The sequence below is a fragment of the Arenimonas malthae CC-JY-1 genome (assembly GCF_000747075.1).
In the GTDB taxonomy this organism is placed as follows: Bacteria; Pseudomonadota; Gammaproteobacteria; order Xanthomonadales; family Xanthomonadaceae; genus Arenimonas; species Arenimonas malthae.
The window spans coordinates 1-49,091 of the sequence record NZ_AVCH01000021.1 but is presented as its reverse complement, the minus strand read 5'-3'; the positions used below and the strand labels follow the sequence as shown (position 1 = coordinate 49,091).

The window sequence follows — 49,091 nt, the reverse complement described above, 5'->3', positions numbered from 1 at the left end:
GCCACACGGCGAAGGCCACGGCGGGTGCCAGCGTGGCCAGCGCCGAGAAGGAAATGGCGCCCATGTCGGCCAGCGCGTCGTTGCCGGCCATCACGCGGCTGTAGCCCCAGGCCAGCAGCACCACCGCCAGGATGCCCACGCGGCGCTGCGCGAGCACCGCGCCGCGCAGGTCGCCGCCCTCGCCCGCGCCGCCCCAGCGGCCGCGCACCAGCAGCGGCGCCACCCAGTGGTTGCCGATCATCACGCTCAGCGCCAGCGTGGCCAGGATCACCATGCCGGTGGCCGCGCTCAGGCCGCCCAGGAAGGCCAGCAGCGCCAGGCCCTCGTGGCCCTGGGCCAGCGGCAGCGCCAGCACGTACAGGTCGGACGGCACCCCCATGGGCGCCAGCAGTGCGTCGCCGGCGCGCGCCAGCGGCAGGATGGGCAGCGCGATCAGCAGCATGTACAGCGGGAACAACCAGCGCGCGGTGCGCAGTTCGCCCTCGTCGCGGCACTCGACCACGCCCACGTGGAACTGGTGCGGCAGCGTGAACATGGCCAGCGCACCCAGCAGCACCAGCGCCGGGAACCCGTTCGCGCCGTCGGGCGGCGGCGGCGCCGCGGGCACGTCGGGCAGGTCCAGGCCGAACCACACGAAGGCGCCCAGCGCCAGCATCGCGCCCAGTTTGAGCAGCGATTCCACCGCCATCGCCAGCACCAGCCCGCGGTTGTGTTCGGCCGCCGAAACGCGCCGCGTGCCGAACAGCATGGCGAACAGGCCCATGGCCAGCGCCACGTACAGCGCGCTGTCCTGCCATGGCGGCGGCGACAGCGCGGACGCGCGCGTGAGCAGGCCGTAGCTCATGGCCACCGCCTTGAGCTGCAGCGCGAGGTAGGGAACGATGCCCAGCACCGCCACGAAGGTGACCGCCGCCGCCAGCCAGGAACTGCGGCCCAGGCGCGTGGCGATCAGGTCGGCCAGCGAGGTGGAATTGTTCTCGCGCGCCAGCCGCAGCAGCTTGAGCAGGAAGCCGAAGCCCAGCACGTACAGCAGGATGGTGCCCAGGAAGGTGGGCGGGATGGGCCAGCCCGAACGCTGCGCCTGCGTCACCGTGCCGTAGAAGGTCCACGAGGTGCAGTACACCGCCAGCGACAGGCTGTAGACCACCGGCCACTGCCGCGACAGCAGGCCCGGGCGGCGCTCGGCCCAGAGCGCGGTGCCGAACAGCAGGCCCAGCCACAGCAGGCCCGCGCCGATGACGAGGGCGTCGGTCAGCACGACCGCGGCCGCGTCGTCACGGCATCGGCGCGCCCAGCGCGGTCATGGCCGCGGCCAGCCAGCGCGGCTGGGCGCCGCGCCGGGTGTCGTAGCCTTCGCCCGTGTAACCCCACCAGTCCCAGCATGCCTTCGGATTCAGCGGCAGGTAGCTTGATCGCACCTGAGGATACAGCACGGCCACGCGGTGCACGTCCGCCCAGCGGTTGAAGCCGGCGTCGCGCACGAAGGCCTCGCCCACCTTGTCGGCGTTCTGCTCGCAGCCGTGGAACGCCACCAGCAGCCCGCAGCGCCCGCCGGCGGCGCAGGCCGGCGGCAGGTAGAGGTAGCCCGCCTCGGCCAGCAGCGGGTCCGCGCCGGGCGCGGCGTACGGCGCCTGGTCGAAGCGGCGCAGTTCGCCGGCCGCCGTGGCCGGTGCGGGGGACGACGCCGGCCCGAACAGCCAGGCCATGGCCTCGCCCGCGGCGTCGAAGCCGCAACGGCCCAGGTAGGGCGTGCCGCCGGTGGCGCAGTCCACGCCCGCGTCGAGCGTGGGCATCAGGTGCGGGAAATCACGCCCGCCGTCGTAGTGCAGCGACAGGCCGCCGGCGTCGTCCGCCAGCGCCGCGTACAGGTCGTGCGCCGAACGCGTGACGGCTTCGGCCACCACGGTGTCGGCGCGGCCACGCAGCACGTACACCGCGTCGCCGGCGAGGCCGCTCACCGGCGCGATGTCGCCGGCGGCGGCGCGTTCGCGCACCACGCCGGCCAGTCGTGCCGGGTCGGGCGCGTACGGCTCCGCGACCATGCACGGCCCCAGCGCCGTTTCCAGCGAAGCGCCGGCGCAGCCGTAGGGCCCGCCGGCCAGCAGCGCGGCGCCGCGCAGGCGGTCCGAGTGCGCCAGGTGCACCTGCGTGGCCATGTAGGCGCCGGACGACAGCCCGGCCACGGCGACGCGGTCCGGATCGATGTCCAGTTCCGGCAGCCGTGGCGCCGGTTCGGCGGCGCAGGCCGCCAGGGCCAGCGCCAGCGCGGCGGGGATAAAAACACGGGCCGCTTGCGCGGCCCGTTGGGAAAATTCCCGGGGAAACATCACCATCACTCAGAAGTTGTAGCGCACGGACGCGTAGTAGTTGCGCGGGGCGCCGTAGTACGCGGTCTGGATGCCACCGATGGACGAGAACTCCTGGCCGTCGGTCTTGTACAGCTCGTCGGTCAGGTTGCGCACGCCGGCGCGCAGCTGCCAGCGGCCGTCGGAGGAATCCCACACGCCGTACAGGCCGACCAGGGTGTAGGCGTCCTGGCTCAGGCCCGGGGCGTTGTCCACCGACAGCCAGGTCTCGCCGCGGTAGGACACGTCGCCGCCGATGCTCAGCAGGCTGCCGCCCGGGAGTTCGAAGCCGTGCTGCAGCGCGACGCGGGCCGTGAGCTCGGGCGAGAACGGCACGTGGTCGTGCAGGCTGGCCAGTGCCGGGTTCACCACCACGCGCGGGTCGTTGAACTCCTCGTAGCGCGCATCCATCCAGCCGATCTGGGTGGACAGCAGCGTGCCCTCGCCCAGGCGCGCCATGCCCTCGAACTCGATGCCATCGATGGCCAGCTCGGCGGCGTTGAGCACCGGGAAGGCAAAGGTCGGCACCGGGGCGCCCGGGTTCTGCACCTCGGAAACGCGCGCCTGGAAGTCCTTGTAGGTGCTGTGGAAGGCGGCGACGCGGCCACTCAGGCGGCCGTCTTCCGACTGCATCTTCAGGCCCAGCTCGTAGGTCCAGACGTACTCGGGCTCGAAGGTGCTGACCTCGGCGGCGGTGTTGGCGCGGCCGTTGAAGCCACCCGCCTTGTAGCCGCGGTTGGCCGACACGTAGCCCATCATGGTGTCGCTGAAGGCCTTCTGCAGGCTCACGCTCGGGGTGAGCGCGGTCCAGGTGTCGCTGATGTTGAAGGCCAGCGCCGGGTTGGCGTTGCCCAGGATGTTCGAGAACGTGGACGTGGTGCGGAAGTACTTCTTCTTGTCCTGGGTGTAGCGCAGGCCGGCGGACAGGGTCCAGGACGGCGAGAACTCCCAGTTGGCGTGCGCGTAGCCGGCGACCGACTTGTTCGACAGGTCGTCGTCGATGGTGCGCAGGAAGCTGATGGGCAGCGCGCCGAAGCGCAGGAAGTCGTCGGCGTAGGCTTCCTGGTGCGACGGCACCTGTTCGTCGATGTAGTACAGGCCGAACATGGCGTCGAGGTCGCCGCCGTTGTCGTAGGCGAACTGCAGCTCCTGGCTGGTCTGGCGCTGGTCCACGCCCACGAACACGTCGCCGAGCTCGAACTCGGAGGCGTCGATGTCGATGAAGGACGCGGTGTCGAGCTTGCGGTAGGCGGTGATGGACTTGGCGCTCCAGCGGTCGGACAGCACCCAGTTCAGGGTGAGCGAGGCGCCCTTGTGCTTCATCTGCTGGCCCTGGTCCGGGCCGAACGAGGTGCGGGTTTCGTAGTTGTAGTCGCCGGCGGTGGGCAGGCGCAGGATGTTGATGCCGCCGGCCAGGTTCACCGCGTACAGCGGCGCCACCGGCTGGCCCAGGGTCAGGGCGTTGTCCTGCTCGGTGTAGTCCATCGACAGCATGCCGCTGAAGGTGTCGCTGGGACGGAAGGCGAACTTGGCGCGGATGGCCTGGGTGTCTTCGTCGTTGTACTCGCGGCCGGTGGTCGGGTCGGTGACGTAGCCGTCGCGGGTGATCTTGGCGGCGGCGATGCTGGCGGCCAGGGTGTCGCTGAGCTGGACGCTGCCGTAGACGCGGCCCTCGCGGCGGCCGTAGTCGCCGGCGGTGAGCTCGACCGCGCCGCCCTCGTCGTCGAACGGGTTGCGGGTGGTGATCTTCACCGCGCCGCCGGTGCTGTTCTTGCCGTACAGCGTGCCCTGCGGGCCGCGCAGCACTTCCACCTGGCTCACGTCGAACAGCGAGAACAGCGCGCCGTTGATGCGAGAGTAGTACACGTCGTCGACGTACATGCCCACGCCCGGGTCGAAGGTCTGCAGCGCGTCGGGCTGGCCGATGCCGCGGATGAAGACGTTCACCGAGTTCGAGGAACCACGGCCCTGCACGATGTTCATGTTCGGAACGGCGCCCTGCAGGCCGTCGACGTTGGTCGCCTGCAGGTCCTTGAGCGCGTCCTCCGAGAAGGCGCTGACCGCGACCGGCACGTCCTGGATGGACTCGGTGCGGCGGCGCGCGGTGACCTCGATGGTGTCGAGCGTGGCCGCGGTGGCCTGGCTGCCTTCGTCCTCGGTGGCGGTGTCCTGCGCCTGCGCCTGCAGGGCGACCAGGGACAGGGTAAGGCCGATGGCCAGGCTCAGATGGTTGCGCTTCATGGGTTCCCCTTGCACGACGTTCAGGCGGCCGGACGGCCGGTTGCACGGCAGACTACGGCGCGCCCCCGGGGCCGGCACCTGTACCTTGGTACAAGTGGCCGGGCGGCCCCGGGCTGCGGACACTCGGCCCCTGGCTTTCCCCGGGGATTCGAAGGCATGTCCTTCCTGATCGTGCTTGCGGCGCTGTGTTTCCTGATGCTGGTCGCCTACCGCGGCTACAGCGTGATCCTGTTCGCGCCGGTGGCGGCGCTGGGCGCGGTGCTGCTCACCGACCCCACCCTGGTGGCGCCGATGTTCACCGGGCTGTTCATGGACAAGATGGTGGGCTTCCTGAAGCTCTATTTCCCGGTGTTCCTGCTGGGCGCCATCTTCGGAAAGCTGATCGAGGTTTCGGGTTTCTCCAAGTCCATCGTGGCGGCCACGATCCGGCTGTTCGGGCCCGACCGGGCCATGCTTTCCATCGTGGCGGTGTGCGCGCTGCTCACCTACGGCGGCGTGTCGCTGTTCGTGGTGGTGTTCGCGGTGTACCCGTTCGCGGCCGAGCTGTTCCGCCAGGCCGACATCCCCAAGCGCCTGATTCCCGGCACCATCGCGCTGGGCGCCTTCACCTTCACCATGGACGCGCTGCCGGGCACGCCGCAAATCCAGAACATCATCCCCGCCGGCTTCTTCGGCACCGACACCTGGGCGGCGCCGGTGCTGGGCACGCTGGGCGGCGTGTTCATCCTGGCGCTGGGCATGAGCTACCTGGAGTGGCGCCGCCGCGTGGCCCGCCGCGCCGGCGAAGGCTACGGCACCGACCTGAAGAACGAACCCGCGCCCTTCGCCGGCGACAAGCTGGCCAACCCTTGGGTGGCGCTGCTGCCCCTGCTGCTGGTGGGCGTGACCAACAAGGTCTACACGCTGCTGATCCCGCGCTTTTACGGCGACAGCCATTCCTTCGTGCCCTCGGTCATCGGCGACCCGGCCCCGGTGGTGCAGGAAGTCTCGAAGGTGGCCGCCATCTGGGCCGTGGAAGCCGCGCTTTTGACCGGCATCATCGCGGTGGTGCTGCTGGGCTGGAAGGCCGTGAGCACGCACTTCGCCCAGAGCACCCAGCCGGCCATCGGCGGCGCGCTGCTGGCCTCGATGAACACCGCTTCCGAATACGGCTTCGGCGCGGTCATCGCCGCCCTGCCCGGCTTCCTGGTGGTGGCCAACGCGCTGGGCTCGATCCCGAACCCGCTGGTGAACGAGGCCATCACCGTCACCGCCCTGGCCGGCATCACCGGCTCGGCCTCGGGCGGCATGTCGATCGCGCTGGCGGCGATGGCCGACACCTTCATCGCCAACGCCAACGCCGCGGGCATCCCGATGGACGTGCTGCACCGCGTGGCCTCGATGGCCAGCGGCGGCATGGACACCCTGCCCCACAACGGCGCGGTGATCACCCTGCTGGCCGTGACCGGCCTCACCCACCGCGAAGCCTACAAGGACATCTTCGCCATCACGCTGGTGAAGACGATGGCAGTGTTCTTCATCATCGGCGTGTTCTACGCCACCGGCTGGGTCTAGGCCGGCGGCTGCGCCACCGGCAGCTTCCAGCCGCGGCGGATGGCGAACAGGCGCAGGCCGGTGCAGGCCACGATACCCGCGCCCGCCACCCAGGCCACCGGCAGCGACAGCGCCGTGCCCAGCACCACCACGCCGGCGCCGGCGAGCGCGGCGATGGCGTAGAGCTCGGCCTTGAGCACGGTGGGCACCTGCGCCACCAGCACGTCGCGGATCATGCCGCCGCCGATGCCGGTGAGCATGCCCAGCAGCATCGCCCCCACCGGGCCCAGCCCGAAGGCCTGCGCCTTGAGCGCGCCGGCCACGGCGAACACGCCCAGGCCGACCGCGTCGATGGACTGCACCGGGTTGCGCCAGCGTTCGATGGTGCCGGCGCGCCAGAACGTGAACAGGCCGGCGACGATGGAAATGGCCACGTAGCGCCAGTCCTGCAGCGCCGCCGGCGGCGTGGCGCCGATCAGGGCGTCGCGCATCACGCCGCCGCCGTTGGCGGCCACGAAGGACAGCACCAGCACTCCGAACAGGTCCAGCCGGTGCCGCACGCCCACCAGCGCGCCGCTGAGCGCGAACACGAAGGTGCCCACCAGGTCGAGCGTGACCAGGATCAGGTCCATGCGCAGGGGCCTTCAGTCGGGGACATGGATGCGTTCCTTCACGTGCTTGAGGTTGGCCACGAGGGTGAAGGTCATCACCACCAGCAGCGCCCAGGAGCTCCATTTTCCCACGTGCACGGCCGCCCAGGCGCCCACCTGGTTCGGGTAGCGCCAGAGTTGCAGGAAGGTGCTCAGGTTCTCGGCCAGCCAGATGAAGAAGCCGATGAGCACGAAGGCCAGCAGCAGCGGCATGCGGCGGTCGCGGTCGAGCGGGCGGAACACCACGGTGGAGCGCGCGTACAGGCCCAGCGCGCAGGCCGCCAGGTACCAGCGGTAGTCGCCGATGAAATGATGGGTGAAGAAGTTGGCGTAGATGAGCGTGGCCACCAGCGCCGCCATCCAGTGCGGCGGGTGGTGCAGCACGCGCAGGTCGAACAGCCGCCAGGCCTGGATGATGTAGCTGCCCACCGCCGCGTACATGAAGCCGGCGAACAGCGGCACGCCCAGCACCTTGGTGTAGGCCGCGTCGGGATAGCTCCAGGAACCGATGGCCGGCGAGGTCTTGAACAGCTCCAGCGCGAAACCCACGGCATGGAACAGGCCGATGGCCTTGAACTCGTCCCAGGTTTCCAGCTTCGCGGCCAGCATGCCGAACTGGATGGCCAGCGCGACCACCAGCAGCACGTCATAGCGCGGCAGCCCCAGCAGGCCCTCGCGCGGCACCGTGAACACGGCCGCGAAAAACAGCACCACGAACAGGCAGGCGCGCGCCTCCTTGATTCCGAAGTACAGGAACTCACGCAGGAAACGCGGCAGCCGCGCCGCCGCCGGCAGCGGCCGCTGGCCCAGCAGGTGGGCGTCCACCGCCACCAGCGAGGCCAGCAGCGGACGGATCACGGTTTCGGGATCCGGATCGTCTTGCTGATCATCAGCGAGCCCGACAGGGCGAACAGCAGCACCAGCGGGTGCAGCTGCCAGCCGAGGTCAAGGCGGCCCAGCCACAGGTCTGAACCGATGCGGCCCTGCCAGGCCGCCAGCGCCAGCAGGCCCACCAGCACCACGCTGGTCGGGATGGGCGTGCCTTCGAAGTACTTCACCTTGTCGCCGCCGGCGGCCAGCGCCTCGGCGGTGACGTTGAAGCGCGCCAGGCGGCTGACGCCGCAGCCGACGAAATACGACAGCACCAGCCAGTCCCAGCCGCCCTGCATGCCGCAGGCGTAGGCCAGCGCCGCTGGCGCCACGCCGAAGGAAATCACGTCGGACAGCGAATCGAGCTCGCGCCCCAGCAGCGAGGCGCCGTGGCGCTGGCGCGCCACCCAGCCGTCGAGCGCGTCGAACACGAAGGCCAGCGGCACCAGGGCCATGCCCCACATCAGGTCGCCCACCCGGCCGTCCTGCAGGAAACGCATGGCCGCGAACACCGCCCCGGTGCCGCAGAAGGCGTTGGCCAGCGTGAACCAGTCGGCCAGGTGGAAGTCGCGGATCATCGAAAAGTGGCGTGACATGGCGCGGCTCGTGCGGCGAACGACGCCACGACATTACCCGCCGCGCCGCGCCTGCGCAAAACCGGACGTTGCGGCGCTCCTGCCCGCCAGTGGCTCAGGGCTCGCATCCCTGCGTCGTACCGGGGCCGCCAAGGGGAACGACGGCGTCCACCGAACTCCACGCCCCGGGTATCGGGTGGTTCAAGGGCGCGAGGGTGAAGACGGCGTCCAGTTCGATCGACTGCAGCGTGCCGCCACCAAGCACGCGTCGCAGCGAGCCGACGGTGGCGCGCTGCGGCCGGCCGTAGTACGTGCACGTCGGGCAGGCGCCGCCCAGCTGCTCGACGTCCAGCACGTCGTCGGCGTCCCCGAAGCCACTGCGCTCGGCTACCAGGAACCGCGGCTCGCCAAGACCGTCGTAGACGAAAGCGGCGATGAACTCATAGTTGGACAGCATCTGCACGCTGTAGCCGGTACCGGCGTGGGCCGGGTCGAACCAGTGCGAGCTGAGGTCCTGCGGGCTGCCATCGAGCATGGGGCAACCGCGGCCCAGGCTGGCCATGGCTTCCGAACCGGCGAGGCCGTCGATGCTGTAGCTGAACTGGAAGGCATCGGGCCCGCCCGGCGTCACCGTGGCCGAGCCGACCTCGACGAGATGGTTCGAATCTCCGTCCCAGGCCGCGCGATAGATCGGCGAGGTCCACACGCCCTTTGCGCCTGGCGCGGGTGCCTGCAGGTAATACCAGGTGGGCGAGCCGTCCTCGCGGTAGGTGTACCAGAGCCCCGCCCAGACGCCGCCCGCCGGGTAGAGGAACAAGCCGTGGCCAGAACGCGCCTCGTTGAAGTAGCTGCCCGGCCGCACGACCGGCGCCGCGGCCTCGAGCGTCGCCGTCAGGGCGACGCTGGCGGGACTGCCGTCGCGGTTGTAGGCAACGACGTACCAGCGCGCCGGCTGGACGAGTCCGGCCTGCACGGCGACGTCCTCGTTGCCCGTGGCGCCCTCGCCCACCGCCACCGGCTGGTAAGGCTCGGGAACCGGCGCGACGCCCGTTGCGCTGCCGCCGGCGTACAGGGCAGGCACCAGGTGCAGGTCCACGTTCGCGTCGCTTTGGCTGCTCACGCGCAGTCGGGTGGTCCCGGCCGGGACGTCGATGTAGATGGACTTGTGGGCGCCGTCGGCATCCAGGCCGACCCGCGTGGTCACGCCATCCACCAAGCGGATGGGACGCTCGACCGACAACTCGCGCCGTAGCACGACGGCGAACTCGCCCGTCGGAGTGGCGTCGTCGGCGAAGACGCGCACGTAGGCTGCGCGCCACTGGCCGGCGAGGAAGCTGGGATCGTCCCAGGCCAGGGTGAGGTCGAAGTCCTGTCCCGCGGGCAACTGGCCCGGGGCCGTGGCGAAGAAGCGGCCATCGCCTTCGCCTTGGGGCGCCTCGAATACTTCCACCCGCGCCGACTGCGGTTCGGCATTCCGGCTATGCAGCATCACCCAGTACGACACCGCCTGTCCCGCCGCCTGCGTGAGCGTGAGTTCGCAGCGGCGGGTGGACTCGACCTGGATGCATCCTTGCTCGCCCTCGCTGGGCCGGCCATCGCCGTCCAGGTCGCGCCCAAGGTACAGCGTGGAGTTGAACGGCGTTTCCCCGCCGTCCATCGCGAGCACCTTGAAGGTGCGCGCCTGTGCACTCGCGGGAATGGTGCGGACCTGCCACGCGACGCCCGCCGTATCGTCCCAGGGTGATTGCGGTGCGGGATCGACGCCGATCTGGAATTCGAGGCTCGCGGGTTCGACCAACGGCGTGGCCAGGAACCGGGCGCCGGGCATCGCGCGAAGGTCGCCAAGGCGAATCCGTTCGCGCCCCGCATGCGTCAACACAGACAGGTAGACGTCCTCGGCGGGACGCACGACCAGCCTGGCCTTTGCCTGGAGGCATCGGGCCGCGGTTTCGCACAGGCGGTAGGTGAACTCATCCTCACCCGTCCAGTCGCGCTGCGGCGTATACCAGAGCATGCCGAAGTCGAGTTCGACGACGCCCCGCGCCGGCTGGGTCACGATCGAAAGCCCGCCGTCGGGCCCGATGTCGGCGCTGTCGTTCGACGTCACCGTCAGCTGTCGCCGGGTGGCATTTTCCGCGACGACGTCGCGGTCGTCGCGAAGGAAGAAGACCGGCTGGCCAGCCGTGTCGTCATCGGAGATCGCGCCGGTGACAGTGCCGACGTAGCCGCCCGTGGACACGAGCGCGCCGGAAAGGAAGGTCACCTCGACGCGGAAGTCTTCGTAACCTTCGACAAAACGGTCGCCGTTCACCTGGACAACGAAGCTCGCCTCGCTGGCCCCGGCCGCGATCTCGTGGACCTCGGCGGTGAGCGGGACGTAATCATGGTCGTCGGTGGCCGTGACGTCGAAGGTGGATACCGTGAACTGCACGGGCGCCGGTGCCGGGCGGTCAAGGCGGACGGTGAAGGTCGCGGGGGTGGTGCCCTCGTCGCCCTCCTGCACGAAGGCGCCATCGATGTCCGCCCGCGGCAGGTCCGCGTCGGGCGAAGCGACGCGGCGGACGCGCCAGTTGTCGTGGTCGGCGATGTAGAGGTCTCCCGACTCCGACACCGCCAGGGAAGTCAGGCTGCCGATGTTCGCCGACAGCGCCGGGCCGCCGTCGCCGGAGAAACCGGCGACCCCTGTGCCCACGACCGGCTCAACCGTGCCGAGATGCGGCAGGTAGCGCTCGATCCGGGCCGAACCGGACTTGCCGAAGTAGAGGTTGCCATGGATATCGGTGGCGAGCCCGGTCGGGGACAGGTTGGCGACCGTGGTGATGATGCCGTTCGCATCGATCTTGCGCAGGCGGCCGTTGCCGCGGTCCGAGATATAGAGGTTTCCGTCGAGCGCGGCGACCAGCCCGTCCGGCGCATTGAGCTTGGCACCGACCGCGGGGATGCCGTCGCCGTTGTAACCGACCGTGCCGTCGCCGGCGATGCGATGCATTACGCCGTCCGGCCCCACCTTGCGGATGCTGCTGTGGTCTGCGATGTAAAGCGTGCCGCCGGCGTCGAAGGTGAGCACCAGCGGCCACCGGAGCGGCCGCTCCGCGGCCGGACCGGGATCGGCGGTGAACAGGTGCTGGCCCGTGCCCGCGAAGGTCGTGATGACGCCCTGCGAATCGATCCGGCGCACGCGCGCGTTCTCGCGGTCCACCAGGAACAACTCCCCGCTCGCCGGATTCAGGGCGAGCGAAGTGGCACCCGACAGCAGCGCCGCGGTCGCCGGCCCGCCATCGCCGGCGTATCCGGCCGTTCCGCCGGACTGATCGCCCTGGCCAGCGACGGTGGTGATGATGCCCTGCTCGTCCACGCGCCGGAGGGTGGTGCCTCCGGCGAAGTAAAAAGCCTGGGTGCCCGGCACCGCGACCACGGCCGTGGGTGCATCGACATTGGCTTGCGTCGCGGGACCGCCGTCGCCCGAGTAGGCGGGGTTGCCGTTGCCGGCCACCGTTTCGATGGTTCCCGCCTCGGCCGTGGCGGCCAGCAGGAGGAGCGCGGCGACGGCGGCGCGGGAAAACAAAGGGATCTGATTCATGGCTGGGGCGTCGGACCGACAGGAAGCTCAGCCTCCCACCCTAGCGACTGCCGGCGACCGCAGCCTGAGAATCTTTCAGCCCTGTCCGCGGCCTCGCCGGCTCCTCACGGCGCACACCCCTGCGTGGTCCCCGCCCCGCCCAGCAGCTGCACCTCCTCGTCGGCGCTCCAACTTCCGCCAACGCCGGCGGTGTAGGCCGCGTCCAGCGAGATGCGGCGCAGCTGGCCTTGGGTGAAGGTGCGGCCGATCACGCCGACGTCGAAGCGTTCCGGCTCGGCCAGGCGTTCGCAGGTCGGGCAGAAGCCCGACAGCTGCTCGAGCACGAGATCCGCGGTCGCGCCGCCGAAGCCCTGCCGTTCGCCGGCCAGGAAACGCGGCTCGCCGCGGGCGTCGTAGACGAACGCCGCGATGAACTCGTAGTTCGGGAACAGCTGAACGCTGTAACCCGCGCCAGCCCGCGCCGGGTTGAACCAGTGCGAACTGGCGTCCACCGGCACGCCGCCCAGCGTCGGGCAGCCGCGGCCCAGCGGCGCCATCGGTTCGCCGCCGCTGACGCCATCCACGGTGTAGCTGAAGTTGAAGGTGTCGCCACCGGTCGGGGTCACCGAGGCACGCCCGATCTCGGTCAGCACGTTGCGGCCGCCATCCCAGGCGGCTCGGAACACCGGGCTGGTCCAGATGCCGTCCAGCCCCGGTGCCGGCGCCTGCAGGTAGTACCAGGTGGACGTGCCGTCCTCGAGGTAGGTGTACCAGAGGCCGGCCCACTGGTTGCCCGCGGGGTACAGGAACAGGCCGTGGCCGGAGCGGTCGGCATTGAAATAGCTGCCGGGCCGCACGGCGGGCGTATTGGATTCGATGTCGGCGCGGATCTCGAGCGTGGCCGGCGTGGCGCCGCCGTTGCGCGGCACCAGGTACCAACGGCCCGGCGTGAGCGCGCCGCCTTCCACCCGCAGGGTTTCGTTGCCGCCGGGGCCATAGGCGGCATACAGCGGCGCCGACGGCACCGGGCCCACCTTCGACACCACGGCGTCCATCGGCGCGTCCCAGCGCGTGAGCCACAGGTCCACGTTCTGCGCGCTTTGCGTGGTGACGGTCATGCGCGACGCGCCCAGCGGCACGTCCACGACGATGGCCGGGTGGCTGCGGCCGGGCGCAAGCGCGATCCGCTTGCTTACGCCGGGCTGCAGCACGATGGCGGCATCGGCGCCCTCCTCCCGCTGCAGGCGCACCGGGAAGCTGCCCAGGTCGCGGCCACCGCCGCCCGAAACGGACACGTAGCCCACGCGCGACTGGCCGGGCAGCAGCGTCGGGTCGTTCCAGCCCAGGCGCAGTTTCAACGGCTCCACGGCGGCGACGCGGCCCGGGCCGGTGGCAAACAGGCTGCCATCGCCGGGGCGCATCGGGACTTCATACGCGTCGAGCCGGAACGGCGCGGCCGGGATGCCGCGGTTGTGCGCGATCGCCCACCAGCGCACGACCTCGCCCGGCGGCTGCTCGATGCTGAGTTCGCAGCGTTCGATGGACGCCACCGTCGCCGAGGTGCAGCGCAGTTCGTCGGGGCTGGGGCGGCCGTCGTCGTTGGTGTCCAGGCCCACGTACAGGTCGATCACGGGCCCGGTCGGGTCGCCCGCTTCCACCAGCACCTTCCACTGGCGCGGCGCGGCGTCGGCGTGCGCCGGCAGGGCGCGGGCAAGCACGTGGCGGCCGTCGCCGCCGTCCCAGGGCAGGAAGCGGGTGGGATCGGGCGCCAGCGTGCCGGTTTCGGTCACCGGCGCCACCAGCGGCGTGGCGGCGTAGGTGGCCGAGGGCAGCGCGCGCAGGCCCTCCAGCGTAGTGAACAGCGAGCCCGAGGTCGTGGCCACCGTCTTGTCCACGCGCGGCGTCGGGCGCAGCCGCACCGTCACCACGCCGTCGTCGCAGGCACCGTCGCCGGTGCACAGGCGGTAGAGGAACAGGTCTTCGCCGGCGGTGTCGGCGTTGGCGGTGAATACGATGTGGTCGTCGCCGGCGCTGGCGGGCGAACCGCGGTTGTCCACGACCGCCGTGCCCAGGGTCGGCGCCTGCAGGATCACGAGGCTGCCGCCGGCCAGCCGGGCGCGGTCGACCTCGTCGTTGTCGATCACCGGCACCACGGTGGCGGGGCTGTTCTCGGCGAGCACCAGCCCGTCGTCGCGCACCAGCATGTCCACCGACTGCACGTCGTCATCCTGGATCAGCACGTTCCAGGGCGTCAGGCTGCCGATGCGGCGGGTGGCACCGCTGATGCCGAAGTCCCAGGCCAGGGTAATGGTCTCGTCCAGCTCCTGGATCGTGTCGCCCAGGAGGGTGATTGGCAGCGTGACCTGGCTCTGCCCCACCCCGATGCGCAGGGTCGTGCGCGGCACCGCGACGTAGTCGACGCCGGGCGTCGCCGTGCCGCCGCCGGACTCGATCTGGAATTCCACCGGCGTCGTCGCCGGCCGGTCGAGCCGGAACACGACGTTGGCCACGCGGCTGCCGGCGTCGCCTTCGGCCACGGAGGTCGCGTCCATCGACAGGCCCGCGATGTCCGCGACCGGCACCACCGGATTCGAAGGCGGCGACGGCGGGCCCAGCCCCACGAGGTTGCGCGCCCTCACCGTGAAGGTATAGCTGCGGCCGTTCTGCAGGCCACCGACGGTGGCCTGGTCGTATTCGGATTCGACCGGCGGCGTGTCCGCCGGCGTCGCTTCGTAGACGTATCCCAGGATCCGGCTGCCGCCGTCGTCCGGCTCATCGATATCGACGAACGCCGCCTGGAAGGCCGAGCTGGCGCGCGGCTTGCCCGGCGCGGCCGGCACGGTGGCGCCGTCGGCGGCCGTGGCCTCGACCTGGCGGATCCTCCGGTTGCCCTGGTCCACGATCCACAGCCGGTCGTCGTCGTCGATGGCGATGCCGGCCGGCGTATCGAGCTGGGCCAGGTGCGCCAGGCCGCCGTCGCCGGAATAACCGGCCGTGCCGTTGCCGGCGTACAGGTGCAGGCGGCCCTGGCTGTCGACGCGCAGCACGCGATGGCGCGGGCCCTGGGCGATGTACAGGCGCCCCGACGAATCGACGGACAGGCCGGTGACGTCCGACACCGGCGCTTCGGTGGCGGGCCCGCCCAGGCCACCGCCGCCGACGCTGCCGTTGCCGGCGACCGTGGTAACGATGCCATTGGGGTCGATGCGGCGGATGCGGTGATTGCCGTTGTCGGCGACGTACAGCGAGCCGTCCGGGCCCGTGGCCAGCGCGCCTATATCGTTGAAGCGCGCAGCGCGCGCCGGGCCGCCGTCACCCGAGAAGCCCGGCTCGCCGGTACCGGCGTAGGTGCTGATCGTGCCGGTGGGCAGCCTGTAGATCTCGGGGCCAGTGCGGATGCGGCGCACCTTGTGCCGGGTGGCGACGTAGAGGTCGCCGCCGACGCGCACGATCTCGCGCGGCGTGTCGAGCTGGGCGTCGATCGCCGTCCCGCCGTCGCCGGTGTCGGCGGCGGTGCCGTCGCCGGCGAAGGTGTGCACGATGCCGGTCTGGTCGAGCACGCGGATGCGGTGGGCGACCGGGTCGGTGAAATAGATGATGCCGAAGGAGTCGCCGCCCGGGCGGAAGACCACGCCGCCGGGCTCGTGGATGCGCGCCTCGCGGGGCGGTCCGCCGTCGCCGGAAAAGCCCTCGATGCCGTTGCCGATGATGGCGTTCACGTACTGCGAGTAGACCGAGCGGATGCGGAATCGATCCGCGACCCAGATCGACCGGAAGGTCCTGGTGGCCACCGTAGGTCGCTCGAAGTTGGCCTGGTCGGCCGGTTCGCTCTCCTCGATCGGCCCCGGCTGGCCGCTTCCGGCGATGGTCGTGATGGTCTGCGCACCCGCGCCGGGTACGGCGAACGCAATCGCCAGCAGGGCGAGGCGGCTGATCGATCGGACGGAGGTCAGGGCCATGGCGCTTCCGGAACAGGAGTGATGGAGGAAATCAGGGCTGGCAGCCCTGCGTGGTGCCCGGGCCGCCGAGCAACTGGACGTCGTCGACGGCGGTCCAGGTACCGGGCACGCCGTCGGCGTATTCGACGTCGAGTTCGATTCGCGACAGCGCGCCATTGGCGATGCGCCGCAGCAGCGTTCCGACCTCGGTGCGCGTCGGCGCCACGTAGGCGCAGGTCGGGCAGGCACCGCTGAGCTGTTCGAGCGCCAGCACCGCTTCGGCGCCGCCGAAGCCGCTGCGTTCGCCGGCCAGGAAACGCGGCTCGCCGCGGCCGTCGTAGACGAACGCCGCCAGGTATTCGTACTGCTCCCACAGCTGCACGCTGTAGCCGGTGCCGGCGCGCTGGCGGTTGAACCAGTGCGAGCTGAGGTCCTGCGGCAGGCCCGCCGGCGTCGGGCAGCCGCGGCCCAGCGCGGCCATTGGTTCGCTGCCCGACAGGCCGTCGAGCGTGTAGCTGAAGGTGAAGGCGTCGGGGCCGGTGGGCGTGACCGTGGCCAGGCCCACCTTCGCCAGCACGTTGGAGCTGCCGTGCCAGGCGGCGCGGTAGAGGTCGCCGGCCCAGGCACCGTTCGCGCCGGGCGCGGCGCCCTGCAGGTAGTACCAGGTGGGACGGCCGTCGTCGGCGTAGGCGTACCACAGGCCCGCCCACTGGTTGCCGGCCGGGTAAAGGAACAGGCCGTGGCCCGGCCGCGCGTCGTTGAAGTAGCTGCCGGGACGCACCACGGGTGCGGCGCCTTCGACGGTGGCGGTGATGGTCATGGCGCCGGGCATGGCGCCTTCGTTACGGGCCACGATGTACCAGCGTCCCGGCGCCGGCACGGCCTGCAGCACGTCACCGCGCTTCACGCGCGCCGTGGCCACGCCGGCTGCCGGTGCTTCCGGCACCGCCGTGTCGCCGGGGTCGGCATCGGCGCCACCGTGCACCAGCTGGATGCGGAAGGAGGCATCCGGTGCGCTGGTGGTCACGCGCAGGTTGATGCTGCCTTCGGGCACGTCGATGAAGATGCGGCGGTGGCTGCTGCCGGGTGCCAGGCGCAGCGTGACCGGCTGGCCGGAGGCGAGCAGGAGCGGCTCCTCGGCGCTGCCGGTGCGGTGAATGAGAATGGGGAAACCGTCGCGCTGACTGGGCACCTGCGGCCCGGCAATGACATAGCCCGCGCGCAAATCGCCCGGCAGTAATCCAGAATCGTTCCAGCCGAGCTTGAGGTCGAAGGTGGCCCCGGGCTCCAGGTTGCCGGGCCCCGTGGCGACCAGCGTGCCGTCGGCCGGCAGCAGCGGCACGTCGAAGATCGCCAGTTCGGCACTGGCCGTGCCGGCATTGCGGTTGTGCAGCATCACCCAGTAGTGGTCGACGCCGTATCCGGGGCTCTGCAAGCGGGCATCGCAGCGGGGCGTGGCCGACTGCGAGTCCATGCAGATCACTTCGTCGGGTCCCGGCTGGCCATCGCCGTCGTAGTCCATGCCAAGGTAGAGATCCAGCTTCCCGCCGCCGGCACTCTCCAAAACGTAGGCGATCAGGCGGTGTTCGACCGTGCCGGCGCCCTCTCCGGTCACCATCGGCAAACGGAGCACGGCACGGCCGACCGGAGAATCCCAGGGGCTGGCCGGGGTGTCGTCTGCCACCGGGGCGAACACCGTCCGGACCGGCGCGACCAGCGGCGTGGAATGGAATCGCAGTCCCGACACCGGCGGCAGGTCGGTGATCGGCTGCCGATGGTTGCCGGACCGCGACGCCACGTCGAGGTCCAGCCGGGCCACCGGCCGGATCACCACGGTGACCTCCGCCTCGCTGCAGCGCCCGAGTTTGTCGCAGACGCGGTACTGGAAACGATCCTCGCCCTGGAAGCCATCCCGCGGCACGAATCGGATGCGGTCGCCGACCACCGTGGCCTGGCCCTGCGGCCAGGCGCCCACCACGCTGAGCGACCCGCCCACCATCAGTCCGGCGTCGAGGTCGTCGTTGGCCAGCACATCGATGTCGAGCGAAGCGACGGTGTTGTCGATCACGCGCCGCTCGCCGCGGGCAACCGGCGCCGGCGGCGTGCCGGCCGGGTGGTCGTCGTCGAGGATGGTCACCAGAACGTCAGGCGTTTCGCCTTGGACCCACGATGCGCCATAAGCCGAGACGCGCACGGTTTCATCAGGTTCTGGCAGTTGGTCGCCGAGAACCTCGAAGGTGAAATCGACGCGGGTCTGTCCCGCGGGGATTCGCATCTCCACGCTTTCACGGGGCACGAAGTCCTGGCCGGCAGTGGCGGTGCCGGCGTATGTCGCGACCCAGAAACGCACCTCGTTCCCGGACGCGAACGACAGCGTGACCGGCACGGTTACTGTACGTGAACCACTGTCCCCCTCCTGCACCGAGACTTCTGACAGCCGCAGCTGCGGCCATCCGGCATCGGCCGGCCGGGCGCGTTCCGACCCGGCCGGGGACTGGCTCTTGCGCGGGGCCTTGGCCACCCCGCCGTCGTAAGGCTGGAACTGCTGCGCCCAGCCCGGCGCCGAAAATGCCATTGCTGCAAGGCCAAGCATCCCGGCGATGACACTGGCTCTGCATTCAACCACGCCACGCACCATCATCCACCCACACCTAGATCGCCGAGAACCGGCCACTCCTGAACCCTAGCGACGCCAGGCGACGCTGTCACCCCTGAATTTCAGGACACGCACAAAGAAAAAGCGGGCCGAAGCCCGCTTTTCCGTGTCACGCGAAGGAAGCGAAGGCTCAGCCCTCGCCCTCCTCGATGGCCTTGATGGACAGGCGGATGCGGCCCTGCTTGTCCACTTCCAGCACCTTGACCTTCACCAGGTCGCCTTCCTTGAGCTTGTCGGACACCTTCTCGACGCGCTCGTTGGAGATCTGCGACACGTGCACCAGGCCGTCCTTGCCCGGGGCGATGGTGACGAACGCACCGAAGTCCATGATCTTGGCGACCTTGCCTTCGTAGATGCGGCCCGGCTCGACGTCCGAGGTGATCTGCTCGATGCGCGCCTTCGCGGCCTGGGCGGCGGCGGCGTTGACCGAGGCGATCACGATGGTGCCGTCGTCCTGGATGTCGATCTGGGTGCCGGTTTCCTTGGTGATGCCCTGGATGGTGGCACCACCCTTGCCGATCACTTCGCGGATCTTGTCCGGGTGGATCTTGATGGTCAGCAGGCGCGGCGCGTACTCGGACAGCTCCGAGCGCGGCGCGGTGATGGCCTTGGCCATCTCGCCGAGGATGTGCAGGCGGCCCTGCTTGGCCTGGGCCAGCGCGACCTTCATGATCTCCTCGGTGATGCCGTCGATCTTGATGTCCATCTGCAGCGCGGAGATGCCGTTCTCGGTACCCGCCACCTTGAAGTCCATGTCGCCCAGGTGGTCTTCGTCACCCAGGATGTCCGACAGCACGACGTAGTCGCCGCCTTCCTTGACCAGGCCCATGGCGATGCCCGCCACCGGGGCCTTCACCGGCACGCCGGCGTCCATCAGGGCCAGCGAGGAACCGCAGACCGAGGCCATCGAGGACGAACCATTCGACTCGGTGATCTCGGAGACCACGCGGATGGTGTACGGGAACGACTCCATGGTCGGCATGATCGCCTGCACGCCGCGGCGCGCCAGGCGGCCGTGGCCGATTTCGCGACGCTTCGGGCCCATCATGCGGCCGGCTTCGCCGACCGAGTACGGCGGGAAGTTGTAGTGGAACAGGAAGTGGTCCTTGGACTCGCCTTCCACGGCGTCGATGATCTGGCCGTCGCGGGCGGTGCCCAGGGTGGCGACCACGATGGCCTGGGTCTCGCCGCGGGTGAACAGCGCCGAGCCGTGCACGCGCGGGAGCACGCCGGTCTTGACGGTGATCGGGCGGACGGTGTCGAGGGCGCGGCCGTCGATGCGGACCTTGGTCTTGAGGACCGAGTCACGCATGGTGCTGTACTCGAGCTCGCCGAACTCCTTGCCCAGGTCGGCCAGGTTCCAGCCATTGGCCTCGGCCTGCGGCTTGAGCGACTCGAGCACGTCCTTCTTGAGCGCCGAGATGGCGTCGCGGCGGGCCAGCTTGTCCTTGATCTGGAAAGCAGCGGCCAGCTTGTCGCCGATGGCGGCCTTGAGCGCGTCGATCGGGGCCTGGGCCTTTTCCGGCGCCTTCCAGTCCCAATGCTTCACGCCGACTTCGGCGACCAGCTCGTTGATGGCGTTGATGACGGCCTGCATCTGCTTGTGGCCGAACATCACGGCGCCGAGCATGACGTCTTCGCTCAGCTCCTTGGCTTCAGACTCGACCATCAGCACGGCGTTGGCGGTACCGGCGACGACCAGCTCCAGGTCCGAGGTCTTGAGCTCGGTGGTGGACGGGTTGAGCAGGTACTGGCCGTTGGCGTAACCGACCTTGGCGGCGCCGATCGGGCCCGAGAACGGGATGCCCGACAGGGCCAGCGCGGCGGAGGCGCCGATCAGGGCCGGGATGTCACCCGGCACTTCCGGGTTGAGCGACATGACGGTGGCGATCACCTGCACTTCGTTGCGGAAGTGCTCGGGGAACAGCGGGCGGATCGGACGGTCGATCAGGCGGGAGACCAGGGTCTCGCGCTCGGTCTGGCGGCCTTCGCGCTTGAAGAAGCCACCCGGGATGCGGCCGCCGGCGTAGAACTTCTCGATGTAGTCGACGGTGAGCGGGAAGAAGTCCATGCCTTCCTTCGCGTTCTTGTTGCCGACCGCCGTCACCAGCACGACGGTATCGTTCATCTTCACGATGACCGAGCCACTGGCCTGGCGGGCGACTTCGCCCGTTTCCAGGGTGACCTGGTGCTGACCGTACTGGAACGTCTTGGTTACTTTCGCCACGTTTATCGCTTCCTTTGTCTCTGGATTCATTCCCGGGGGGCACCCTGCCCCGCGGTTGGCGCATTCTGGGAATCCCAAAATGCACACGGCGCATTTCTGCGCCGTGTGGGTCTAGCGTTGCTCAGCGGCGCAGGCCCAAGCGCTCGATGAGCGTCTGGTAGCGCGCGGCGTCTTTCTTCTTCAGGTAGCCCAGCAGGCTGCGGCGCTGGTTGACCATCTTGAGCAGGCCGCGGCGGGAGTGGTGGTCCTGCTTGTGGGCCTTGAAGTGGTCGGTCAGCTGGTCGATGCGGGCGGAGAGCAGCGCGACCTGGACTTCCGGGGAGCCGGTGTCGTTCGGCGTGCGCTTGAACTCTTCGATGATCTTGGCGGAATCGATGGACATGGTTTCTTCTCTATGGTGATGCGCAGCCCGCAGGAACGCCGCCAGAGGCGACGACGCACCGCATTGGCCCGCCGGTTGGGGAATACAACGGAAAATTGCCGCGAAAGTTTAACGGAGCGGGCCTTGCGGAACAAGGCTTTATGCGTGGGCCGCCCAGCGGAACAGGCGTTTCGGCCACACCTGGCCGTCCTCCCCGCGCCTTCCCAGGCCCAGGCTCCGGCCGTTCAGGTCCGTGAGGTTGAGCTCGGTCTCGGGCGGGCCTGCGACGGGCACGGGCTGGCCCTGGGCGATCCGGCGCGCCTGCGCCGGGTCCAGCGCCACGGCCGGGAAGTGCGCCAGGCCGGCCTCGACGGGCAGCAGCAGGGCATCCAGCGCGGGCTCGCCGCCCTGCCCGGCCAGGGCCTGGAGCGCGTCCAGGGTAACCATGCGCGGGGCCGTGAAGGGCTCGACCCAGGTGCGCCGCAGCACCGAAATATGGCCGCCGCAGCCCAGGGCCTCGCCCAGGTCGCGGGCCAGGCTGCGGATGTAGGTGCCGGAGCCGCAGGTGACGGCCAGCCGCAGGCGGTCGCCGTCCAGGGAGCGCAGTTCGATGGCTTCGATGTCCACCTCGCGCTCGGGCACCTCGATGGCTTCGCCGCGCCGGGCCTTGGCGTACAGCGGTTCGCCTCCCTGCTTGAGCGCGGAATAGATCGGCGGTCGCTGGCGGATGCGGCCCAGGAACGGCGCCAGCGCCGCCTCCACCCGGGCCCGGTCGAGCGCCGGAACGGGGCGTTCACGCAGCACCTGGCCGTCGGCGTCGTCGGTGTCGGTGACCACGCCCAGCACCACCTCGGCCTCGTAGGCCTTGCGGCCGCCCAGCAGCAGGCCGGCGATCTTGGTGGCTTCGCCGAAACACAGGGGCAGCAGGCCGGTGGCCAGGGGGTCGAGCGCGCCGGTGTGGCCGCCCTTCTCGGCGCGGTAGAGGTGGCGCACGCGCTGCAGGGCCTGGTTGGAGCTCAGGCCGGCGGGCTTGTCGAGCAGCAGGATGCCGTCGAGCGGTCGGAAGACGGTGCGGCCCACGGGCGGGGCCTCAGTCTTCGGCGGGAGCGGGCGGGTTCTCGCGCAGCAGTTTCTCGATGCGCTCGCCCTTGTCCACCGAATCGTCGTAGTGGAAATGCAGCTCGGGCACGTGGCGCATGCGCACGGCCTGGCCGAGGCGGTAGCGCAGCTCGGGCGCCAGCTCCTTGAGCGCCTTCACGGCCACCGGGCCCTGCTCGGCCAGCAGCGCGGTGACGAAGACCTTGGCGTGGGCCAGGTCGCGCGTCACCTCGACGTCGGACACGGAGACCGACGGCAGGCCGTGCTCGCGCACGGCCTCGTGGACGATCTGGCCGAGGTCCCGGCGCAGCTGCGCCGAGACCCGGTCGGTGCGGTAGAAGCTCTTGGTCGCCATGGCGTCGCGCCCGCCTTACAGCGTGCGCTGGACCTCGATGCGTTCGAAGCACTCGATCTGGTCGCCCGGCTTGACGTCGTTGTACGCCTTCACCGCGATGCCGCATTCGGTGCCCGAACGGACTTCCTCGACGTTGTCCTTGAAGCGGCGCAGCGACTCGAGCTCGCCCTCGAAGATGACCACGCTGTCGCGCAGCACGCGGATCGGCTTGCTCTTCTTGACCGTGCCCTCGATGACGAGGGAACCGGCCACGGCGCCGAACTTGGAGCTGCGGAACACGTCGCGGACCTCGGCGATGCCGATGATTTCCTCGCGGATCTCCTTGCCCAGCAGGCCGGAAGCCACCTGCTTAACCTGGTCGATGACGTCGTAGATGATCGAGAAGTAGCGCAGGTCGAGGCCGTTGCTCTCGATCACCTTGCGGGCGCTGGCGTCGGCGCGGACGTTGAAGCCGATGATGACGGCCTTCGAGGTCGCGGCGAGCGTGGCGTCGGATTCGGTGATGCCGCCCACGCCCGAGGAGATCACGTTGACCTTGATCATGTCGTTCGAGAGCGCCACCAGCGACTGGCGCAGCGCCTCGACCGAGCCCTGCACGTCGGCCTTGACCAGCAGGTTCAGGGTGACCTGGCCGCTGTCCTGGCCCATCTGGGCCATGATGTCTTCCATGCGGGTGCCGGCGGCGGCGACCAGGCGCGACTCGCGCTTCTTGGCGTCGCGCTGCTGGGCAACGTCCTTGGCCAGGCGCTCGTCGGCCACGACCACGAAGTCGTCGCCGGCGTCGGGCACGCCCGACAGGCCGAGCACCTGCACCGGGATCGACGGCTCCGCCGCGTCCACCTGCTTGCCGTTTTCGTCGAACAGCGCGCGCACGCGGCCGTAGTAGGTGCCACACACCAGGTAGTCGCCCTTCTTCAGGGTGCCCTGCTGCACCAGCACCGTCGCGACCGGGCCGCGGCCCTTGTCGAGCGACGCCTCGATGACCACGCCGGTGGCGCGGGCGTCGTACACGGCCTGCAGTTCCATCACCTCGGCCTGCACCGAGATGGCGTCGAGCAGCGCGTCCACGCCCATGCCGGTCTTGGCCGACACCGGCACGAACTGCACGTCGCCGCCCCACTCTTCCGGCACGACCTCGAGCTTGACCAGGCCCTGCTTGACGTTGTCCGGGTTGGCTTCCGGCTTGTCCATCTTGTTCACGGCCACCAGCAGCGGCACCTTGGCGGCGCGCGCGTGCTGCACCGCTTCGATGGTCTGCGGCATCACGCCGTCGTCGGCCGCGACCACCAGCACCACGATGTCGGTGAGCTTGGCGCCGCGGGCGCGCATGGCGGTGAACGCCGAGTGGCCCGGGGTGTCGAGGAAGCTGATGACGCCCTTGTCGGTTTCGACGTGGTAGGCGCCGATGTGCTGGGTGATGCCACCCGACTCGCCCGAGGCGACCTTGGTGCGGCGGATGTAGTCGAGCAGCGAGGTCTTGCCGTGGTCGACGTGGCCCATGATGGTGACCACCGGCGGGCGCGGGCGCTTCTCGCCCTGCGTTTCCTCGACGTGCGCGACCAGCGCGGTCTCGGCGTCGTCCTCGGCGGTCTTGCTGGCCTTGTGGCCCAGTTCCTCGACCACCAGCACCGCGGTGTCGTGGTCGATCACCTGGTTGATGGTGGCCATCACGCCCATCTTGAACAGCGCGCGCACCACTTCGCCGCCCTTCATGGCCAGCTTCTGGGCCAGGTCGGCCACCGAGATGCTGTCGCCGATGAAGACCTCGCGCACGATCGGCGCGGTCGGGCGGGAGAAGCCGTGCTGGCCGCTGGCGGTGCGCGACGGCTCGGCCATGCGCATCTTGGGCTTCTTGCGGTTGCCGGCGGCGCCGCGGCGGGCGCGCTCGGAATCGGTCAGGTGCAGCTGGCCGGCGGCGAAACGGCTGGCCTGGCCCTCGTCACCCTCGTTGTCCACCATGGCGTGGGAACCGCGCACGGCCTTGTGCTTGCCGGCGGGCTTGTTGGCGCCCGGGGCCGGGGCCTTGCTCGGGCCGGCGGGCATCGGCCGGGCCGGCGCGGCCGGCTTGGCGTGGACCTTGGCCTCGGTGCGCGCCTTGCGCGGCTCGTGGATGACGATGGCGCCCGGCGGCAGGGCCGGCTCGGACGGGGCCTTGGCCACCGGCGCCGCGACGGGTTCGTCGGCGACCGCCGCCGCGGCGGCTTCGGCGGCGGCACGGGCCGCTTCCTCGTTGCGGATGCGGGCTTCCTCGGCCTCGCGCTCCATGGCGCGCTTGCGGTCGGATTCGCTCAGCGCGGCCAGCTCGGCGTCGTTGCGGGCCTTGGACTCCTCGAGCTTGCGCAGGGCCTCGGCGCGCTCGTCGGACACCGGGGCTTCCACCTCGTCGCGCTTGACGTAGGTTCGCTTCTGGCGCACCTCGACGGTGACCGTGGCCTTGGTCTTGCCGGCGCTGACGGTCAGCTCTTCCTGCTTGCGTCGCTGCAGCGTGATCTTCTTCGGCGCGGCCGCTTCGGCCGGCTTGTCGTCCTTGCCGTGCGTGCGGCGGAGGAAACCGAGCAGCTTCATCTTCTCGGTGCTGCTGACCACCTGATCCGGCCCGCTGAAGGTCATGCCGGCGCCGGAAAGCTGCTCGAGCAGCTTCTCGACGGGCATACCCAGCACTTTGGCCAGCGAACCTACGGTGACTTCAGACATGTGGTGGTGATTCCTTGGTGTCCTGCGCGCCTGGCGCGCAATGGTGTAACTCGGGGCTTGCGGGTGTCGGCCGTGTTACTCGAACCAGTGCGCGCGGGCAGCCATGATCAGCTTCGCGGCGCGCTCCTCGTCCATGCCTTCGATGTCGGTGATCTCGTCGGTGGCGAGCTCGGCCAGGTCGTCGCGGGTGGCGACGCCGCGCGCGGCCAGGGCGTAGGCGGTGGCCTCGTCCATGCCGTCGAGCGACAGCAGGTCGTCGGCCGGCTTGTGCTCCTCGATCTCCTCCTCGACCTGCAGGGCCTCGGTGAGCAGCGCGTCGCGGGCGCGGGCGCGCAGCTCCTCGACGATGTCCTCGTCGAAGCCCTCGACGGCCAGCAGCTCGGCGGCCGGCACGTAGGCGATTTCCTCGACCGTGCTGAAACCCTCGGCGACCAGGATGCCGGCGATCTCCTCGTCCACTTCCAGCTTGTCCATGAACAGCTGGCGGGCGGTGGCCTGCTCGGACTCGGACTTGGCGGTGACCTGGTCCTGGGTCATGACGTTGAGCTGCCAGCCGGTCAGGCGGCTGGCGAGGCGCACGTTCTGGCCGCCCTTGCCGATGGCCTGGGCCAGCTTGTCCTCGGCGACCGCGAGGTCCATCGAGCGCTTCTCTTCGTCGACGATGATCGACTGCACTTCGGCCGGGGCCATGGCGTTGATGACGAACTGGGCCGGGTTGTCCGACCACAGCACGATGTCGATGCGCTCGCCGTTGAGCTCGTTGCTCACGGCCTGCACGCGCGAACCGCGCATGCCGATGCAGGCGCCGATGGGATCGGTGCGGTGGTCGTGCGCGAGCACGGCGATCTTGGCGCGGTCGCCCGGGTCGCGGGCGGCGGCCTTGATCTCGACCAGGCCCTGGCCGACTTCCGGCACCTCGAGCTTGAACAGCTCGATCATGAATTCCGGCGCGGTGCGGCTGATGAACAGCTGCGGGCCGCGGGTCTCGGCGCGCACGTCCAGCAGGTAGCCGCGGACGCGGTCGCCCGGGCGCAGCACGTCGCGCGGGATGGCCTTGTCCTTCGGGATCAGGGCTTCGGCGTTGCCGCCGAGGTCGACGTAGACGTTGCCGCGCTCGACGCGCTTGACGATGCCGTTCACCAGCTCGCCGATGCGGTCGCGCCAGGCGTCGATCACCTGCGCGCGCTCGGCTTCGCGAACGCGCTGCACGATGACCTGCTTGGCGGCCTGGGCGGCGATGCGGCCGAACTCGGCGTTCTCGACCTGCTCCTCGACGAAGTCACCGACCTGGGCGTCCGGCTTGTCGTCCACCACGTCCATCATGCGGATCTGGCGGTCCGGCGATTCCATCACCACGTCGTCGGCCACCACTTCCCAGCGGCGGAAGGTCTCGTAGCTGCCGTCCTTGGGGTTGATCGAGACGCGCATGGCGACGTCCTGCTCGTGGTAGCGCTTCTTGGCGGCGGACGCCAGCGCGGCCTCCATCGCCTCGATGATCACGCCGCGCGGCACGCCCTTTTCGTTGGCGACCGCTTCCATCACCAGCAACAGTTCCTTGCTCATCTCTTCCAGCTCCGTGAAAGGCGTCGGGCGCCTCAGGTGTAATCAGGATTCTTTGTCGGCCTTGCGCTTGCCGCGCGGGCCGGTGGGCTTGGGTTGGGCCGCGAGGCCCAGGGCGACCAGGTCGGGGACCAGGCGCGCCTTCTCGATGTTGTCGTGCTTCACGCGCATGTCGCCGGCCTCGTGCGACAGCAGCACCACGTCGCCTTCGACGCCGGTGATGCGGGCGATGAAGCGGCGGCGACCGTCCTGCGCCAGGCGCAGCGTGAGCTTGGCCTGCTCGCCCACGAAGCGCGCGAACTGCGCCGGCGTGAACAGCGGGCGGTCGATGCCCGGCGACGACACTTCCAGCGTGTAGGCCGAGGTGATCGGGTCCTCCACGTCGAGCACGGCCGAAACTTCGCGGCTGACGGCCTCGCAGTCCTCGATCGCGACGTGGCGCCCGGGCGCATCGATGTAGATGCGCAGCAAGGCGCTGTTGCCGGTGGGCGCGAATTCCACGCCCAGCAGCTCGAGCCCGAGCGCGGCCACGGTGGGCGCGAGCAGTTCGCTGATTTCAGTCGCCTTGCCGGTCATCGGGTCGGTCCTGCTGCCTCTGCGTTTCTTGAATTTCGAAAACAAAAAAGGGCCGTAAGGCCCTTTTCCGGTACATCCAGGTTCCGGCTTCCCGGGACCGGCCAAGCGGCCGGCCCGAGGGAAAAAGCCTGAGCGGTGATTCCTTTCGGAAGACATCGCCAGAAACTGGTAGCGGGGGCAGGATTTGAACCTGCGACCTTCGGGTTATGAGCCCGACGAGCTGCCAGACTGCTCCACCCCGCAGCAGTAGACGCGCATTATAGGGGCGTCGCGGTTTCCAGCGCAAGCCCGGCGTTCAACCAGCGCCTCAGACCGGGAAGGCCAGCCCGCACCAGTGCAGGATGGTGTCGGCGAACAGGCCCAGCACCAGCAGCGCGACCGCATTGACCGCGAACAGCAGGCGCAGGTGGCGGTCCGGGTGGACCCGCGGGCCCTCGCCTTCCGGCTCCTCGAAGAACATGGCCTTCATCACCTTCAGGTAGTAGAAGGCGCCGATCACCGCGCACACCACGCCGACGATGGCCAGCCACAGCAGGCCCGCGTCCAGCGCCGCCAGCAGCACCTCGAGCTTTGCCCAGAAACCCAGGAACGGCGGCACGCCGGCCAGCGAGGCCATGACGAACAGCACCAGCATGGCCTGCAGCGGGTTGCGCGCCCACAGGCCGCGGAAGTCGGAGATCTCCTCCGCCTCGTGGCCCTTGCGCGAGAGCAGGATGATGGCGCCGAAGGCCGCGGCCGACATCACCGCATAGGAAATGGCGTAGAACATCGCCGCGCCGTAACCCAGCTGGCCGCCGTGGGCCAGGCCCATGAACAGGAAGCCCACGTGCGAGATCGTCGAGTAGGCCAGCATGCGCTTGAGGTTGGTCTGCACCAGCGCGACCAGGTTGCCGATCACCAGCGACAGCGCCGACAGCCAGGCCACCATGTCCTGCCACTGCGCGTCGAGCGGGCCCACGCCGGATTCGAGCAGGCGGTAGGCCATGCCGAAGGCCGCCAGCTTGGGCGCCGAGCCGATGAACAGCGTGATCGCGGTCGGGGCGCCGTGGTAGACGTCCGGCAGCCACATATGGAACGGCGCCGCGCCGAACTTGAACGCGATGCCCACCAGCATGAACACCACGCCGAACAGCAGCAGGGTGCGGTCGCCGGTGGCCGCGGCCGCGGCGTGGATTTCGCCCAGCTGCAGGCTGCCGGTGGCGCCGTAGACCATGGACATGCCGTACAGCAGCAGGCCCGAGGCCATCGAGCCGAGCACGAAGTACTTCATCGCCGCCTCGGACGATCGCGAGCTGTCGCGGTCCATGGCCACCAGGCCATAGGAGCTCAGCGCCAGCAGCTCGAGACCCAGGTACAGCGTCAGCAGGCTGCCGGCCGAGATCATCAGCATCATGCCCAGCACCGAGAACAGGCCGAGCGCGTAGAACTCGCCCTTGAACAGGCCGCGGTCCTGCAGGTAGGGCTTGGCGTACACGAAGGACGCGCCGGCGACCAGGTACACGGCGACCTTGAGCACGTCGCTGGCGGTGTCGCGCACGAACATATTGGCGAAGCCGAAGGCCGGCTCCATCGCCATGTCGCGCATGGTCAGCACCGCCGCCGCGGCCAGGATGAACAGGGCCAGGAAGTGGGTCAGGCCGCGGCGCGCGTCCGACAGGAACAGGTCGATCATCAGCAGCGCGAAGGCCGCGCCGCAGACGAAGATCTCGGGCCCGAGCGGCAGCAGGTCGGCGGTGGTGGGCATCGGCAGGGCCATCGGGGCTTCCTTACAGCTTGGTGGCGGCGAGCTGGGTCAGCAGCTGCGCGATCGGTGCTTCCATGAGGTCGGTCAACGGCTTGGGGTATACGCCCAGGGCCAGGGTGCCGATCGCGAACACGCCCAGCACCAGCGCCTCGCGGCCGTTGATGTCGGTGAGCTCGGCGACGTGGTGGTTGGCGACGTCGCCAAACACGACGCGCTTGACCATCCACAGGGTGTAGGCCGCGCCCAGGATCAGGGTGAAGCCGGCGCCGAAGGCGACCCAGGCGTTGTACTGGAAGGCGGCCAGGATGACCATGAACTCGCCCACGAAGCCCGACGTACCCGGCAGGCCGGCATTGGCCATGGCGAAGAACACGAAGAAGGCGGCGAACCAAGGCATGGTGTTCACCACGCCGCCGTAGTCGCGGATCATGCGGCTGTGCATGCGGTCGTAGACGACGCCCACGCACGAGAACATGGCGCCCGAGACGAAGCCGTGGGAGATCATCTGCACCATCGCGCCCTGCAGGCCCAGCTGCGCGGCGTCGGTGTTGCCCAGCTCGCGCACCAGCGCGAACACGATGAAGCTGCCCAGGGTCACGAAGCCCATGTGCGCGATCGACGAGTAGGCGATCAGCTTCTTCATGTCTTCCTGCACCAGCGCCACCAGGCCGATGTAGACCACGGCCGCCAGCGACAGCGCGACCACCAGCCAGGCCCACTCCTGCCCCGCGTCCGGCACGATGGGCAGGGTGAAGCGCAGGAAGCCGTAGCCGCCGATCTTGAGCATGATGGCCGCCAGCACCACCGAGCCGCCGGTGGGCGCCTCGACGTGCGCGTCCGGCAACCAGGTGTGGACCGGGAACATCGGCACCTTCACCGCGAAGGCGGCCAGGAAGGCGAAGAACAGCCACATCTGCTCGGTGGCGCTGAGCTTGAGCTGGTAGAGGTCGGCCAGCTGGAAGCTGGCGCCGCCCTCGAGGCGCTCGCCCGAGACGATGTACAGGTACACCAGGCCCACCAGCATCAGCACCGAGCCGAGGAAGGTGTAGAGGAAGAACTTCAGGGAGGCATAGACGCGCTTCGGGCCGCCCCAGACGCCGATGATGATGAACATCGGGATCAGCATGGCCTCGAAGAACACGTAGAACAGGATGGCGTCGAGCGCGCAGAAGACGCCCACCATCATGCCCTCGAGCACCAGGAAGGCCGCGAAGTACTGGTGCGCCCGGCGATCGACCGATGTCCAGGAGCCCACCAGCACCAGCACGGTGGTCAGCGTCGTCAGCGCGATGAGCGCGATCGACAGGCCGTCCACGCCCAGGTGGTAGCGGATTTCGAAGCTGGGGATCCAGGCGCGGTCCTCGACGAAGCGCATCGCCGGGGAGGCGTAGTCGTGGCCGGCGAACAGCAGCACGCTCAGCGCCAGGGTAGCCACCGCCACCAGCAGGGCGAACACCTTCGCCTGGTTCGAACGCGCGTCGCCGAAGGCCAGCGTGGCCAGGCCGCCGAGGATCGGCAGCCAGACCAGGACGCTCAACAGGGGCCAGGAGGATTGCATCAGGGCTTCCTTGTCAGTCTCAGGCGCCGACGACCTTGACCAGCACCGCCAGGAGGACGATGAGGCCGAGGATCATGGCGAAGGCGTAGTTGTAGAGGCGACCGGTCTGAATCTGGCGCACGATGCCGGCGACGCGGTCCACCAGGGTGGCGGAGCCGTTCACCAGCAGGCCGTCGATCAGGCCGGCATCGGCCTTCTTCCAGGAGAACTTGCCGAGCTTGATGCCGCCGCCCGCGAAGCCCTTGATCCACAGGTCGTCGAAGCCGTACTTGTTCTCGAGCAGGCGCACGACCGGCGCGAACACCCGGGCGAAGGTGCCGGCCAGGGCCGGGTTCACCAGGTAGATGTACGACGCCAGGGCGAAGCCGGCGAAGGCCAGCCAGAACACGATCGAGCCGTAGAAGTGCAGGCCGAAGCCCACCGCGGCATCGAACCAGCCGTGGTCGCCGTGCCACAGCACTTCGCCGGCCTGCTTCACGGTGTCGTGCTGGGGCAACACTTCGATGGCGCCGCGGAAGAAATCGCCGAACAGCATCGGGCCGACCGTGAAGAAGCCGATCAGGATGGACGGGATGGCCAGCAGCACCAGCGGCACCGTCACCACCCAGGGCGACTCGTGCGGCTCGACCGGGCCGTGGTGGCCATGGTCGTCGCCGTGGGCGTCATGGTGCGCGTCGCCGTGGTGGCCGTCGTGGGCCGCCTCGCGGAAGCGCTCCTTGCCGTGGAAGGTGAGGTACAGCAGGCGGAAGCTGTAGAAACTGGTCACGAACACGCCCAGCAGCACCGCGTAATAGCCGTACTGCTGCACCCAGCCGCCGTCCTTGGCCGCCATCTGGGCCGCGACGATGATGGTGTCCTTCGAGAAATAGCCCGACAGGAACGGCGTGCCCACCAGCGCCAGCGTGCCGATCAGGCTGGTCCAGTAGGTGATGGGCATGTACTTGCGCAGGCCGCCCATCTTGCGCATGTCCTGCTCGTGGTGCATGCCGATGATCACCGAGCCGGCCGCCAGGAACAGCAGCGCCTTGAAGAAGGCGTGGGTCATCAGGTGGAACACGGCCGCCGAGTAGGCCGACACGCCCAGCGCGACCGTCATGTAGCCCAGCTGCGACAAGGTGGAGTACGCCACGACGCGCTTGATGTCGTTCTGGATGATGCCGATCAGGCCGGTGAAGAACGCGGTTGTCGCGCCAACGAACAGCACGAAGTTGAGCGCGGCCTCGCTCTGCTCGAACAGAGGCGACATGCGGGCCACCATGAAGATGCCCGCGGTCACCATGGTGGCGGCGTGGATGAGCGCCGAGATCGGCGTCGGGCCTTCCATGGAATCCGGCAGCCACACGTGCAGCGGCACCTGCGCCGACTTGCCCATGGCGCCGATGAACAGGCAGATGCAGATGAAGCTGATCACCTCGACCTGCACCGGGCCCGACAGCACGTCGTAGCTCCAGCCGCCGAAGCCGATCTTGCCCGACCACAGGGTGAAGGTGGCATTGAGGTCGGCGTTGGCCGCGTGGGTGAAGGCGGTGGCGTAGTCAAGCGTGCCGATCCAGGCCAGCACGCCGGCGATGCCGAGCAGGAAGCCGAAGTCGCCGACGCGGTTGACCAGGAAGGCCTTGAGGTTGGCGAAGATGGCGGTCGGGCGCTTGTACCAGAAGCCGATCAGCAGGTAGGACACCAGGCCCACCGCTTCCCAGCCGAAGAACAGCTGCAGGAAGTTGTTGCTCATCACCAGCATCAGCATGCTGAAGGTGAACAGCGAGATGTAGCTGAAGAAGCGCTGGTAGCCCGGGTCCTCTTCCATGTAGCCGATGGTGTAGACGTGCACCAGCAGCGACACGAAGGTGACCACGACCATCATCATGGCCGTGAGCTTGTCGACCATGAAGCCAACGTGTGCCGAATAGCCGCCCACCTGGAAGAAGGTGTAGACGTTCTCGTTGAACGGCGCGGCGCCCTGGGACAGGAACTGCCAGAGCACGTGCAGCGACAGCGCGCAGCTCACCGCCACGCCCAGGATGGTCACCCAGTGCGCGCCGGCGCGGCCCACCTGCTTGCCGAACAGGCCCGCGATGATGGAACCCAGCAGCGGCGCCAGGGCGATGACCAACAGGATGTTCATCTGGATCATCGCGCGCTCAGCCCTTCAGCGAATCGAGTTCGGCGACGTTGATGGTCCGCCGGTTGCGGAACAGCGTCACCAGGATGGCCAGGCCGATGGCGGCCTCGGCGGCGGCCACGGTCAGGATGAAGAAGACGAAGATCTGGCCGTCGACGTCGCCCAGGAAGCGCGAGAAGGCCACGAAGTTGATGTTCACCGAGAGCAGCATCAGCTCGATGCACATCAGCAGCACGATGACGTTCTTGCGGTTGATGAAGATGCCGGCGACCGACAGGCAGAACAGCACCGCGGCGAGCGCGAGGTAATGGCCGAGCGTGATCACGGGTTGCCCTCCTGGCGCGGTTCCGCCTGGACCTTCACCAGGCGCACGCGGTCCTCGCGGCGCACGGCGACCTGGCGCGACGGATCCTGGTGCTTGGTGCCCTCGCGGCGGCGCAGGGTCAGCATCACCGCCACCACCAGGGCCACGGTCAGGATGACCGCGGCGGTCTCGAACGGAAGGATGTACTTGCTGAACAGGGTCTCGCCGATCCACTGGATGTTGGTCTTGCCCAGCGCGGCGGCCGGGTCGGTCGCCGACAGGCCGACTTCGAAGCGCTTGCTGCCGATCAGCATCACCATCTCGGCGGCCATCACCACCACCACGGCGCCGGTCAGCGGCAGGTAGCGCACGAAGCCCTCGCGCAGCGGCGCGGTGTTGATGTCGAGCATCATCACCACGAACAGGAACAGCACCATCACCGCGCCGATGTAGACCAGCACCAGCACCACGCCGAGGAACTCGGCCTGGAGCAGCAGCCACAGGCAGGCGGCGGAGAAGAAGGTCAGCACCAGGCTGAGCACGGCATGGACCGGGTTGCGGGCCAGGATGACGCCCAGCGCGGCCAGCACGGTCACCGAGGCGAAGGCCCAGAAGGCGGCGAGTTCGTAAGTCATGTCAGTCCTTGTCCCCTGCCCTCACCGGAACGCCGCGTCGGCGGCCCGGCGCTGCGCGATCTCGTCCTCGAGGCGGTCGCCGAGGGCCAGCAACTGCGGCTTGGTGACGATGTTCTCGCCGCGCTTCTCGAAGTGGTACTCGTGGATGTGGGTCTCGACGATGGAGTCGACCGGGCAGCTCTCCTCGCAGAAGCCGCAGAAGATGCACTTGAACAGGTCGATGTCGTAGCGGGTGGTGCGGCGCGAACCGTCGGCGCGCGGCTCCGAGTCGATGGTGATGGCCAGCGCCGGGCAGACCGCCTCGCACAGCTTGCAGGCAATGCAGCGCTCTTCGCCGTTCGGGTAGCGGCGCAGCGCGTGCAGGCCGCGGAAGCGCGGCGACTGCGGGGTCTTCTCGAACGGGTAGTTGAGCGTGTACTTGGGCTTGAACATGTAGCCCAGGGTCAGCTTCATGCCGGCCAGGAGCTCCAGCAGCATGAGGCTCTTGAGGTAGTTGGCGATGCGGTTCATGGCTTCCTCAGGCGCCCAGCGTGAACCATTCGTTGTAGGCCATGAGGGCCGTCACGAAGATCCAGAAGATCGTGATGGGGATGAACACCTTCCAGCCCAGGCGCATGATCTGGTCGTAGCGGTAGCGCGGGAAGGTGGCTCGGAACCACAGGAAGCTGAAGGCGAAGAACAGGAACTTGGCCGCCAGCCACCACCAGCCCGGCTCGCCCAGGAAGCCCCAGGAGGCCGGGAACGGCGACAGCCAGCCGCCCAGGAACAGCACGGCGGTGAGGAAGCTCACCAGCATCATGTTGGCGTATTCGGCCAGGAAGAAGATGGCGAAGGCCGAGCCCGAGTACTCCACGTGGAAGCCGGCCACGATCTCCGACTCGCCTTCGGCGACGTCGAAGGGCGCGCGGTTGGTTTCGGCCACGCCCGAGATGAAGTAGATGATGAACAGCGGGAACAACGGGATGAAGAACCACTCAAGCAGGCCGCCGTTGCCCGACTGGGCCATGACGATCTCGCTGAGGTTCATCGTGCCCGCGGCCACCAGCACGCCCACCAGGGCGAAGCCCATGGCGATTTCGTAGCTGATCACCTGCGCCGCCGAACGCAGCGCGCCCAGCACCGCGTACTTCGAGTTCGAGGCCCAGCCGCCGACGATGATGCCGTACACGCCCATCGAGGTCAGGGCCAGCAGCACCAGCAGGCCGGCATTGACGTCGGCCAGCACCACGCCGTCGTCGAACGGGATCACCGCCCACGCGGCCAGCGCCGGGGCCAGCGCCAACAGCGGCGCCAGCCGGAACAGCAGCGGGCTGGCGTTGGTCGGGACCACCAGCTCCTTGAACAGCATCTTGAACACGTCGGCGAAGGCCTGGATGAAGCCGATGCCCATGAAGCCGCCGATGAACTGCGGTCCGTGGCGCACGTGCATCCAGCCGATCACCTTGCGCTCGGCCAGCGTGTAGAAGGCCACGCCCACGACCACCGGCAGGGTGATCACGAGGATCTTGACCAGGGTCCAGACGACCAGGCCGATGTCGCCGAAGGCCAGGAAGAATTCGCGGATCGGGTCGATCATCATCAGGCTCCCACCACCGCGAGCCGGGCCGACGGCGCGATCGGCGCCGTGGCCTCGTAGCTGTTCTCGATCCAGGCGGCGCCCTTGGCGACGCGGGCGCTGATGGCCACCGGCAGCACGGCGTTGCCGTGGCCGTCGCCAAGCTTGGCCATGCCGCCCTCGGACAGGCCGCGGGCCAGCGCGTCCTCCGGGTGCAGCACCAGTCGCGCGCCCACCGTCAGCGGGTGCGCGTTGAGCGCGGCCGAACGGCGCAGCACGGCGTCACCGCGGTAGATCGGCGTGCTGTCGATGCGCTCCAGGCCCGGCTCGGCCTTCGGCGCGACGGCCAAGCCGGTGCCCGCGGCAGGCGCCTGCGGCTGCAGCCCGGCGCGCAGGCCGGCCAGGTCGGTGAAGGCGAAGCCCGGCAGGCCGAGCTGGCCGCCGAGGGCGCGCAGCACGCGCCAGCCGGCGCGGGCATCGCCCGGCAGCTTGGCGCCGGCCTGGGTGGACTGGTCGGTGCCGTCGAGGTTGGTCAGCGTGGCCTCGATTTCAGGCAGCAGGCCGATCGGCAGGATCACCTGCGCCAGCTTCTTCAGCTCTTCGCTGGCGAAGGCCGCGAAGGCCACGACCCTGGCGCCGGCCAGGGCCTTGAGCGCCTGGGCGCCGTGCGCGAAGTCGTACTGCGGCTCGACGCCGTACAGCAGGTAGGCCGGCAGCGGCTGGGCCAGCATGGCGCCGGCGTCCTTGCCCTGCCCCTGCGGGCGCAGGCCGTGGCGCGCCAGGCCCAGGGCATTGGCGCCCTGCGGGATGCGGTTGACGCGGGCACCGGTGGCGCCGGCCAGGGCACGCGCGGTGGCGCGCAGCCAGGAGGCCTGCGGGTGGTTCTCGGCCAGCTCGCCCAGCACGATGACGGCCTGGCCGCCCTTCTGCAGGGCGTCGGCCATGGCCTTCGCGGTTTCGAAATCCTCGGCGGGCACGCCGCCCGGCAGCGTGGCGCCGGCGGCCCGGGCCACCGCGCCCAGCGCACCCGGCAGCAGCGAAGGCGCGACCACGCGCTTGCCTGCGACCGGGAAGGTGAACTCGAAGTCCACGGGATTGATGGCGAACACCTTGGCGCCGCGCTTGCCGGCCTTGTGCAGGCGCTGGTGCAGCAGCGGAACCTCGTGGCGCAGGTTGCAGCCGACCAGCAGCACGGCGTCGGCGTTCTCGAGTTCGGCGGCCGGCAGTTCGAACGGCTCGGCGAAAGCCGCGTCGGCGAAGTCGATGGCCCTCAGGCGGTGGTCGACGTTGCCGGTGCCCAGGCCCCTGGCCAGGGCCGCGAGCAGCGCGCCCTCTTCGTTCGACGTGGCCGGGTGGGCCAGCACGCCCAGCGATTCACCGGCGTCCTTGAGCAGCTTGCCGGCCAGCGCCAGCGCCTCGTCCCACGAGGCTTCGCGCCAGGCGTCGCCCTCGCGGACCAACGGGCGGGTGGCGCGGTCGGCGGCCTGCAGGCCCTGGTGCGAATAGCGGTCGCGGTCCGACAGCCAGCACTCGTTAACCGCCTCGTTGTCGCGCGGCACGGTGCGCAGGACGTCGCCGCGGCGGGCGTGCAGGAACAGGTTGGAGCCGAGCGCGTCGTGGTAGCCGACGGACTCGCGCGCCACCAGCTCCCAGGCGCGGGCGCGGAAGCGGAACACCTTGTTGGTGAGCGCGCCGACCGGGCAGACGTCGATGACGTTGCCCGACAGCTCGGTCATCAGCGGCTTGCCGTCGTAGGTGCCGATCTGCAGGCGCTCGCCGCGGTTCATGCCGCCGAGTTCGAAGGTGCCGGCCACGTCCGCGGTGAAGCGGATGCAGCGCGTGCACTGGATGCAGCGGGTCATGTCGGTGGCGACCAGCGAACCCAGGTCTTCGTCCGGCACCACGCGCTTGCGGTCGACGTAGCGCGACACCGAGCGGCCGTAGCCCATGGACACGTCCTGCAGCTCGCACTCGCCGCCCTGGTCGCAGATCGGGCAGTCCAGCGGGTGGTTGATGAGCAGGAACTCCATGACGTTGCGCTGCGCATCGAGCGCGCGCTTGGTCTGGGTGGTGACCTTCATGCCTTCCATCACCGGCGTGGCGCAGGCCGGCGCGGGCTTGGGCATCTTCTCGACGTCCACCAGGCACATGCGGCAGTTGGCCGCGATGGGCAGCTTCTCGTGGTAGCAGAAGCGCGGGATGGCGATGCCGGCCTTGTCGGCGGCCTGGATGATCATCGAACCCTTCGGCGCCTGCAGGGCCTTGCCGTCGATCTCGATGTTCACCACGTCCGGCGCGGTGGTGTTGGTGGGCTGGGCGCTCATGCAGCCTGCTCCGTGGTGGCGACCTGGCCCTTGGCGAGGTCGTCGACGTAGAAACGCTTGTGGACGATGGCGTATTCGAATTCCGGCCAGAAGTGGCGCAGGAAGCCCTGCACCGGCCAGGCGGCGGCTTCGCCGAAGGCGCAGATGGTGTGGCCTTCGATCTGGCCGGCGGCCCCCTTGAGCATGTGCAGGTCGTCGAGCGTGGCCTTGCCTTCGACGATGCGGGTCAGCATGCGGTACATCCAGCCCGTGCCCTCGCGGCAGGGCGTGCACTGGCCGCAGGACTCGGCGTAGTAGAAGCGCGCGATCCGCTGGCAGGCGCGGACCATGCAGGTGGTCTCGTCCATCACGATGACCGCGCCCGAGCCGAGGCCCGAACCAGCCTTCTGGATCGAGTCGTAGTCCATGGTGCAGGCCATCATCGTTTCGGCCGGCAGCACCGGCATGGACGAGCCGCCCGGGATCACCGCCTTGAGCTTGCGGCCGCCCTTCACGCCGCCGGCCATGGCCAGCAGTTCGCTGAAGGGCGTGCCCAGGCGGATCTCGAAGTTGCCCGGGTTGTTGACGTGGCCGGACACCGAGAACACCTTCGGGCCGCCGTTGTTGGGCTTGCCGAGGTTGAGGAACCATTCGGCGCCGTTGCGGACGATCGCCGGCACCGAGGCGTAGGTTTCGGTGTTGTTGATGGTGGTGGGCTTGCCGAACAGGCCGTAGTTGGCCGGGAACGGCGGCTTGAAGCGCGGCTGGCCCTTCTTGCCTTCCAGCGACTCCATCATGGCGGTCTCTTCACCGCAGATGTAGGCGCCGGCGCCCAGCGCGGCGTGGATGTCCACGTCGACGCCCGAGCCCAGGATGTCCTTGCCCAGCCAGCCGTTGGCGTAGGCTTCCCTGAGCGCTTCCTCGAAGTGCTCGAACGGCTCGTGGTGGAACTCGCCGCGCAGGTAGTTGTAGCCCACGGTGCAGCCGGTGGCGTAGCAGGCGATGGCCATGCCCTCGATCACCGCGTGCGGGTTGTAGCGCAGGATGTCGCGGTCCTTGCAGGTGCCCGGCTCGGATTCGTCCGAGTTGCACAGGATGTACTTCTGGCCCGGCGCGCTGCGGGGCATGAAGCTCCACTTCAGGCCGGTCGGGAAGCCCGCGCCGCCGCGGCCGCGCAGGCCGGACTGCTTGACCATGTCGATGACCGCGGCCGGGTCCATCTTCTCGGACAGGATCTTGCGCCAGGCGGCGTAACCGCCCGTCTTGAGGTAGTTCTCGTACGACCAGGGCTTGTCGAAGTGCAGCGTCGTGTAGACGACGTTGTGCTCCTGCGGCGCCGGGCCGACCGGGCCGTAACCCTCGGAATAGTGGGAATGGTGCGCCATTGCCTCGATCACTCCAGTCCGTCGAGCAGCTTGTCCACCTGCTCGGCGGTCAGCTTCTCGTGGTAATGCCCGTCGATCAGCATCACGGGCGCGGCGGCGCAGGCGGCCACGCACTCTTCCTCGACCTTCAGGAAGATGCGGCCGTCGGGCGTGCTCTCGCCGTGCTTGATGCCGAGCTTGCGCTCGCAGTGGCGCACCATGTCCTCGGCGCCATTGAGCCAGCAGCTGATGTTGGTGCAGATGGCGACCTTGTGCCGGCCGACCGGCTGCAGGTCGAACATCGAATAGAAGGTGGCGACCTCGTAGGCCCACACGGGCGGGATGCCGAGGTACTTGGCGGTGGCGGCGATGATCTCGTCGCTCAGCCAGCCGCCGTTCTGCTCCTGCGCGGCCATCAGGCCCTGGATCACGGCCGAACGCTTGCGGTCGGGCGGGAACTTGGCGACCCAGTGGTCGATGTGGGCGCGGGTGTCGTCGGTCAGCGCGACCAGGGGGTCGACGTTCTGGCAGGCGGCGAAGTTACCGGTGGCTTTCATCGGTCAGGCAATCCTTAGCGATCGATTTCGCCGAAGACGACGTCGTAGGTGCCGATCATGGCGACCACGTCGGGCAGCATGTGGCCGCGCACGATCGCGTCCATGGACGACAGGTGGGCGAAGCCCGGCGCGCGCAGCTTCAGGCGGAAGGGCTTGTTGGCGCCGTCGGAGACGATGTAGGCGCCGAACTCGCCCTTCGGGGCCTCGACCGCGGCGTAGGCCTCGCCGGCGGGCACGCTGTAGCCCTCGGTGAAGAGCTTGAAGTGGTGGATCAGCGCTTCCATGTCGTCCTTCATCTCGGCGCGGCGCGGCGGCGCGACCTTGAAGTTGCGGACCATGACCGGACCGGGGTTGGCGCGCAGCCACTGGACGCACTGCTTGATGATGCGGTTGGACTGGCGCATTTCCTCGACGCGCACCAGGTAGCGGTCGTAGCAGTCGCCCTGCACGCCCACCGGGATGTCGAAGTCCACCTTGTCGTAGGCGGCGTAGGGCTGCTTCTTGCGCAGGTCCCAGGCCAGGCCGGAACCACGCAGCATCGGGCCGGTCATGCCCCAGGCCAGGGCCATGTCGGTGGGCACCACGCCGATGCCGACGGTGCGCTGCTTCCAGATGCGGTTGTCGGTGAGCAGGGTTTCGTATTCGTCGACGCGGCGCGGGAAGTCGTCGCAGAAGGCGTCGAGGAAATCGAGCATCGAGCCCTCGCGCCACTCGTTCACGCGCTTGAGTTCGGCGCCCTTGCGCCACGGCGACTCGCGGTACTTCGGCATGGTGTCCGGCAGGTCGCGCGCGACGCCGCCCGGGCGGTAGTAGGTGGCGTGCATGCGCGCGCCGGAGACCGCCTCGTAGCAGTCCATCAGCTCCTCGCGCTCGCGGAAGGCGTACAGGAACACCGCCATCGCGCCCAGGTCGAGGCCGTTCGAGCCGATCCACATCAGGTGGTTCAGGATGCGGGTGATCTCGTCGAACATCGTGCGGATGTACTGCGCGCGCTCCGGGGCCTCGATGCCCATGAGCTTCTCGATGGCGCGCACGTAGGCGTGCTCGTTGCACATCATCGAGACGTAGTCGAGCCGGTCCATGTAGCCGATGGACTGGTTGTAGGGCTTGGACTCGGCCAGCTTCTCGGTGCCGCGGTGCAGCAGGCCCACGTGCGGGTCGGCGCGCTGCACGACCTCGCCGTCCATTTCCAGCACCAGGCGCAGCACGCCGTGCGCGGCCGGGTGCTGCGGGCCGAAGTTGAGGGTGTAGTTGCGGATTTCCTGGGTCATGGCCCGTCAGTCCTTGCTCGGCCGCTCGGTGGCGGCCTGCTGCCAGCGCGAGTCCTCGCGCACCACGCGCGGCACGCCGACGCGCGGCTCGATCGAAACCGGTTCGTAGACCACGCGCTTGCGCTCGGCGTCGTAACGCACCTCGACGTTGCCGGTCAGCGGGAAGTCCTTGCGGAACGGGTGGCCGACGAAGCCGTAGTCGGTGAGGATGCGGCGCAGGTCCGGATGGCCCTCGAACACGACGCCGAACAGGTCGAAGCACTCGCGCTCGAACCAGTTCGCCACCGGGTACACGTCGACCAGCGAAGGCACTACCGGGAGGCTGTTGTCGGCGGCGAAGCAGCGGATGCGCAGGCGGCGGTTGTGCCGCACCGACATCAGGTGCACGACCACGGCGAAGCGGCGCTCGGGGCCGTTGCCGCGCGGGCGGTTTTCCCAGTCGAAGCGGCCCGGGCCGGCGCCTTCCACGCCGCGCGAGAAGCCCTCGGAGGACACGTCGCTGGTGTCCCACTCGTCCTCGCCGTAGCCCAGGTAGTCCACGCCGCACAGGTCGATGAGTTGCTCGAAGCCCAGCTCGGCGTCGTCGCGAAGGATGCGCGCCGCATCGGCCCAGGCCTCGGGCGCGATCTCGACGGTGGTCTCGCCCAGCGCCTCGTGCACGGAAACCAGCTTGCCCTGCAGGCGCGCCTTCAGGCGCTCGGTGAAGCTCGTCGTCGGTTCGACCATGGCGTCGGCTGGGTCCTTAGCGGGCGATGGTGTTGGTGCGGCGGATCTTCTTCTGCAGCTGCAGGATGCCGTACACGAGGGCTTCCGCCGTCGGCGGGCATCCCGGCACGTACACGTCCACCGGCACCACGCGGTCGCAGCCGCGCACCACCGAATACGAATAGTGGTAGTAACCGCCGCCGTTGGCGCAGCTGCCCATTGAAATGACCCACTTCGGGTCGGGCATCTGGTCGTAGACCTTGCGCAGCGCGGGGGCCATCTTGTTGACCAGGGTGCCGGCGACGATCATCACGTCGGCCTGGCGCGGCGACGGACGGAAGATGACGCCGTAGCGGTCCAGGTCGAGGCGCGAGGCGCCGGCGTGCATCATCTCGACGGCGCAGCAGGCCAGGCCGAAGGTGACCGGCCACATGGAACCGGTGCGGGCCCAGTTGACCAGCGCGTCCACCGAGGTGGTCACGAAGCCGCGCTCGAGCAGCGGGTTGTCGCCTTCCGGACGCAGGATGTCGTCGACCCGCCCTTCCGGGATCGGGTTGTGCATCACGTTCGAGACGGACTGGATCACTCCCATTCGAGCGCTCCCTTCTTCCACACGTAGATGAAGCCCAGCACGAGCAGGCCGATGAAGATGCCCATCTCGGTGAGGCCGATGATGCCGAGGTTGCGGAAATTCACCGCCCACGGGAAAACGAAGGCGATTTCCAGGTCGAAGATGATGAACTGGATGGCGATGAGGTAGTAGCGCACGTCGAACTGCATGCGCGCGTCCTCGAAGGCCTCGAAGCCGCACTCGTAGGGCGAGAGCTTCTCCGAATCGGGGCGCTTGGGCCCCAGGGCCCAACCGGCGATCAGGAGCACGATGCCCAGGCCGGTGGAGACGAAGAGGAACAACAGGATCGGCAGATATTCGCCCAACACGCGCGCATCCTCACCTTGCGCCCGTGGGCGCGTCCGTGCCGCCGCTCCAGTCCGTTGCCGGGCGGCAGCCCGTTGATCGATTTGGTGCCCAAGGGGGGACTCGAACCCCCACGACTTACGTCGCTACCACCTCAAGGTAGTGCGTCTACCAATTCCGCCACCTGGGCAGGTGTGCCTTCGAACCGTCGCGCGGTGCGAAGGCCGAAGATTGTACCAGCGGTTCAGCCCGCTTGGTTGTTTTCCGCGCCGTTTTCTTCGGTTTTTTCACCGGCTTCGGCCGGCGCCGGAGTCTCGGCGGGAACCGCCGTGGCGTCGGCCGGGGCCGGCGCCGCTTCGTTGGCGGCCGGAGCCGCCGGGATGACGGGAACTTCGGAAGCCGGCACTTCGCCCGCCGCCGGGGCCGGGGCCGCCGGGACGTCCGACATCGCGCCGATGTCCTCGAGTTCCGCCGCCGCCGGCTTGCCGCCGTGGGTGGCGTACCAGGCCATGCCCAGGCTCATCGCGAAGAACACGACGGCGAGCCACTTGGTGGCCGTGGACAGGAAGTTGGCCGAGCCGCGCGCGCCGAACACGGTGGCGGAAGCGCCCGCGCCGAAACCGGAGCCGGCGGCCGCGCCCGCGCCGCGCTGCATGAGGATGAGCACGATCATGGCGATCGCGACCAGCACGTAGATGACACTGACGATGGTGAGCAGCATGTTCTGTTTTACCTCGCCGCCGCGGCGGCGATTGCCAGGAAATCCTGGGCCACGAGGGACGCGCCCCCGATCAGGCCACCATCGACGTCCGGCTGCGAGAACAGCTCGGCCGCGTTGGCGGGCTTAACGCTGCCGCCGTAAAGAAGCGGCAGCGAGCCGGCGATTCTAGCATCGTGCGCGGCCAGTTCGCCACGGATGAAGGCGTGGACCTCCTGGGCCTGCTCCGGGCTGGCGGTCCGGCCGGTACCAATGGCCCAGACCGGCTCGTAGGCCAGCACGGCGCCCTCGAAGGCGGCGATGCCGGCCAGTTCGACCACCGGGCCGAGCTGCTTTTCCAGGGCCCATTCGGTCTGCCCGGCTTCGCGCTGGTGCAGGGTTTCGCCCACGCACAGCACCGGCACCAGGCCGGCCTTGCGGGCGGCCACGAACTTCTCGGCCACCAGCTGCGGGCTTTCCCCGTGGTACTGGCGGCGTTCGGAGTGGCCCACCAGCACGTAGCGCGCGCCGACGTCCCTGAGCATGCGGCCGGAAACCTCGCCGGTGTAGGCACCCTGCTCGTTCACGCCCAGGTCCTGGGCGCCGAAGGCCAGGCCCTGGGGGCCATAGCGGTCGGCCAGCTCGCCCAGGTAGGGCACCGGCGGCAGGATGACCAGCTCCACGCCGGCCGCGCGGGGCGCGGCCACGACGGCGTCGAGCAGGTCGCGGGCGAAGGCGCGGTCCCCGTGCAACTTCCAGTTGCCGGCGACGATCTTCTGGCGCATGCGTGCACTCCTTGCGGTCGAGGGCGCAAGGATACCGCGCCCGTCAGGGGCTGACGATGTCCCGGTGCATGGGCGCCAGCCGCGCCAGCAGCCGGTTCTGGGCCCGGCGCGGGATGCCGCGGGCGTCCATCGCGGCCACCAGGTCCTCGACCAGGGCGTTGAAATCCGCCTCGGTGATGGCCAGGCCCTCGTGCGATTCGGCCATCGTGCGCCCGGTGTATTCGCAGGGCCCGCCGACCTCGGCGCAAATCTGCTCGACCAGGCGGTCGTTGAGGTTCACCAGGTCCACCTCGGCGAACTGCGCGGCGATGCGCTCGTCCTCGAGCACGCGCACCAGCAGCTCTTCGACCAGCGCCTCGATGCCGGGCCGGCCGCCGAACTGTTCATAGAGCCCGGCGCGCGGCGCGCTGGCGCAGGCGGAGAGCAGCAGCGCCAGGCCCAGGGACGACAGCAGGCGGGAAATACCCATGGCGCGCCCTCAGTAGGCCAGTTGCACGGAAAGGTAGGCGCCGCGCTGGCCGTCCAGCGAGGCGACCGAACCCAGGTCGGCCCAGGCCGCCACCACCGACACCCGCTTGGACGGGAACCAGGCCACGAAGGCGTCCACCCAGTCGTCCTCGCCGGCGAAGCCCAGGTTGTCCGGCTTCTGGCGGTATTCCAGGCCGACGGCCCAGCCCGGGTCCAGCAGCACCGCCGCCGAGCCTTCGAACACCAGCGAGCGCCCGCCCCGGCGGTCGCCGCCGTGGCCCAGCAGGCCCATCTGGTTGGCGCGGGTCGAGCGCAGGGTGGCGTTGAGGAGCAGCTGGTAGCCGCCGGCCCCGTCGAGCCAGAGCTTGCTGGCGGCGAGGTAGACGTCGGTGCCGCGGTCGTCGCGCGCGCCGACCGCCAGCGGCAGCGTGCCGTCGCGCAGGCGCTTGTGCTGCACGCCCAGGCTCAGCTGCGGCATGCGCGTGTAGACCAGGTCGCCGGCCAGCCGCAGCTTGGCGCCGAACACGTCCTGCTCCAGGGCGTCCCAGGGCAGCGCCAGCCGCCGCTGCAGCTCGCCCAGGTCGAAGCGCTGGCGGGCCAGCGAAAACTCGAGCCGGTTCCGGAAGGCGTAGGCCACGCCATAGGCATCGAGCGCGTAATCCCCGGTGTCCACCCGGGTGTAGAAGGCCGTGCCGCCGCCCTCGTCGCGGGTGCCGTAGCCGGCCAGCACCGCCCACGGCACCAGGCCTCCGCCGGCGGCGCCTTCCACCTGGCTGGCGCCGCCGGTGGCCAGCAGCCTGCCCTCGCCCGCCGTGGCGGCCGCGGGCGCCAGCAACGCCAGGCCCAGCAGAACCGGACGAAGGGCGACGCTCACGCCTCGGCCTCCATGAAGCGCCGGCACCATTCCACCAGCGCCTCCGGCGCCAGCGGTGCGCTGAACAGGTAACCCTGCACCATGTCGCAGCGGTACTGGCGCAGCAGGCCCAGGCTCACGTCGTTTTCCACGCCCTCGGCGATCACCGACAAGCCCATGTTGTGGCCCAGTTCGATGGTCGAGCGGACGATCACGGCGTCGTCGCTGCCTTCGGTCATCTGCATCACGAAGCTCTTGTCGATCTTGAGTTCGTCCACCGGCATGCGCTTGAGCTGGGCCAGCGACGAGTAGCCCGTGCCGAAGTCGTCGATGGACAGGCGCACGCCGCCGGCGCGCAGCCGGTGCAGCATGCGCACGGCGTAGTCCACGTCGCGCATCAGCACGCCCTCGGTGACCTCCAGGATCAGGCGCTGCGGCGGCACGCGGTGCTGGCGCAGGCTGGCCTGCACGAAATCCGGCAGGTCGGCGTCCATCAGGTCCATCGCCGACAGGTTCACCGCCACGCCCAGGTCCAGGCCGCCGGCCCGCCAGCGGGCGTTCTGCGCCAGCGCCGAGTCCAGCACGAAGCGGGTGATCTCGTGCACGAAGCCGGAGCGTTCGGCCAGCGGGATGAATTCGTCCGGTGGAATGGCCCCCAGGCTGCCGTGCTGCCAGCGAAGCAGGGCCTCGACGTGGCGCACCTGCCGGCTGGCCAGGTCCACCTTGGGCTGGAAGCGCAGCGAGAGCTCCTCGCGGGCGATGGACTGGCGCAGGTCGCCGATCAGGGCCAGCTGGCGCAGGTGCACTTCGTCGCGACCCGGGCGGTAGACCACCAGCCCGGCGCGCGCTTCCTTGGCGTCGTAGAGCGCGATGTCGGCGCGGCGCAGCAGGGTCTGCGCGTCCCGGCCATGTTCCGGGTGCAGCACCAGGCCGAGGCTGGCATCGAGGTTGATGCGGGTGGTCGGCAGGTCCAGCGGCAGCCGCAGCTGCTCGAGCAGCGCCTGCGCGCGGCGTTGGGCGAAATCCGGCCCGACGTCGCACATCAGAACCATGAACTCGTCGCCGCCCAGCCGCGCCACCAGGTCCTCGGCGCGCACGGCCTGGCGCAGGCGCTTGGCCACTTCCTCCAGCACCTGGTCGCCGAAGCCGTGGCCCAGGGTGTCGTTGATTTCCTTGAACCGGTCCAGGTCCAGCATGACCACCGCGCAGGCGCGGCCGTCGCCGTGCGCGAGCGCCTGGTCCAGCCGCTCGCGCGCCAGGCTGCGGTTGGGCAGCCCGGTCAGGCCGTCGTGGTGGGCCTGGTGCAGGATGCGGTCCTCGCGCGCGGCGATGCCTTCCTGCATGTGCCCGAAGGCCGACGCCAGCCGCGCGATCTCGTCGCGGCCGCGCACCGGGATCGGCCGCGAATAGTCGCCCTGCTGCACGCGCTGGGCCGCCTCGGCCAGCTCCACCACCGGCCGGCTGATGCCGCGGCCCAGGAAACCCGCCACCGCCAGCGCCAGCGCCGCGGCCAGGCCCGACAGCCACAGGATGCGGGCCTTCAGCGCCGCGTAGGGCGCCATGGCCTGGTCCAGCGAGCCCTGCAGCAGCACGCCCAGCGGCGCCGCGCCGCGTGCGCCCGGCAGCGGCGCCGACAGCGCGAAATAATGGTCCTCGCCCAGCGTCAGTTCGTCGCTGGCCTGGCCCGGCGCGCCGGGCGCCGTGGCCAGTGCGGACAATGCCTCGACGGCTGGTTCCGGCAGGCTGCTGCCAAGCACCTCGAGCCGCCCGCCGGCGTCGCGCACGAAGCTGGCGTCGAGCCGGGTGAGCGCCTTGAAGTCGCGCGCATAGGCATCGCCGATGGCCGAGCCAATGCCGACCCAGCCGATCTGGTTCGGCGCCAGCACCGGGATCAGCGCCATCGAATACAGCCGCCCGTCCACCGCCACCACCGAGAGCGAATAGCCTTCTTCGGCCGCGGCGGCCAGCACGCCGTCCAACGCTCCGTCGCGCCAGCCCGGCGAGGCGCCCTCGAGGCCGGCCAGCCACGCGCCCTCGGGAGACAGCAGCACGCCGGCGTCGGCGCCCACGCGGCCGGCGTGGTTCTGCAGCGCGGACGCCATCGTCGCCGGATCGCCGCTGGCCACGGCGGCCTTGAAGCCGAAGTCGTCGGCCAGCACCAGCGCCGTCTCCAGCAGCTGCTCGCTGCGGTTGCCGTAGAAACGCTGCCACACGCGCTCGCCCACCCGCAGCTCTTCCGCCAGCTGCTGGCGCACGCTGCGCTCGGTGGCCACGTGCACGACGGCGAAGGTCGCCAGCTGGGCGGCCAGCACCAGGCCGATCAGCAGCGCGACGATCTTGCCGTGCAGGCGCGAGCGCATCAGGGCTCCTGCTTGAGCTTGCGCAGGCGCTCCTGCAGCGCCCGCAGCCGGTCCGAACCGCGGCGCTCGGGCGGCGGCGGGCCCAGGGCCAGGCTGGCGCGCCGCGCCACCGGCGACTCGCCCAGCGTCACGGCCTGCTCCCACGGTCCGCTCGGCAGCCGCGGGTGCCAAACGCGCAGCGTGTATTCACCGGCCGGCGCCGCCAGGCTGACGCGGCCGTCGGCCCCGCTCTTGCCGAACAAGGGCGTGTCGAGCACCACGATGTGCCCGATCATCCAGTCGTGGATGTTGCAGCCCACCACCACCACGCCCGGTTTGTCGAACACGATGGGCTCGGGCGGCGTGCCCGAATACAGCGGCAGCTCGAAGGGCCGCGGCGCCGAGAACGAATAGACCTGGTGGCGCACGGTGTCGCTGTTCGGAAAGCTCACGGCCGTGCCGGCCTGGACCGTCAGCACGCCGGGCACGAAGGCCGTGTTGCGCTGGTCCATCACGGCCCGGCCCGGTGACGAAGACGGCGAAGGCCCGTGCAGGCTCACCACGGCATCGGCCAGGGGCGCGCTGCCATCGTCCACCTGCACCACCAGCTCCGCGGCGGTGGCCGGGGCCAGTGCCAGCAGGCCGGCGAACGCCAGCGCCAGTACCCCGCCCCGCTCCCTTGACCCGCGTGCCGCCATCGCCGCACCACCCTGCGCACCCACGTCGACAATGATTAACGCCGGCCCGGGGTGATAATGGCGCGAACGCCACCCACCGCCCTCCGGAGCCCGCCTGCATGCCCACGCCCCCGTCCCCCGGCTACGCCCTCGTCACCGGCGCCTCCAGCGGCATCGGCGCCGACATCGCCCGGGAGTACGCGCGCCGCGGCAAACCGCTGGTGCTGACCGCCCGGCGCGTCGAGCGGCTCGAGGCCCTGGCGGCGGAGCTCTCGGCCCAGGTGCCCTGCGTGGTGATCGCCACCGACCTGGCCGACCCGGCCGCGCCGGCGAAGCTGTTCGCCGAAACCCAGGCCCGCGGCCTGTTCGTCGACACGCTGGTCAACAACGCCGGCTACGGCGTGCCGGGCCGCTACCTGTCGGCCGACTGGAAGACCCACGCCGATTCGCTGCAGGTGCTGCTCACCTCGGTGGCGCACCTGACCCACCTCTACCTGCCGGCGATGGAAGCCGCGGGCCGCGGCCGCATCCTCAACGTGGCCTCGCTGGCGGGACTGGTGCCGCCCACGGCCGGGCACACGCTCTACGGCGCCACCAAGGCCTGGCTCATCCGCTTCTCGGAGACGCTGGACCAGGAAAGCCGCCCGCGCGGCGTGCACGTGACGGCGCTGTGCCCGGGCATGACCTACACCGAGTTCCACGACGTGAACGGCATGCGCGAGAAGGTGAGCAAGCTGCCGAAGGGCATCTGGCTGTCCAGCGCCGACGTGGCGAGGCTGGGCGTGGACGCGGTCGAATCGGGCCGCACGCGCCTGGTCACCGGCCGCGCCAACAAGCTCATCGCCGGCCTGTCGAAGTACCTTCCCGACCGCCTCGCCCGCGCCCTGCTCGCTTCGAAGTCCAAGGACTTCCGCGACGCCGATTGAGGTTTGGGCTTGCCCGTGGGCAAGCAGGTCACTTGCTCGTGGGCGGGTGTGCCTGGCAGGCGTCATCGCGCACAGAG

General features: G+C 69.6%; 38 protein-coding genes and 2 tRNA genes. 2 read left to right on the top strand and 38 right to left on the bottom strand.

The features are described 5' to 3' along the window. From N790_RS02290 to N790_RS02280, 3 genes are all read right to left on the bottom strand, one after another. Nucleotides 1-1,258 (bottom strand): SLC5/6 family protein (locus N790_RS02290; protein ID WP_043800204.1); only part of this gene is annotated, 1,258 nt, incomplete at its 3' end. A 16-nt stretch (nucleotides 1,259-1,274) separates the two neighbouring features. Next, nucleotides 1,275-2,327: an extracellular catalytic domain type 2 short-chain-length polyhydroxyalkanoate depolymerase gene (locus N790_RS02285; RefSeq protein WP_084062528.1), complete on the bottom strand. Its 1,053-nt coding sequence runs from the start codon at nucleotides 2,325-2,327 to the stop codon at nucleotides 1,275-1,277. Between the two features lie 9 nt (nucleotides 2,328-2,336). Further along, nucleotides 2,337-4,586, bottom strand: coding sequence for a TonB-dependent receptor (locus tag N790_RS02280; RefSeq protein WP_043800202.1), 2,250 nt, complete (start codon nucleotides 4,584-4,586; stop codon nucleotides 2,337-2,339). Between the two features lie 156 nt (nucleotides 4,587-4,742). Here N790_RS02280 and N790_RS02275 point away from each other — a divergent pair, with 156 nt between their 5' ends. Further along, complete coding sequence (locus tag N790_RS02275; RefSeq protein ID WP_043800201.1) at nucleotides 4,743-6,140, top strand: GntP family permease; 1,398 nt, start codon at nucleotides 4,743-4,745, stop codon at nucleotides 6,138-6,140. Here the strand turns inward: N790_RS02275 and N790_RS02270 are convergent. From N790_RS02270 to N790_RS02105, 35 genes are all read right to left on the bottom strand, one after another. Further along, a complete protein-coding gene (locus N790_RS02270; protein WP_043800199.1) occupies nucleotides 6,137-6,751 on the bottom strand; it encodes a trimeric intracellular cation channel family protein in 615 nt (204 codons plus the stop codon). The genes N790_RS02275 and N790_RS02270 overlap by 4 nt on opposite strands. Before the next feature lie 12 nt (nucleotides 6,752-6,763). Next, nucleotides 6,764-7,627, bottom strand: coding sequence for a DUF817 domain-containing protein (locus N790_RS02265; protein ID WP_043800198.1), 864 nt, complete (start codon nucleotides 7,625-7,627; stop codon nucleotides 6,764-6,766). After that, nucleotides 7,624-8,235: a CDP-alcohol phosphatidyltransferase family protein gene (locus tag N790_RS02260; protein WP_043800196.1), complete on the bottom strand. Its 612-nt coding sequence runs from the start codon at nucleotides 8,233-8,235 to the stop codon at nucleotides 7,624-7,626. The genes N790_RS02265 and N790_RS02260 overlap by 4 nt, the downstream gene beginning before the upstream one ends. A gap of 94 nt (nucleotides 8,236-8,329) precedes the next feature. Beyond that, nucleotides 8,330-11,794 (bottom strand): Ig-like domain-containing protein, encoded by a 3,465-nt coding sequence (locus N790_RS15065; protein ID WP_156969890.1) that lies wholly within the window; start codon nucleotides 11,792-11,794, stop codon nucleotides 8,330-8,332. A 104-nt stretch (nucleotides 11,795-11,898) separates the two neighbouring features. Then, nucleotides 11,899-15,732 (bottom strand): Ig-like domain-containing protein, encoded by a 3,834-nt coding sequence (locus N790_RS15060; RefSeq protein WP_052385607.1) that lies wholly within the window; start codon nucleotides 15,730-15,732, stop codon nucleotides 11,899-11,901. A gap of 31 nt (nucleotides 15,733-15,763) precedes the next feature. Next, on the bottom strand, nucleotides 15,764-17,848 hold the full coding sequence (locus tag N790_RS02245; RefSeq protein ID WP_043800194.1) for an Ig-like domain-containing protein: 2,085 nt from the start codon (nucleotides 17,846-17,848) through the stop codon (nucleotides 15,764-15,766). Nucleotides 17,849-18,497: 649 nt separating this feature from the next. Beyond that, on the bottom strand, nucleotides 18,498-20,594 hold the full coding sequence (gene pnp, locus N790_RS02240) for a polyribonucleotide nucleotidyltransferase (protein ID WP_043800192.1): 2,097 nt from the start codon (nucleotides 20,592-20,594) through the stop codon (nucleotides 18,498-18,500). A 121-nt stretch (nucleotides 20,595-20,715) separates the two neighbouring features. Continuing rightward, nucleotides 20,716-20,976 (bottom strand): 30S ribosomal protein S15, encoded by a 261-nt coding sequence (gene rpsO, locus N790_RS02235; protein ID WP_043800191.1) that lies wholly within the window; start codon nucleotides 20,974-20,976, stop codon nucleotides 20,716-20,718. A gap of 138 nt (nucleotides 20,977-21,114) precedes the next feature. Next, nucleotides 21,115-22,035, bottom strand: coding sequence for a tRNA pseudouridine(55) synthase TruB (gene truB / locus N790_RS02230; RefSeq protein WP_043800189.1), 921 nt, complete (start codon nucleotides 22,033-22,035; stop codon nucleotides 21,115-21,117). Nucleotides 22,036-22,045: 10 nt separating this feature from the next. Continuing rightward, a complete protein-coding gene (gene rbfA / locus N790_RS02225; RefSeq protein WP_043800188.1) occupies nucleotides 22,046-22,408 on the bottom strand; it encodes a 30S ribosome-binding factor RbfA in 363 nt (120 codons plus the stop codon). A 15-nt stretch (nucleotides 22,409-22,423) separates the two neighbouring features. Then, the gene (gene infB / locus N790_RS02220) at nucleotides 22,424-25,102 is read right to left on the bottom strand and encodes a translation initiation factor IF-2 (RefSeq protein ID WP_043800186.1); all 2,679 of its coding nucleotides are present in this window, start codon (nucleotides 25,100-25,102) and stop codon (nucleotides 22,424-22,426) included. Between the two features lie 75 nt (nucleotides 25,103-25,177). Continuing rightward, on the bottom strand, nucleotides 25,178-26,665 hold the full coding sequence (gene nusA / locus N790_RS02215) for a transcription termination factor NusA (protein WP_043800184.1): 1,488 nt from the start codon (nucleotides 26,663-26,665) through the stop codon (nucleotides 25,178-25,180). 42 nt (nucleotides 26,666-26,707) lie between these two features. Further along, the gene (gene rimP / locus N790_RS02210; protein ID WP_043800183.1) at nucleotides 26,708-27,238 is read right to left on the bottom strand and encodes a ribosome maturation factor RimP; all 531 of its coding nucleotides are present in this window, start codon (nucleotides 27,236-27,238) and stop codon (nucleotides 26,708-26,710) included. Between the two features lie 166 nt (nucleotides 27,239-27,404). After that, nucleotides 27,405-27,481 (bottom strand) — tRNA-Met (locus tag N790_RS02205). Between the two features lie 64 nt (nucleotides 27,482-27,545). Then, on the bottom strand, nucleotides 27,546-28,994 hold the full coding sequence (gene nuoN / locus N790_RS02200; RefSeq protein ID WP_043800182.1) for an NADH-quinone oxidoreductase subunit NuoN: 1,449 nt from the start codon (nucleotides 28,992-28,994) through the stop codon (nucleotides 27,546-27,548). 10 nt (nucleotides 28,995-29,004) lie between these two features. Then, nucleotides 29,005-30,540 (bottom strand): NADH-quinone oxidoreductase subunit M, encoded by a 1,536-nt coding sequence (locus N790_RS02195; protein ID WP_043800180.1) that lies wholly within the window; start codon nucleotides 30,538-30,540, stop codon nucleotides 29,005-29,007. 19 nt (nucleotides 30,541-30,559) lie between these two features. Then, nucleotides 30,560-32,671 (bottom strand): NADH-quinone oxidoreductase subunit L, encoded by a 2,112-nt coding sequence (gene nuoL, locus N790_RS02190; protein ID WP_043800178.1) that lies wholly within the window; start codon nucleotides 32,669-32,671, stop codon nucleotides 30,560-30,562. 7 nt (nucleotides 32,672-32,678) lie between these two features. After that, on the bottom strand, nucleotides 32,679-32,984 hold the full coding sequence (gene nuoK, locus N790_RS02185; RefSeq protein WP_043800177.1) for an NADH-quinone oxidoreductase subunit NuoK: 306 nt from the start codon (nucleotides 32,982-32,984) through the stop codon (nucleotides 32,679-32,681). Then, the gene (locus tag N790_RS02180) at nucleotides 32,981-33,598 is read right to left on the bottom strand and encodes an NADH-quinone oxidoreductase subunit J (protein ID WP_043800175.1); all 618 of its coding nucleotides are present in this window, start codon (nucleotides 33,596-33,598) and stop codon (nucleotides 32,981-32,983) included. Before N790_RS02180 ends, nuoK begins: the two co-directional genes overlap by 4 nt. A 21-nt stretch (nucleotides 33,599-33,619) precedes the next feature. After that, on the bottom strand, nucleotides 33,620-34,108 hold the full coding sequence (gene nuoI / locus N790_RS02175; protein WP_043800173.1) for an NADH-quinone oxidoreductase subunit NuoI: 489 nt from the start codon (nucleotides 34,106-34,108) through the stop codon (nucleotides 33,620-33,622). A gap of 7 nt (nucleotides 34,109-34,115) precedes the next feature. Continuing rightward, the gene (gene nuoH, locus N790_RS02170; RefSeq protein ID WP_245593726.1) at nucleotides 34,116-35,174 is read right to left on the bottom strand and encodes an NADH-quinone oxidoreductase subunit NuoH; all 1,059 of its coding nucleotides are present in this window, start codon (nucleotides 35,172-35,174) and stop codon (nucleotides 34,116-34,118) included. A gap of 2 nt (nucleotides 35,175-35,176) precedes the next feature. Continuing rightward, nucleotides 35,177-37,477 carry an NADH-quinone oxidoreductase subunit NuoG gene (gene nuoG / locus N790_RS02165; protein ID WP_043800171.1) on the bottom strand — a complete coding sequence of 767 codons (2,301 nt, stop codon included), beginning with the start codon at nucleotides 37,475-37,477 and terminating at the stop codon, nucleotides 35,177-35,179. Then, the gene (nuoF, locus tag N790_RS02160; protein ID WP_043800170.1) at nucleotides 37,474-38,841 is read right to left on the bottom strand and encodes an NADH-quinone oxidoreductase subunit NuoF; all 1,368 of its coding nucleotides are present in this window, start codon (nucleotides 38,839-38,841) and stop codon (nucleotides 37,474-37,476) included. Before nuoF ends, nuoG begins: the two co-directional genes overlap by 4 nt. A gap of 8 nt (nucleotides 38,842-38,849) precedes the next feature. Then, entirely contained in the window at nucleotides 38,850-39,377 is a 528-nt protein-coding gene (nuoE, locus tag N790_RS15055) for an NADH-quinone oxidoreductase subunit NuoE (RefSeq protein WP_052385606.1), read from the bottom strand. Between the two features lie 14 nt (nucleotides 39,378-39,391). Next, nucleotides 39,392-40,648 carry an NADH-quinone oxidoreductase subunit D gene (locus N790_RS02155; protein WP_043800169.1) on the bottom strand — a complete coding sequence of 419 codons (1,257 nt, stop codon included), beginning with the start codon at nucleotides 40,646-40,648 and terminating at the stop codon, nucleotides 39,392-39,394. 6 nt (nucleotides 40,649-40,654) lie between these two features. Continuing rightward, nucleotides 40,655-41,374 carry an NADH-quinone oxidoreductase subunit C gene (locus N790_RS02150; protein ID WP_043800168.1) on the bottom strand — a complete coding sequence of 240 codons (720 nt, stop codon included), beginning with the start codon at nucleotides 41,372-41,374 and terminating at the stop codon, nucleotides 40,655-40,657. 16 nt (nucleotides 41,375-41,390) lie between these two features. Continuing rightward, nucleotides 41,391-41,945: a NuoB/complex I 20 kDa subunit family protein gene (locus tag N790_RS02145; protein ID WP_043800167.1), complete on the bottom strand. Its 555-nt coding sequence runs from the start codon at nucleotides 41,943-41,945 to the stop codon at nucleotides 41,391-41,393. Further along, the gene (locus N790_RS02140) at nucleotides 41,936-42,292 is read right to left on the bottom strand and encodes an NADH-quinone oxidoreductase subunit A (protein WP_043800166.1); all 357 of its coding nucleotides are present in this window, start codon (nucleotides 42,290-42,292) and stop codon (nucleotides 41,936-41,938) included. Before N790_RS02140 ends, N790_RS02145 begins: the two co-directional genes overlap by 10 nt. A gap of 82 nt (nucleotides 42,293-42,374) precedes the next feature. Beyond that, nucleotides 42,375-42,459 (bottom strand) — tRNA-Leu (locus N790_RS02135). Nucleotides 42,460-42,513: 54 nt separating this feature from the next. Then, on the bottom strand, nucleotides 42,514-42,990 hold the full coding sequence (gene secG / locus N790_RS02130) for a preprotein translocase subunit SecG (RefSeq protein WP_043800165.1): 477 nt from the start codon (nucleotides 42,988-42,990) through the stop codon (nucleotides 42,514-42,516). Between the two features lie 8 nt (nucleotides 42,991-42,998). Then, complete coding sequence (gene tpiA, locus N790_RS02125) at nucleotides 42,999-43,751, bottom strand: triose-phosphate isomerase (RefSeq protein ID WP_043800163.1); 753 nt, start codon at nucleotides 43,749-43,751, stop codon at nucleotides 42,999-43,001. A gap of 43 nt (nucleotides 43,752-43,794) precedes the next feature. After that, a complete protein-coding gene (locus N790_RS02120; protein WP_043800161.1) occupies nucleotides 43,795-44,220 on the bottom strand; it encodes a group I truncated hemoglobin in 426 nt (141 codons plus the stop codon). Nucleotides 44,221-44,229: 9 nt separating this feature from the next. Continuing rightward, on the bottom strand, nucleotides 44,230-45,093 hold the full coding sequence (locus N790_RS02115) for a DUF3034 family protein (RefSeq protein ID WP_043800159.1): 864 nt from the start codon (nucleotides 45,091-45,093) through the stop codon (nucleotides 44,230-44,232). Beyond that, on the bottom strand, nucleotides 45,090-47,432 hold the full coding sequence (locus tag N790_RS16760) for a putative bifunctional diguanylate cyclase/phosphodiesterase (protein WP_043800157.1): 2,343 nt from the start codon (nucleotides 47,430-47,432) through the stop codon (nucleotides 45,090-45,092). Before N790_RS16760 ends, N790_RS02115 begins: the two co-directional genes overlap by 4 nt. Further along, nucleotides 47,432-48,109: a methylamine utilization protein gene (locus tag N790_RS02105; RefSeq protein WP_169742131.1), complete on the bottom strand. Its 678-nt coding sequence runs from the start codon at nucleotides 48,107-48,109 to the stop codon at nucleotides 47,432-47,434. Before N790_RS02105 ends, N790_RS16760 begins: the two co-directional genes overlap by 1 nt. Nucleotides 48,110-48,207: 98 nt before the next feature. Here N790_RS02105 and N790_RS02100 point away from each other — a divergent pair, with 98 nt between their 5' ends. Beyond that, the gene (locus N790_RS02100) at nucleotides 48,208-49,014 is read left to right on the top strand and encodes an SDR family NAD(P)-dependent oxidoreductase (RefSeq protein WP_043800156.1); all 807 of its coding nucleotides are present in this window, start codon (nucleotides 48,208-48,210) and stop codon (nucleotides 49,012-49,014) included. The last annotated feature ends 77 nt before the right edge of the window (nucleotides 49,015-49,091 follow it).

Excerpts from the sequence above, each read along its gene's own strand:
- N790_RS02120 (WP_043800161.1), bottom strand. The coding sequence starts at position 44,220 with ATGGGTATTTCCCGCCTGCTGTCGTCCCTGGGCCTGGCGCTGCTGCTC.
- nuoE (WP_052385606.1), bottom strand. The coding sequence starts at position 39,377 with ATGAAAGCCACCGGTAACTTCGCCGCCTGCCAGAACGTCGACCCCCTG.
- N790_RS02280 (WP_043800202.1), bottom strand. The coding sequence starts at position 4,586 with ATGAAGCGCAACCATCTGAGCCTGGCCATCGGCCTTACCCTGTCCCTG.
- rbfA (WP_043800188.1), bottom strand. The coding sequence starts at position 22,408 with ATGGCGACCAAGAGCTTCTACCGCACCGACCGGGTCTCGGCGCAGCTG.
- nuoG (WP_043800171.1), bottom strand. The coding sequence starts at position 37,477 with ATGAGCGCCCAGCCCACCAACACCACCGCGCCGGACGTGGTGAACATC.
- N790_RS02180 (WP_043800175.1), bottom strand. The coding sequence starts at position 33,598 with ATGACTTACGAACTCGCCGCCTTCTGGGCCTTCGCCTCGGTGACCGTG.
- nuoF (WP_043800170.1), bottom strand. The coding sequence starts at position 38,841 with ATGGCGCACCATTCCCACTATTCCGAGGGTTACGGCCCGGTCGGCCCG.
- nuoH (WP_245593726.1), bottom strand. The coding sequence starts at position 35,174 with ATGATCGACCCGATCCGCGAATTCTTCCTGGCCTTCGGCGACATCGGC.
- N790_RS02275 (WP_043800201.1), top strand. The coding sequence starts at position 4,743 with ATGTCCTTCCTGATCGTGCTTGCGGCGCTGTGTTTCCTGATGCTGGTC.
- tpiA (WP_043800163.1), bottom strand. The coding sequence starts at position 43,751 with ATGCGCCAGAAGATCGTCGCCGGCAACTGGAAGTTGCACGGGGACCGC.
- N790_RS16760 (WP_043800157.1), bottom strand. The coding sequence starts at position 47,432 with ATGCGCTCGCGCCTGCACGGCAAGATCGTCGCGCTGCTGATCGGCCTG.
- secG (WP_043800165.1), bottom strand. The coding sequence starts at position 42,990 with ATGCTGCTCACCATCGTCAGTGTCATCTACGTGCTGGTCGCGATCGCC.
- N790_RS15060 (WP_052385607.1), bottom strand. The coding sequence starts at position 15,732 with ATGGCCCTGACCTCCGTCCGATCGATCAGCCGCCTCGCCCTGCTGGCG.
- nuoL (WP_043800178.1), bottom strand. The coding sequence starts at position 32,671 with ATGATCCAGATGAACATCCTGTTGGTCATCGCCCTGGCGCCGCTGCTG.
- nuoI (WP_043800173.1), bottom strand. The coding sequence starts at position 34,108 with ATGAACCGCATCGCCAACTACCTCAAGAGCCTCATGCTGCTGGAGCTC.
- nuoN (WP_043800182.1), bottom strand. The coding sequence starts at position 28,994 with ATGGCCCTGCCGATGCCCACCACCGCCGACCTGCTGCCGCTCGGGCCC.
- N790_RS02270 (WP_043800199.1), bottom strand. The coding sequence starts at position 6,751 with ATGGACCTGATCCTGGTCACGCTCGACCTGGTGGGCACCTTCGTGTTC.
- N790_RS02150 (WP_043800168.1), bottom strand. The coding sequence starts at position 41,374 with ATGGTCGAACCGACGACGAGCTTCACCGAGCGCCTGAAGGCGCGCCTG.
- infB (WP_043800186.1), bottom strand. The coding sequence starts at position 25,102 with ATGTCTGAAGTCACCGTAGGTTCGCTGGCCAAAGTGCTGGGTATGCCC.
- N790_RS02155 (WP_043800169.1), bottom strand. The coding sequence starts at position 40,648 with ATGACCCAGGAAATCCGCAACTACACCCTCAACTTCGGCCCGCAGCAC.
- rpsO (WP_043800191.1), bottom strand. The coding sequence starts at position 20,976 with ATGTCCATCGATTCCGCCAAGATCATCGAAGAGTTCAAGCGCACGCCG.
- N790_RS02195 (WP_043800180.1), bottom strand. The coding sequence starts at position 30,540 with ATGCAATCCTCCTGGCCCCTGTTGAGCGTCCTGGTCTGGCTGCCGATC.
- N790_RS02100 (WP_043800156.1), top strand. The coding sequence starts at position 48,208 with ATGCCCACGCCCCCGTCCCCCGGCTACGCCCTCGTCACCGGCGCCTCC.
- rimP (WP_043800183.1), bottom strand. The coding sequence starts at position 27,238 with ATGACCGGCAAGGCGACTGAAATCAGCGAACTGCTCGCGCCCACCGTG.
- nusA (WP_043800184.1), bottom strand. The coding sequence starts at position 26,665 with ATGAGCAAGGAACTGTTGCTGGTGATGGAAGCGGTCGCCAACGAAAAG.
- N790_RS02260 (WP_043800196.1), bottom strand. The coding sequence starts at position 8,235 with ATGTCACGCCACTTTTCGATGATCCGCGACTTCCACCTGGCCGACTGG.
- N790_RS15065 (WP_156969890.1), bottom strand. The coding sequence starts at position 11,794 with ATGAATCAGATCCCTTTGTTTTCCCGCGCCGCCGTCGCCGCGCTCCTC.
- N790_RS02145 (WP_043800167.1), bottom strand. The coding sequence starts at position 41,945 with ATGGGAGTGATCCAGTCCGTCTCGAACGTGATGCACAACCCGATCCCG.
- N790_RS02285 (WP_084062528.1), bottom strand. The coding sequence starts at position 2,327 with ATGTTTCCCCGGGAATTTTCCCAACGGGCCGCGCAAGCGGCCCGTGTT.
- N790_RS02105 (WP_169742131.1), bottom strand. The coding sequence starts at position 48,109 with ATGGCGGCACGCGGGTCAAGGGAGCGGGGCGGGGTACTGGCGCTGGCG.